Here is a 56409-nt window from a genome sequence, read left to right on the forward strand (position 1 = left end):
GTTTACGGTCCAGTTGATTAAGGGCAACATTGATTCGCTCGAAAGTGCCATCCTGCTTCCACTGATCAAAATAGTAGTAAACGGCCTGCCAATTGGGCCACTCGTCGGGTAAGTTACGCCACTGGCAACCCGTTCGTAAGAGCCATAGAATAATGTTGACGATCTGACGGGGGTTGTGTTTACGCTTTCGTTTGAGATTGAAAAAAGGCGAAATTGCGGCCCATTGAGGGTCGGTCATCGGACCGCCGAAGCGGTGGCTTCCACTGTTTGGTCATAACTCTGTAGTTTGGCGACCACAAAGTTGGCACGACTCTCAAGTTCTATCAATTCCCAAACACGTTCTAAAGGAACATTAGCCCCTTGGTGCACTCCATCAAAAGAGGCGAATAAGCGGGTGTGGTGGGGCATACCTTGTTTCTCCATCCATGCCAGAGCATATTGTGCTACTAATGACCCCATACTGGGCCCAATCAGAACAAAGTCTTCCTGCATAGTTGATCCGTATCGAGAGTATAACTCTTGCATCAATTTAGCCACCGACAAGGCATTGGCTTCAATGAAGTCAGATCCCCCCGATGTGGGACCACTGTCGGCCAAGTAATCGTATATGATTATATCATAACCCTGCGCCCTCAATTCATCCGCCAAACGTTTTTGTGAGCCTCCCTCGTCGAATGGTGCATTTATAAACTGCGCATAGATATTCTCAACAAATCGTGTATTTGTAGGATCAAAACCATCAATAAAGACAATTGGCTTGGTAACCTGGCGAGACTGACAATTAGCATTCGAAAAGAAAATATATGCTTTGCCTCTAGCTGCTCGCGCACTACCATTTCCGTCGTACTCGAGAGAAGAAAAGGGGAAACCAGTAACCTCAAACTGATCCACTCCGCTACATCCGCTAAGTTGAATTGGCGGTCGGGATTTGACAAATATTTTGGCAGAAGCGCTAAAAGTCTGATTATTAGTTAACGTTATGATGGTTTGCATTATAGTTTCGCCACCTGGTAAATAAACAGCCCACCGGGTTGTTGAATTCAAAGGAGAACTAGCTACACGCCACCCTTGGCCATCATTAAAATTAACTTTGATTTCGCTAATCTGCCCAGACATACTACCTAACAAGTAGTCTGGTTTCAGATCAAAATAGTGAGTCCCCTCCTGTATTTGTTGTTCAGGTTTGAAAACAGGAGTTGATATAACTGCTCGTGCCAAGACGTATGGTGAGGACTGCCGCCCCGGTACGTCGTATAATTTAGAATCTTGAATATATAATCGGTTATCTCGCACTGCTGATGAATCGATATACTCAAAATTGTGGCACATTACACCAACAGGATGCACAAATTGAGAATTATCAACTGCAGCCTTGTCGGCCAGATCGTATGGATTCAACCACCGTTGATTTGACATGTTGAATGAACCCATCCATAACTCCCAAACAGCCTGATGAAAATGATCGCTATTTGAACTAGGGCTATCTGAATTGCCTGTGTAATTAACCAAGCCAGATAAAGGGGCAGCATAATCGTAAAGTGTTTTAGTCTGCATTACGCTTTTGTCCAACTGGGAAAGTGCCTGAAAAGCGGCAGCGTTGGACGTATTCTCAGCTAAAGGCCTAGGTTGAGCATTACTCACAAAATGGCATAGCAATGCCAAGCACAGTGATACTGTGTAGGTAAACCGTTTGAACATAAAGGTGACAGATATAGAAATTAGAAATAGATATATTTAGTACCTAGCAAAAAAGAGCTTAAATGAACCGTCCGTGATGCGGGCAATGGATTTATCATTCATGTTTTGGGCTTCGTAATAGAATATTCCTTCCATCACTGGCCTAGATCCATATTCAAGTTTTGTGACGATAAACTTGCCTTTAGAGTTTGCATTAGTGTAATAGATGTTGGTGTATTTATCATTACTGTATGTGCCCCTACCGGGTGGGTAAGTGGTTAAATCGTAACTTCCAATTTTTATTGGCTCGTTTAGTTTCACACCAATACCAATGAACTCATTACTGTTTCTTGCTCCAATAGAAATAGCGGTATCATTGACTGTTATGGCAGATAAAGTAGTTGATTTCCAAGGTCCTTCAGGCTTGAACTCATTACCATTTACCCGACATACGAACTCGTCACAATTATTACAGACAATATTGGGACTCGGATTACAACTATTAAACAATAATACTAGTATGGTAATAGATGGTAAACTAGGTATATGTTTCATTGAAGAATAAATTTAATTGAGTTGAAGAAAGAATATTAAAGTGAATAACTATCCTTTAGTATACATAAGTTATCAATAAATTTATTTATCGGTAGGTAGTATCATACAGGGTGATTGCATCAAAGGGTAAGTTGGCTTAACAGAGTTTTGAGATAAGCATCGTCACGGGCGGCTCTCTTGCGTTTACGCTTTAGACTTAGTTTACTTTGCTCCCGACTTAGCAGGCTTAAGGCCAGTTTTCGAACCGTGGTCAGATTACGCGGAGCATGATCTTTGCGCACCCGGCAAGCGTCTTCCCCAAATGTTACGTCTAAATACCAGTGCAACTCGTTCTCAACGCTCCAGTGTCGACGAATATAGTGCCCCATAGCAATGGCACTACATCCCGATAAGAAACTGATATAGAATCGTTTGCTTCTTTCCTCCTTGTCGTTGAGTCAGCGGATCGACTCCACGTATACCAAACTATTGATCCCAACCCATTCGGTTGTGGCATCCAATAGAGCCAGCGATTCACTCACCCAGACGGTTCGTTTCCCGGCCCGGCCATGATCTAAGTCACGGCTCAATGCCCCAATCAAACTCGGTTCTAACCGCCCAAAGTGGTCGACTACCTGCTCATATAAACCGTCTTAATTGGCTTTCAGACCGATCACAAACTGTGCTTTTTTATCCTCCGCAATCAAGCGTGTAATTTCTTTTTGACAACCAATGGCATCAATGCTAACTACCGCGCCGGTAATGTAAAGTGGTGTCAGCAAAGTGGGAATTGCGTTAATCTCATTGGTTTTGTGGGCTATCTGACGCTGAGCTAGGCAAATTTGCAGGGCTTCGGCCCACAGGCTAACAATCTGAACAGAAGCTTGTTTGCGGCCTGCTTTGACCGTACCGCGTAGTTGTTTGCCGTCAACGACCAATTGCTTTCAGCTTAAAAACGCCACAATTTGCTTACCCCATTGAGTGAGTACTGTTTCGAGTTGGGTGGGCTTAATCAAGCGAAAAACCCGATTGAGTGTGTCGTGAGAAGGAATGCCACAAGGCAATGCCAAAAAATCAGCCAACCACTCCTGTTTGTCGCAGGCGTAATCATATATTTCTTCAAAATCTTCACAGTCAGCCAGAAAGCCACACAACACGATCATGATAATATCACTCAATTCGTGATAACACTTGCCGCTTTGACGGGGGTCATCAACTTCAAAAAACAGTTCGGCTACGTCCACCAGGCAAAAAGGCCTAACTTATCCTTTCATGCGATCACCCTGTAGTATCATATGAGTAAGTAATATTTCTCAATAATTAGTCTTATCCATTGTAATGTAGTAACAGTTTTCACAGGTGAGGTCTATATACGAAGCAGTGTTCGTTTGCTAATGATAACGATAAGTGGCGATGTAAGCTAGTAGTAGCGGTCGACTGCATCAATCACCGTTACGACCTCAATCAAGTGTACTTGTAGAGAGAAAACGGGCTATTATTCGGGTTGATATCACAAACAAGAGTAAATATCAGAACGATTTATTGCAAATCAGAAGCAAATCACAATAGTCTGCCAGGCAGCGGTACTTGTGAGCTACTTTGCTTTGCCCTTCGACGCTAGTCACACTACTCTGTATAGAGAGCGTTGCTAGTATTTCTGAGCCCTGCTATACGGCAGCTGGCATACTTGAATTAAGTGTTTTAGTCGGATTGTTACGCCGGATAAGATGGTTGGAAATATGAAGCGTAGTATATGGCCTGATCTCTATTTTTACTATTACTGCCGTTTGGCCTTGATTAGTTTTGATACACCATTGTGCATACCATCACTTACTTCAATAACAGTGGCTGTCATGAAGCCAATCGGTTTGCCGTCAACATCAACGTTATATTTAGAAGCGTCACTTCTGTCGCGTGCAAGTGCGAATACGTTCCTGCTGTATTCTGTAGATTGACCTAACTTAACAATTATTAGCTTAGCTAGCAAACGAGTATAATCGACTTTGCTGGTCTCGTAATAGGCCGACGTCGTTGCGGTTGGTATGGGGATAACTTCTTCGCCTTCCTGAAAGGAGTACAGGGTATAAATACCCGTCAGATCTGCTGTGAGATCAGGGTTTGATGCTGGTAGACTGTCATGCTTACAGCCTATTAGTGATCCCAGGATCAACAACGTCACAAACCGTTTTCCTTTCATAATCACAAACTGTCTACTGAATAATATGCAGAGTAAAAGAGCATTGTTGTAAAAGGTAGCCACTTGGCTGAAATTAGCCATTGTTGGTTAGGAAAAGTATTGAGTGGAGCATCTTTTTCGACAAGCCAGGAAACGATTTATGCGTTATCTGGCTTGTCGGCTTTCGGGACCGCTTTCTCGATGTTTCTTTCTTCCTAGACTAACTGTTTCGTTTGATATGTCGTTTAACCAGCAGTTTGTTCAACATATCCTGCTTAAGCTTTTCCTTGTGCTGAGATTGCTCTGTGCGCACTGCCTGCTTCTGGCTCAGTTCTGTGGCCAGCATAGGATCTCTTTGCAGCTGCAGATCAATGTAATCACGCAGTAGGCTATTAGTTTGAAGTAACTGCTCTACCTGCTGTTGGGTCTTCTTAAGCTCGTCAAGAATAGCCCGCTGTGCCGGCTGATCTTTGAGCAGGTAATTACCAGCAGCTGCTACAGCTGCACCCGTTGCCACTACACCAATGTTCTGCAACGAGAAGGCTAGATCACCCGAAGACTTGCTTGGGCTCTTCTTCTTAACCTTCTGCCGAGCTTGGTAAGCTTGCTGCCGGCAGGACTCGCCACAGTATGTGGTTCGCTTATGTCGAGATTCAAATGGAATGCTGCAATGCTTACACTGTTTGACCTCAACAGGCCGGGGTCGATAATAGCCCATACACCTACTTTTCCGTGAAGTTATATGCATATTCACGCAAAAGTAGGGCCAGACTCACATGTATAACGAAGTTGCTAATATGGGTGGGAGGCTCATTAAAGCACTACCGCATCGACCTTATCCTCAATCAGGATTCTTCTTGCAATGGGGCGGATTTGCACGCTGAGAAACGGCTTTTATAGTTCTGTTAAGTTGGATATTGATATTCAGCACCTTATCGAAAAGGTTATCTGAGAAAGGGACGTAGAAACGTCCATTCTAGTCAATTAGGAGTGGTAGTTCAACTTATTAGAAAGGAATTCCTTATTGATGAGCCATACTTAACTTATTGATAAACAGGCCTTAACTAAGGCATTTGTTCACTAACGTGTAAGTCTGCCCCGTTGGAAGAAGGCCAAGTTGGCGTGAGGATTACTCACGCTGGTAGATGGTCTGCTGCGGTAGAGTGCAACGCCGTATTTCTCATTGGTCCAAAACAGTAAACCCCGCCGGGTTGAAGGACGGGGCTTACTGTTACCTATTTGCCGTGCAATAGCAAGTCAAAATCACGTTCTACCTCTTCGCGGAATGGATGCTCGGGACGGTAATACATACTGGCATAGATTCGCTGGCTCTCGTCGCTGTACTGCTTACGAAGGATGCCTAACGGAGCTAGATGATTATCGTACCAGATACCAAATAACTTATGGCGACTTTTTTCATATCCCCCGGCAGTGTCGCATGAGAAATAGACAACGGCTACTGGACTTGCGTTGAACAACCTGATCAACTCTCCCATAACTGTCAATTCTACTCGCTCATCGTATGAGCGCTTACCTGACCCTGTAGGTACGTAACCTGATAAAGCGTAGAGACCAACTGTAACGCAAGCGTCACCGTAAAGAGAATTGTTTGGCTCGCCCTCGTTTTGAGTAAACGAAAGCAAGTAATTGATCGAATTGTCACTTATGAAGTGACCCTCTGTTCCGTTATTTCGATAACGAACTGGGTAAGGTGAAAGGGTTGACAAATTTGACCCCTTTTGGCTTGTCGGCTTCATCTCTTGTGATGAAATACTTAGCGAGTTGCTGCTTGTCCTCTAGCATCTTTTGAAAGGTGAGCTTGGGACGATGCTGTGCGATCTTATTCATAACTCAGTCCGGTAGAGTTGTGAGTGTACTATTGCCTGTTTGTATACTTAATAAAAAGGTCCATAATCCAAACAGGTACCAATACTACAAATAGCAAGTGGATACTGTTCCTTTAAGGCACTTTTATATTTTCGGCCAAGAAGCTAAGTTGTAAACAGCTCCCTTAGGCGCTCTGACTGCCTACTACGGTAAAGGTATGTTGGTATGGTCGTACTAAATCGGACAGTGTTCTTGCGTAACTTCGATTATCATGGCAAATCCCAACAAACCAATCACTCCGCATCGCAAGTTCGACAAAGCCTTCAAAGCGGAAGCGCTACGCATGATTGATGAAGAACAATCTGTAGCTCAGGTTGCTAAAAGCCTCAACATCAGCGACCAACTACTTCACACATGGAAACACGCTCACAAGAAGCAACTATAAAAGCAGACAGGTAACAGCGAACTGCTGGCCGAGAATGAACGACTCAAGGCCCAACTCAAACGGGCTGAGATGGAGCGCGATATATTAAAAAAAGCATAGCGATCTTCACTCAACCGAGCTAAAGGCAATGTACCGTTTCATTCAAGAGCAAAGCCAATACTTTCCTGTATTGATGCTTTGCCAGACGCTGAAGGTTAATCGTAGCGGCTACTACGAATGGCTCAGACCGACCCCCATCTCATCAGTGAAAGATACTGATAGCCTGTATGTTAAGGCTAATAAAGCTCAGAAAATTAAAGACTTATTTAGCTTACATCGGCGTCGATATGGTAGTCGACGTCTGGTCAGTGAGATGAAAGACCGGGGTGTTAAAATAAGTCGGGACTTCGTCCGTAGGGTACTGATCGAGAATCAGCTAAAGCCCATCCAGCCGCGTAGCTTCTTACCGCGTACTACCACTAGCCGTCACGCGATTGGTTACTCGTCTTGAGATGGTCTGATTAATCGGCACAGTGGACTTTGCTTAACTTGCAAGATCATGCAGCCCAAACCATCTTTCATGGGTAAGAACAAGAGATGTAAACTAAAAACGACATACTACCTATTCAGTCGTTATCGTCTGGATTGACCTCCTCCCAGTAAACTGGACCAGTCTAAAGTAGAGAGTTCGGTCGGACGGCCGATGCCGCGATTTTTCGGTACTTTAAACAACCAATGATCGCTTATGAAAAAGACAAAATTCACTGAAGCACAGATCGTCTTTGCCCTTCGTCAGGCCGACACCGGAACGGTTGTCGCCGAAGTTTGCCGTAAGATGGGTATTAGCGAAGCCACGTTTTACAATTGGATCGGATCGCCGAAGCGAAAAGAAATATGGCGGACTAGGGGTTCCCGAACTTCGTCGGCTTCGTCAGCTCGAAGAAGAGAACCAGCAACTGAAGCAGTTAGTAGCTGATCTGAGCTTGGACAAACAGATGCTTCAGGACGTGATCAAAAAAAAGCTCTGAGGCCAGTTCAACGTCGGGGGCTGGCCCAAAGCTTAATGACGGACTATCAAGTTTCGAATCGTCGGGCTTGCGCAGTGGTGCTGCTGGGCCGCTCTACCTGGCACTATAAGGCTCGACGCCGGGATGACTCGGTACTCCGGAAGCGGATTAGGGAGATCGCCGCTTCGGCGGTCCGACCAAACCCGAGTTCGATATGGCTGCCAGCGTATTTTTACGTTGCTCCGGCGGGAGGGGTGGCGCGATAATCATAAGCGTGTACACCGCCTATATCGCTTGGAAGGGCTTAATCTGCGTAGTAAGCGTCCACGACGGAACAGAACAGCGGCTCATCGACTGGATCGACTTGAACTCTCTACTATTCATCAGTGCTGGAGCATGGACTTTGTGGCAGATCAGTTGTTTGACGGCCGAAAAATCCGGGCCTTAACTATAGTTGATAATTATAGCCGTCAATGCATGGCGATTCACGTCGGCCAGTCATTGAAAGGAGACGACGTAGTAGCGGTGATGAACCAGTTAAAAGTAATACATTTGGCTGTTCCCGCGCGAATTCAAGTCGATAATGGCAGCGAGTTCATCCGCAGCGGCGGACCGCTCAAAAGCGCTTGATTTGTGCGGGGCGGCCCGTGCCGGCGTATGATAATGGGGTAACATTGGATTTTTCCCGGCCTGGCAAACCCACCGCGCGGCGTCCGCTGACAACCCGTTTATTGAGTCGTTCAATGGCAGTTTTCGGGCGGCCGCCGCGCGGATGAGTGTTTGAACGCTCACTGGTTCTTGTCTTTGGAAGATGCCCGCGAAAAAATTGAGCATTGGCGACAGGAATATAACACATTTCGACCTCACAGTTCGCTCGGTGGACTGACGCCCGATGAGGTCGGAAAGGGCAGTAAAAGAGAACAAATGACCGTCTGATCCTCAATCTTTGAGCGGTCCGGAAATTGGGGGGACCTCAGTTGTAGCGCTTGCCGTCGATAACTTTACCTGTTATGGACGATTTATTCGAGGCTAATGTTGAGTCGTGTTTCTCTCGAAATTGTGCTCATCTCCTTTTGTGAGCCGGCTTTGGCTGGAGTTTAAACCACCTTTGGGATGACCTCACTGCTTATCTACTCTTGTTTTTTTCGGTCTAGGCCCTGCTGGGTCTTTGAATAGTATACCAGCTATATAACGTGTAGGGGTGGTGACCACGTTGATTGCACCGTGTGCGACCATACTATCCAGCCGAAGAAATTCATTCAGATACTGCTCATTGCTAAGAATTGTTCCTTTTTGACTGTCTGTAAACTGGTAATTGTAAAGGAACTCAGCCGCCTTTTTTTGTTTATCAGCAAAAGATAACTCACTGGCTTTCTGCAAATCATTATTAACGAGCGCATACTGAGTCGCTTTTGGGCTAACTTTACCCTTACGGCGAATGATAAAGTTTATCCATTTGACCGCTCGCCCCTCCTTCTGTTCGGTAATGACAATATCGAGATAAGTTTTTCGGTTGATCTCCGAGATGGCGTTCGAGAGTACCATCTGCTTAAAGTTAGAGTACCGGACGTATTTCTGCGCGTTCAGCAGTTCTCGCAGCTCAGTCACTTCCACGCGCCACAATCCTGTGTCGATGAAGCGTGTCAGACGCGGAAAAAGGAGTTGGGAGTACTCGCTGCTCAGTGATACGGCGGCACTCAATTCATACTGTGAATAGCCCTTACTCAGGTCAATGAAGAAAGGCAATACCATCGAGTTGACAATGATGTCAAAATATCCTTTATGCGACTCATAGTGTATGTAAGGGATTGGAACGATAAAGGTATACTTACCGCGATCCTGATCGAAGATCTTTATTTTTCGCGATGTGACCCGATCCAAAATCTTAAGGATGACATTGGTCTGCGCGTGCGAATTTTCACCCACGAATACATCAGAGTAGTGAATGCGAAATTGCCGGTCCTCAACGCGGTATGACTTTACATCAAACGTTTGCTCAGCCTTTAATGCTTTCAGTATATTCCAGTAAAGCCGGCGCTCGTGCAAAGAAAACTCTGACCGACCTAAGAGCAACGTAAGCGGTTCGCGTATGACAACTTCATCGTTCATAGACTCAAATAGTAGCAATACATGCAGAAAAGCAATTTTTACGGCTAAATCCTTGCCTACGGAATTGTTGGGAAAGCAGGCTATTTGCTCTAATACCTTGCCTAGAGAATACTTAATTGTTGATTATCAGTATTTTATGACTATCAACAATGTTTAAATTTTTAAACATTAGTACCGTTTATTTCTTGCTTTTATAAGCTCTAGGTAAGGTCTCGTATATGCAGAAAAGTTTATGACTCTATTTTATTGCCATACAACTCTGATTCATTGCCTATACGACTCTGACTCATTGCCTCTACAACTCTAGTTTATTGCCTTTACCCTTCAATGTTGACTTTTATTTATTGCCTAACTACTCTAATTCCTTGCCTAACTACTCTAATTCCTTGCCTCAGATACACTTATCCACATTGTAATGTGCTGATTACTAATAAGTCACGTTATGATTATCCACAGCTACAATTATCAATCTCAGAACAATTTTAAAAATACAATTCTTGATTCTGAGTTCGTCAGTGAGAGGTTCCAATTAAAAAAATCAATAAATAGTGCGAAGCCAGTCTCAGTAATTGATAGTTCTTTGGAAGTATATTTACTTTAAAAGTAAACTTAACTTGCTAAACAGATTATGGAACCCGACGATACATCCCGAAAACGGAAAACGTATGAGCCCGCCAAGTATGCCCGCCTTCTTGGTGAGCTAACCAAGCTAATGAACGTTGTCAATAAGTTGCAGCCTGATAGAAATACCTGGGACATTGAAGGCGATTGGAACGGTACAGGTGTGATATATTTCGTTGACAGCCGCGATCAGTCACTTTTTGCTGACTATGCGCATTTTGACTGCCGATCCATCAAATTAGTCAACTTCGGACAGCCTGCAACCCGCCTGACTTTCTTTAAGAAGCACAAGTACATTTTGCTAAAAAACAATGACTTGAGCCGTGACGATAAAGTAGTCCGAATTACTAACTACGTCAACGAATTGATTGTCAAACGAGCCATCAGACTTGACAATGTTGAAAAACTGACAGGGTCCGCCCTATCCGATGAACGTGGCACAATCGGAATGATGGAACAGGAGATCAAAACCTGGCAGGAGATACTACGTAACGTCGACCAGTACGATTTTGCCGTTTCCAACTACCGCCGAGACTATCAGTACGTAACTTTAAACTATAAGTACCGTGTGACTGAAGAGCAATACGCCAATACCCAGGAACACCTCCTGAACCCGCAGCGGGATAACCAGGGCATGATCACCCAGCAGCGCTACAACATAATTTTCGTAGAACTCCGGGATATCAACCGCGAACATCCCCACCAACATAAGGAAATCGAAAACTTCCTGAACAATTTTACCGTGTTCACGCAAACGGGTAAGCAACAACTTTACGCTCGTCCCAAACCACCTGAACCCGTTGACGAGCCTTCACCGCAATCGCCCCGGGAATCAATTGGTGCGCCACCCATGACAAAGACCGATTTTCCGACCAGTCTCTTCGATTAGGTAGATTGCTTGTCTACAACGTACTGTCAGTCGTTTTGATCCGAAGCCTGCTGCTTTTTCAGGGTCTGTTTATCAATCGTCTCAACAAACGCTTTTTTAAACTGCTCACCCATGGGTATCCACTTACAGGAAGCGTCGCGCCGTATCTGCACCTGATCCCTGCCGACGACAACGATCTTGCTGTATGATACGATAAACGATTTATGGACACGGGCAAATCGTTTCGTGGGAAGCTGCTGATCCATATCGCCAATTGACATCAGCACCGTGATACGGTCATTATCTGTGAAGATAGAGACGTAATTTCGTTCACTTTCGATCCAGCATATCTTGCCGTAGTCGATGCGCTGCAGCCTGCCTTCCGACTTAACGAAGATAGCGTCTTCATCAGCACTTTCTGATGGGGGTTCGACTGCGTTGATAATCAGTTGACGCGCTTTCTGTACTGCTTTGACAAACCGGTCAAACGAAAACGGCTTGTGCAAAAAGTCTATGGCGTTATAATCGTAGCTTGGCAGTGCATATTGAGGGTAGGCTGTCGTAAAAATGTACCGATGCTTCTCCCCCATGATGCGGACGACATCCATTCCATCGACAGCGTAATTGGGCATCTCAATATCAAGGAATACCAGGTCAACGGCCGTAGTTTCCAAATAACGCAATGCTTCTAGTGGATCCGTAAAGCTGCCCATCAGCGCTAAAAAGGGTACCTTGCCAATGTATTTTGACAGGTGATCGATGGCCATTTTTTCGTCGTCCAGTATGATACAGGAAATCATCATTAGTCTTGTATTATCAATTGGCAGCTGAACATGTTATCGTCCTGACTTACATCAAATTGGTATCGGTCTGGATAAGTCAAATACAAGCGCCGTCGCATGTTCGTGAGACCGATGTTGTTGGACGCAAATCGTTGTTTCTTGTTTTTCAAGTTCCTGGTAAAAAATGAAATTGACGCATTGGTAGCGTCAATTCGTATGATGAGCGGATTTGCCGGGTCATTCAGGCGACCGTGCTTGAATGAGTTTTCAACCAGACCGATGTAGAGAAAGGGGATTATTACTTTATCCGCAACAGGTCCAGTAACGCTAAAGTCAATACAGAGTTGGTTACCGTTCCGAAGCTGATGTAGCGCAATAAACTGCTCGAGATAGTTTATCTCTTCAGCCAGATTCACCTGCGTCAGATTATCCTGCATGGTGTAGCGCATGATATCGGAGAGCTTCAAGATCGCATCAGCCAGGTCCTCCGAGACGTCCGATGCTTTAATGTAGAAGTAATTTAGGGTGTTGTACAGAAAGTGAGGATTTAGCTGCGCCTTCAATGTCTTCAGCTCCGCACTTAATGCTTCCTGACGTAGGAGCAGCTTCTGTTCTTCAGCCTGTCGCTTTTCCCATTCCCGTTCCTGCGCCTGGCGATTCGATGCATCAATAGCTTCCCGGATATCATGGGTAACTGTGGGGACCACTTTAAACATGGACAGCGTGGTGTCCAGACAGAAATAAGCTGTCAGGAAGGCCACAAGTATAAAAACGAACCACACGTTTACGTAGCGTGATACGGTAGGCGGATTTAAGCCATTGGCTTGTAGAGTTGCCTGCCGCTGGAGTGCCCACGGTAGGTGCTGTTGCAGGCCCTGTTCGTACCGTTGGGACTCGGCCGGCGTGAGGTAATTATATTGGTAGGTATAGCCGACATCGACAAAACCCATGTAGAGTAACAAACCAAGTACCACGATTGTCCAGCCCAGCGAAGCGGGGCGCCCCAGAAGCATCGCACTGAGCACAATCAGCGAATGACCCAGGGCAAAATCGGTAAGAATCGAATCATGGCTTGGGTTGCCTACCCCAGCCATGTTACAAAAGCTCATCAACATAATTGAACCGATGCTTAGCCATCGTAAGCGTAGCTCGGTTCGCTCAGATCCAAGGTGGAGACCCAAACCATTGGCTTCGGCCCGCAGCAGTCTAAACGTATGGATTGCTGTCAGCAGGTTGGTGCCAGCCACGAGACTGTAAACAATGGCTAAACCATCATGCGGCACAAACCGACCCGTGGCCAACTTTTCTGATCCCAGGAAAATAACGACAAGACACAGGTACGTTACGTTGACCGACAGCAGCAATCGACGCCGAGTCTTGGTGAGTGGCTTTGTGAGTTGCTGACGTGATTTCTCCAGCAACTGCTTCAGGCTTACTTCTTCTGTTTGCATGGGTTGAATCAGGTGTAATCGAAGGAAGAGACGTAAACAGGCTGACCCGCCCGAAAAGCATCTATTGCTATGCCCACCGGTTTAATCATAACGTGCGTGATAACGTCCTGCTGGTAACCACTTAACCATCCTTTCCCGGGTTGATTGACCAGTTCATGAACGGGATCGCTGGCATCGAGCAGCCACAGGGCAGAATGAAAGCCAAAATGGGCTAGTACACTTTCGAGGAGTGTCGTTAACAAAGTCGATGAGGGTCGCTTTAAATAAAGTCCTTCGAGTGCTACAAAGGCGTAATTGGTGGGGTCGAAGAACCGCCTGGTCACTGACAACAGCGGAGCCAGGTGCATGGTAAGCCACCCCCCTACCCCCGGCATGTTCAGGAATCGCCAATGAACCGGGTTGGCCTGAATACCAGCCACAACGATACCTTGCTCTTTTAGCACAAAGTAATTACCCTCGTAACCGATTCCATGGAATGTTGTCAGGTTGTGACGTCTGTACGAAGTTTCCAGTTGGGCAAGTAGACCAGTACGGTCGGCTTCCGACAAAACAGCAAATCCAGGGGCAAGCGTAGGCTCATACCGCCTGAAAATATATGTTTTCAGCGTACCTATGGAGGTAAACCCTTCCTGCCCCGAAATACGCATTGACCGCGCGTTTCGGGCTTCGATGTAGGAATAATATACAAACGGCTCCGGGCAGACCTTTTCTACGAACTGCACCGCCTGCCGCTTCAGCAGGTGACCATACCCCTGACCAGCCTCACTATGATCAACGACCAAATAACGGCCGTAGAATCCACGTATAGGACCTGTTGGGCCATCTATAGTTCGCTCGTCGAGACAGTACATGCCGACAAGCGCCGTGTCTCTATATAATTGAAAAAAAAGGGGGTGCGCTAACTGATTGATCTTAGCTTCCTGACCTGTCTGCTGGTAACGGACCCCGTTTGTACCGTACTCAGCTCTTTTTAACAAGCTCACGCAGGCACTATCGGGCTGTTTGGTTACGGTTAGGACTAAATCCTGGTGCTGATAAAGTACACCATAGTCTGGTTCGATATACATGTACATATAACGCTCCAGGCCTGCCAACAGGCCCAATCATGGAGAGCTTTTTGTCCTTTATATCTGGTATTTCGTCCTTTCACCAAAGGCATTGGTGATTGACTGCAGCAATTGACACGCGAAGCAGCACCTTCAGTCAGTTTCTCTATACGTAAAACGGGCCAAGGATTCGCCCTATTCAACCGATCCGCTCTAACTGCCTGCCAGGTACGCCGGCCGTGGCTTTGAGGTAACACCCCGATCAAATTATTTCCTATACGGACTCGGGAGCGACAGCTTATGAATCCATTGATTAGCTATGTGTGCGTGTATTCCTTCCCATTCGACTCAATACTGGTTTGCTGGCTCTACCCTTACGGAGCTGCAATTGAAAGACCAATTCGTAAACACAAACAAGTTAGACATTCATCAGCTACATGCAGTAGCCGATTGGCCTACGTTTCGAGCGCTTTACGAGACCCTACGTAATCCGTCCTCACAGTCTGCTGTACTGTTTGTCGCGTTGAGTTCGCTGACACATCCAGCTATAGCCAGCCTACGACAATTTGCGAACGAGCACACACGGTGTCGGGTAGCGATTTATGTCGACCGGCCCGATCTGGGAAAACTTATTCATGTATTTGACTGCGACTTTGCTGGTTACATAGCATTGGGCGATGGCGTGGCTGAGTTCAACGATTTATGTCGAGTACTTGATGACGGTCACTCCTACTTCAGCACGCGGTTTTGCGATTTGTTGCAACAATATGGCTTCATAATTGCGCCGGAATGAGCATGGCATGTGTAATAAATTACATAGAATCTATTGCGATTCAATAGCTTTATCTAGAAAATGCACCGTAATTGCACGGTAGTTGAGAGTGTAATCGCGTAAGTGAGGGTCTGGCTGCACTAGACCAATTCGTATATATGGAAAAGAAACCTAAGCTCTTGTACAACGATATTCTCGAACTAATCGAGTTTCGGGCTATAAAGCAAGGGCGTATTGCTGGAGTAATGAAGATGTCATACAACAATTGGTATAAGACCAAGCAACGGCATCTAAGTAACCTCAGCATCAATGAAATTGATGAACTGGCTATGTTCCTTGAACTTCCGCCGGAACAGGTATTTAGTCTCTGTTATGCTGTATATAAACGGGCTTGGCTGGAACAGCAAAATGCCCCGGCTCCTTCGACAGAAGTAGAGTAAATTAAACACTAAGCTATTCACCCGCCCGAAGCGGGTTTTTTTTATGAACAAAGGGGAGCAAAAAACCCTTGAAGCAAGGGGGTGTTAAAGATTAACTAATTGAAAAACAGGTTTTTATATAAAATTACATAGCCGTAAATTCAAGTAATTAATCAGCGGATTAACCAAATAACCCCGCTGATTGTACGGCCCTCATGATATGTTTTTGTAGCCCTGCCCGTGTCCGATTGGCCATCGACAGTCGTATCAACCGTGACTTGATCGTCACTGCCCGAATGCAGGGGTTTGTGTTCAACAACCCGCACGAAGATTTTCCTATGTGGGAGCGCGTCACCAACGCAGACTTGGAGAATCCCGCCTTTATGTGTACGCCCGATTTGATGTACTGGCTAATGGGAAAGGCTATTGAGGCCACCCTGTTTCAAATCTATTTAATCCGGCGAAGGAAACAACAGAGCCCCGCCAACGCCTTATAAGTATTACTTATTCCCACTTCTTACTTTGCTATGGCACAGCATATGAACCCCTCCGTACAGATACTGTATAACCAAATTGGCCGCATGGCCTTCTTCATGATGGGCGCCAAACGCTTTCGCGTTGATAATCGGGCAAACTCGCTACGATGGCAAATTGCAAACTCAAAAATTGATAGCGTTTGTGTTCGCTACGACACCGCGAGGGACTTATACGAGGTTTCGTTTTTGACTGAGACTGCCAAGACCATTTCCGAAATCGTTATTGAAGGCGTTGAGGTGAGCGAATTGCATGCTACGATTGAACGCATGACGGGGCTGCGGCTTTCGCTTTCTTGCGTATATAAATAAACGAAGGGCCGTTAAAGGCCTTATATGAACTAAGGGGTAGGGGAAAAACAACCTGAATCAAACGGGTTATTAAAGGTTTATCTTGTTGATTTATAGTTAGTTAGCTTATGTTGAATTGGCTATTTTTATATCAGCAAACGGCCTAACGGTTGGGCCGGATAAAACTCAAAACTTGCTGATCGCCATGCGCAAAGCCAATGTTAATAACCAACTTTTGACGACTGATTCTTGGGACACCATTTGCTTTCCTGTTAAGTCCGTTCCCGCCCGCGACATTCTGCCCAACCCTTACCGGGTCATTCCCACCGACAGGCAGCATTTTATCGTGGGTACTATGCCCAGCGAGGAACGGCAGATTTTTGCCGCGCAGTCGCCCCGTTACTCACTTATTCCCAATTCGATTATCCGCAACGCGGTGACAGAGGTAACAGGCATTGAGCAGCCCGTACACATTCGCTACAGCCGGAACGGCGAATATGCCATCAACGTCATTTTGCCCGACGAAACGACGGTAGGCCCCAACGACGTGATTCAACGACAATTGACGTTTACCAATTCGTACACGGGCAAGTCTCAGTTCACTATTCAAGGTACGGAGATGAAGCGGGTACGAGAACAAAAAGTACGGGTAGCCTTTTACCGTCAACTCTGTTCGAATGGCATGATGGGATGGGCCGACGAGTTTGTAAGCCTAGATCAGTATCTTGATTGGCTGGTAACGGGCCACACGCCCGAAAAGGCAAAGGTGAAAGGGCTGGAATGGGTGTATGAGAGTGCCGAAACGCTACGCGCCTATCAGCACATCTTTACGCATCGGGGTATCAACCTGAATCAGTTCCAGGCCTTTCTGGTCAACTTCCTTCGTGATTTTCTCCGTTACGCGCAGGACTGCCCCAGCCCCACGCAGGACGTGTTTACCGTTATGCAGGACACGGCCGTGACTGACCGGCAGGTAGCAGCACAACTGGTGCGCAAAGTGGGTGTTTCACAGAAACTCGTAGATGCGGCTATGGAACGTATGGCCCTGGAGGAATGCGTGTTGAGCACCGGGCCAAACGCTTGGCTTTTGTACAACGGCGTGAACCATGCGCTGTTCAATGGGAATTCGGGCCTGACCCTGCCCGCCCGCTACGCGCTCGACGAAAAGGCTTTCCACGCTATTGCCGCTCACTACATTTTGTAGTAAGCATCCTGACTGCCTTTAAGGGCAGTCAGGATGGAATAAAGGGGTAGTTTGCTATACAACGTATTTATTGAGTAATCTATGCAAAAAGAAGTGTATCGTTTGTACTCGTGGTTAATAAATCTGTCTTACGATTTGAGCATTTATTGAGAATGGATGTGATAAAAACAACTGTTCTAAATCTAGCAACTAGTTGCTGGTAGACGAGTGACTAACTGATCCGTGGTGCCACCAAAAACTGCTGTTCTGACTTCGGTATGACTCATTTAGTACTGATCCGCTCGTAACAAGTTGAAGCAACGATGATGATACTGGCTGGCCATTGAGCTTGATCTGGCCTATTGTGCACGACTGGCCATTTCGCCCCACCACACTGATGCTGACATACCGGGTACGAGGATGTAAATCGATAACCAGCGAACTGCGCGAGCGATCCGTGAGCTCTTGCACCACAAAGCTCTGTTGCCGCTTTCGGCGATTGTGCTGATACACTTGCAGGCGAAGGTCATGGGCTCGATTCGGCTGGCCTACCCAGCTAATCTGCTCACAAGTAATCCTGAGCTGGCGTTGGCTCAATAGACTATCCACCAAAGTTGGCGCCAGTGCCAGATAAACCCCAAAACGCTTCGGGGAAGCAATTTTAACAAAATCAGTTGGGCGGGAAGATCCCAGAAAGACTAAACCGTCAAAAGCTAGGGGGATATGGTGACTGACCGCTTGGTAGCCTACGCCCTGTCTCGAGGTACCATAGGAAAGTCGTGGCTGGTGCGCCTGAAAAAAACGCATCGAGGTAGTGTGCCGTAGATCAAGTAGCCCATAGCTAGCTGGCAGCAGCGCCCCGAGTAGCCGCCCCATGCCTTTCCGGGATCGAGGCATCCGCACAGGTATACTATCTGCCCGCCGGTCGGACCCACTCAGGAACCGACCGCCATCAATCTCAGTGCCTAGGGCGCAATAAGCCGCTCCGTACATTTGGTGCAGATAATGACCCAGGCGTTTGACGCCTACAAATCCGATCTGATAACACGGAAGCTTTTCAATATGGGCGTTGTGGGCGATGATGACAACGATCTTGGCCCCTGGACGCTGCTCCTGCAACCATCGAACGCTGGTGAACATGGCGGAGTCACGGGAGGCCTCCGACTCCTTGGTGTGAATCGCCCAAGCCAGTTGATGTTGGGATAACAAATGACGTTGCCAACGATCCGGCAACGCTACAGAATCGGGCTGGCTACTGGGTGATGCCTCCAGGTACCGATTGAAGGTGGCTTGCAGGGCTGCCTGAATTCGGGGCGGGTAGGTCGCCTTCAATTGATGAGCCGGTATGAAGCTTAATGTAGCTAAGATGGAATCGTCAGTCGCCGGTAACATTGCTCTGGCCTGCTTTCGTAACATCTGAGCCAGTCGAATAGGCGAATCTACTTCCGTACCCACGATCCAGATGCGCTGTTCAAAGGGGCGATGACGGTTTTGCTGGTGGATCCAGCGGATCAGGTCGACCAGCGGAGTGGCAATCGACTGAGCCTCGGCTAGCGGTGCTAAAGCGTCATCTAACGTACCCTGATCAAGCAGTACGTATCGGTTGAGCGCTAACGTCGCCAAGGCATCGATCTCAGCCAAGACGACCGTATTAAAGCCCTGTGATTGGCACAGATCACGGGCTAGTTTGGTCTGCAACTGGGCGGTTTGGTGAGTACCGTGGGTCACTTCGCCAACAGCGACAATAATTTTACCATTGGTAAGGGGCCTAAACAGGTTTAGCTCGCTGGTATCGGTAAGGGCTTGGGGAGAGAATGGCGTCACGCTTTTTTGCAGCCGGTGGAGCTTGGGCTGCTGGCCCCGAAGTGGAAGACAGCCAAGCCACAAGGTTATTACCAGTAAACTGCCAAGACGTAGACAGCGTGAATCCATTTGAAGTCGGTTAAGCTATGACTCAAGGGAATGGCACAAAAGTGCCTTTTGAGGGCCCCATCTCCAAGGAGGCAGGCCTAGATTAAGCTTTTTTAAGTCAAGTAGTGATCCGGGCAACGAGGCCGTATACTACCAAAGTAAGTCATCTCGTTAACCACCCGTTTATGCGAGTGAGTAACTAAATTACTTCTACTTGCCTAAGTTGCATAAATACCCAATCTCAAATTGCTATCACATTAATCAACATACCACTTTCGAGTTTTGACATGAGTTTGTGAGACTGTCTTCGTGCTAAATGACAACAGCGGACAGTAATTTAGCCGTCCGACTTAAGCTTTACTTGCCGCAGAACAAAAAAACAGAACAGACCAGTATGAAACCCTTATCTTTTCCGCTCCTTTAACACAATCCCAAACTCAGCAACTTCTGCATCTACTAACAACTGAATATCCTCCTTCACCCGACGATAGTTATCCTGAAGCAATTGTGTCTTGAAGACTTGGCGCATAGCAGGTGTGATACTGGAAGGATCGACGTCGTATAAATCTCGCAGGATCCCATCAAGGTTGAGCATGGGTGGAAGCTGATGGGGCTTTTTCATCTGCTGCTCTTCCACGCCAATAAATGCTTTAAATGTCTTTAGATCGAATTCCTCTCCGAAGTTATCGACGAACTGGCCCACGAACTCCCCCTGCTTCAGCCGTGAAATTTTGGCCGCCGGTATCATCTCCGTGAGTTGCTGCGATACGTTGATGGTTGTATCATTTTTTGAGTAAGTAATAGACTCTTTCGTCTGGTTGGTCTTACCAAACCGGCGTGAGAGTTTCTCAGCAGTCTCGTATACAACGGTACCCGAAAACACGTTGGCTCCCAGGTTCATGATGACTTTGGCTTCTTTCTCGCCGTAGTCTCGGGTGAGCTGTTCAAAGTCCTGAATACCGAGCCAGGTGGCCACCTTGTTAGAGCGGGCCGTGGCGATGAGTAGGTCCAATCCTTTTAGAAACATAGTCGGCAATTCATCCCAGAACAGGGCCGACTTGAGCCGCCCCTTGCGGTTCACCAGCTTCATGAGCCGGGCGGTGTAAAGCGAAAACGCCGTGCCGTATATGGCGGTGCGTTCAGGGTTGTTGCCCGTACACAGAATTTTAGGATCGGCGGGATTGTTGATGTCGAGCGTGAAGTCGCAACCGGTCATCACCCAGTATAAGGTGGGCGAAGAGAGTCGCGCCATCGGAATCCTGACCGACGAGATTTGCCCTTCCAACTGCTCCATCGCGCCCCCGTCGCGGGCATCGATGAATGGCCTGACGTAGATCTCTACTTCAGGGTAGCGTTCCATTATGGCAAAGGTCTCGTCGTAGCGCCGGTTGATGAACTCCAGCGTGTGGGGAAAGGTGCAGCACTTAGCCAGCCGGGCGTAGGTCGCCAGCCGGTCCGGGTGCTGCTGGTCCGCCGGTTTGGCCGCTTCGCTCGCGTGCAGGGCGCGGTACTTCAAACTGACCGTGCGCAGGTACCAGAGCACCGAGGTCAGAAAGTTGATGGCCGATTCAGGGAAAAATTCCCCCTGCTTCTGTGCCCAGGTCCGGTTTAGGTTGAGCATGACGGTCTGAGCCGCTTCGTAGGCATCCATTACATCGGTCATGCCGTCGGCATCGATGGGGTTGCAGCGGTGTGAATACTCGATATCGTCGAAGTTCAGCACGTAGAACTTCGGAATGAGCGGGTCATTCCGGCGTTTGCGGTCGGCCAATTGGTCGGCGGGTGTCCAGGCATAGGTGTTCTCGGCAATCGTTTTTCGGTAGGCATTGTAAGCCTCCAGGGTCATGTCGGGAAACTTGAAGTCATAAACGTAGGTCACGTACCCCTTGTAGAGGCTTTGCCATAGGGCCTGAATCAGCACGGCAAACGTTTTTCCCGACCCCTGAAGCCCCAGTACGATTACTGACCGAAACGGATTGATGATGTTTATCAGGCCCCGGCGCCATCCACCTTTGTGGGCGTATAGCGTCTGGAAGTGAATAGAGTATTCGTTCTGCACCAGCGTTTCATTTTGGGGAAACTCTTCGTTGGCGTCGTTGAAAATATCATTGGGACTGCGCGTGAAGAGAATGCGCGAGAGGTACTGCCCGCCCTTTATCAACTGCATAGTGCCCGCCAGCGTCATACCGACATACAAGACATCTACCACCAGCGGAGCCACCCACGATTTGGCGTACAAGAGCGGCACCGAACCCCCGAACAGCAAGAGGCCCACCGCCGTGTAGCGCAGCACTTCATACCGATCAATCGACGGGTCCACCTTGCCCTTCGAGCCGATGGCATAGAGGAATAACAGGAGCAGCACCAGTGCTTTGGTAGTCAGGGGGGTGTTGAACAAACCCAGCCGCTCATTCAACGTAGATAGACTGCTATATAGATACTCACGTATCCAGCTATTTGAATAGATGATTTCGTGGCAGTACCATAGGCAATGCAGCAACAGCAAGCCGATGGCGGCAATAATAAAGAGTTCGACGGTCTGGGTGTGTCCCTCCCGTTCTTTCGCGGTCATTTCGGCCATTTGTATTTAGCGTTGTTGGGTACGTTGTCCTTGGTATCGTTGCACGAAGCGAATAGCCAAGGTGAGGTAGTCGGCGGGGTCGACTGGCTGGTGGTGCTTCAGGACGCTGTAATGGATGTGCACCCCCGTAGCTTGACCGGTGCTTCCCGTGATGCCTAGCGTTTCGCCAATTGCCAACCACTGGCCCACATGTACCGCTGTCAGGGCTAAGTGGCCATACACTGTTTGGTAGGAGTTGAGGTGATTGATGGTCACGTTACGGCCCAGACTACTACTGTACCCGACTCCCACCACCCGCCCCGACGCGGCCGCCCGCACGTATTGATGCGGGCCTGCGATGTCAATGCCATCGTGGTGGCGGAGTGTATGCAGGGTGGGGTGTCGCCGAACGCCAAAGCCGGAAGACACCCGGTTACCCCACCAATCGCCCACCGGCGGCAGACAGGGAATGCGCTGGGCCTCTTCCGGGGAGGTCAGAAAGAGCTGTGCAAAGGCACCGACCACCTGAGCCGACGTAGCCGCGCCCACCCACTCGCTGAGCCTGTCACTCGTCACGATGGGGGCTTTGCTGGACGCCACGACCGGCGGTTCCAAATTACTCTGCTTTATTGCCGTTGGTGGGGTCGCCCCACTCAAAATCAGGCAGCTAATCGCCCATAAGGGGGCACATCTACCCCATTTTCTTATTGCTTCTCGAATTCCCATTGGGCAAAAATAAAACCTGTAAAGCTAAATTGTTAAATATATTAAAGTAAATTAGATAATTAATTAAACAAAAGCAATGAATAAAAGTAATGACGACCTATTGCTGGCACATGAACAGGCCAGTCGGCTGGTGCACCTGTTCGCCCCTTCCTTCGATGCCCATCTGGAACAAACGGCTGTGGAGCCGGGGAAACCCGTGTTGTGGCACCCGGTGTTGACCGACATTCATCAGCAGGTCGTCCACGCGCTCAGCCCGGTGCTGATTAAGAGCCGGCAACAGCCCGGCGCAACCACCCCTACCCTATCGTTGAGCCTGCTCCCCCCGCCTACCGCAGCCGCCCGGTTGCAGGTGGTTCCCCAGCAGCCGCTCGCGCCCGAGACGCAAACCCCCACCGTCAAAACCACCCTCTAAGCACGATGCAGTACCTGACACAGTTGGAAGCGCAATGGGGACGGGAGCGCATCCACCAGGCCATCCAGCCCCTCTACATCGGCGATGGCGAAGAGCCGGGTGATCCGCCCATTACCGTCCTGAACGCATCGGTCAACGACCCGACGCTCTGGCAAAGCCTTTCCGCCGACGAGCGTGAACGGCTATATCTGGCCTTCATGGAGCTGCAATACGACCTAACGGAACTGGCCACAGACCTGCACCGAGTCTGTGAGCCAACGCTTGGCGGCTTTGAACTCACGACCTTCTAACCTCTCCGTTGTATGAAGCAAAAAGCACAGAACCGCGCCACCCGTGAGCAGTTGGCCATTCTTCGCCACTTGAACAAGGCCGGGGTACGGTACGTCGCCTTTGGCGATTACGCCATGAACGCCATCGATCCAGCCCGCGCCATCGGCAACGTGCAGCTTTGGATCGAGCCGACTCGCGCTAATTTCGAGCGGCTCGACAACGCCATTCAAGGCATCTATGGCCCGCGCGTGCTCACCCGTACCAATCCTGAACTGGCCGATAATCCCCAGCCCCGGAAGATGCTGACCCTGGGCGATGGGCCGCAAAAGGTGGGTCTATACCCCGCCATCAACGGTTTTTTACCGGACCAGTTTGGTGAGCTGTTTACCCGTGCCCAAACTAACCGGGCCGCGCTGATTACCAACCGGGGTAAGCTCGATGGCTCCGTGGCCTATCGCCAGTTGGCTGTATCTGACCTCTACCAGAACGTGCGGGAGTCCACGGCCTACCACAAAGCGTGGAACATTCAGACGCTGGAGAAGTATGCCGACGACCACCGCATCGACCTGACCCCCGTTCGGTCACCCCTGACGACACAAACGCAGCCGGAAGCCCCCAAGCGGGTCGCTATGGACTCGCGCGACGTGGGCGAGCCTGAACAGAATCCCAAGCCTACGGAACCCGCCACCAAGCCCCGCGCTGAGAAACTGATGCGTGACTTCGATGCCATTAAGCGCGAGCTGGACCTGGAAGTGGTGCTCCGCGATTATGGGTTTACGCTCGATACCAAAAAATCGAAACCGGGTGATGAGTGGCTGATCTACGAGCGGGGCGAAAAAGGGTCGAAGGAGCGATTGGCCGTGTACACGGGGGACAAATACGGGCAGAAGATGTTCGTCGACATGAACGATCAGCGCGGATGGCGGGGCGACGTCATCAAGTTTCTGGAACGGGTCGAGAACGGCATCTACCGCAATGTGTTCAAAGCCGTCGACCGCATCATGTCGTCTACGGACTACGTGCTGCAAAAAAGCGTCACGGCTCCGCTCAAGCATGTCAAGGAAAGCCTGACCGATACAAGGCTTCGGGAGAAAGACCTGCACGACCGGTACGCCATCGCTCCGCTGACCGATACGCGGTATCTGGAAGGCCGTTCGCTGCATCGCAACACGCTGTTTTCGCCGGAGTTTGCCGGACGCATCCACAACATCGCCTACACGACCGTGAAGGGCACCCCGCACCGAAACACGTCCTTCCCGATGTACGCCCAGGATGGCAATCTAGTCTCGATGGACATTCGCAACGAGCGGTTTAAGTCGTTTCCGTCCGGTGAACGCGGAGAGGCCATGTGGCACTCCAACCGCTTCTACGAATTGAAAGCCCCTTTGTCTATGCACGATAAACCGGACCTGCCCGCCGGCACGGTCGGTACAGTGTACCGGCACAGTGCCGATACGGTGGCGTTCAACTTTGTGCAGGACGGTAAGCCGCAGCAGGTACAGTTACCGCTCGAAGCCGCCCGCCCGGCCTTCAAGGAGGTGCCCTCCCAGCGCATCCTCGTCGCCGAGTCAGCCATCGATGCCCTATCGTTCAAACAACTCAACCCGGAAGCGGAGGGCGAACGGCGGTTTTATATGGCGACGGGTGGTCAGCCGGGCAGTCGGCAGATAGGTTTTATTCAGAAGGTGCTCGACCGTAATCCACAAGCGCAGTTCGTCATCGCGCAGGACGGCGATAATGCCGGCCTCCGGTTTGCCATCAATTACCTCGGCCTTCAGCACCCGGCCGCCGACCCGGCCCTGCGCATCAAACCCGACATTGCCTATTCTGGTCCGAACCTGCCGCCTAACCCCCTGGCAAACATGCTTGGGCCTAAGTTTGCTTTCGACCCGGAGGTGAAAACGTTCGACGACGTGCTCAAACGATTCGACGTACCTGGCGGAACCCTGTCGGAAGGGCATACCCTGGCTATCAACCATCAGGCCCGCTTTAAAGAAACTATGCCCGACGATTACGTGAAAGTGTCTGTTGAGATGGTACAGTCGGTGATTCCGGCGTTTACCTACGCCAAAGCCTACGCCATCCCCCTGTCCGAGGAGATCGGTAAACTGGCGCAGTCGGAGTACATGCAGACCAAGGTGGGTAATGAGTTTCGGGTGGCGCGGGAACGGGCTATGATCTCGCCCGACGAGATGGAGCAGCGCATCCAGCACCACAAGGATGCCAAACTCGAAAAGGACCTGTATTCAGGCATCAATAAGCTTGAACTGGAACTGCGGCAACCCCTCAAACCCGGTAGCCTCGGCGGTGAGGGAGCGGGCGAACGAAATGAAGCGTTTTTGAGCCGGTTCATGGACGAGATGAACCGCTTCACCAAGCAATTCAACTACAACAACGACCCGGGCGACAAGGAGAAACGGGTACAGGAGTTCCAGCGCGAAACCCTAACCGACCCCGACCGTGGCGAGTCCGTTACACATACCCGCATTCACTTCCCCAACGACGGCCGGTTGCTGGTCAAGGCCCTGACGCTGCTCACCGACGAAATAAACGGTCGCCAAGGGCAGGCACTCTACCAGGTGGTGCGGCCTACGCGCCAGCAGAAAGACCTCAACGATGTGCTGCAAAACCGGCAGGGCGAGGCTCTACCCGATTCGAGTCCCCTGAAAGTCGGTGTTCCACCTACGATCAAACACCACTCCGAGCTGAAGGCCGAGCAGGCCGCTCAGCGCGAAACGGTCCAATCGCCCTCTGAATTCGCCCGAACCTATAAAGCCAAACTGTAAACCAAATGCTGGTCAGGGCAAGCACGCTCATGTACATGTCCTGACCGGTTTACCCAACCGATGAACCCCTCCCCTACTTACCCCGAACTGGATACCCTCGGTCCCGACCGACCCGGCCCTGCGCTAGCCAACAAACCCTATTCCTCTAATCCGTACTGGAGCCGTGGAGCAAAACCGTCGACCGAGCCGACTACCGCCAAACCGGAACCGATGGCCTTTCACCCGGCTGCGCCATCAGGCGATTTTCCTGCCCACTTGATTGGCACGTTGCTGGAAGCCCTCGACAAAGCCGGACAAACACAACAGGAAAAGTTAGTCGGCACACTCACCGAGTGGCTGCCCCATCTACCCGCCACGCTCACGCCGGCCATCGAAGCGCAGTTGACCCGGTTGGTGCCGAGCGTGGTCAAAGTTGAACAGCCCGGACAGGCGGTGCTTCAGTTAGTCCGCTACCTGACCGGTGGGCTGGTGGTCGTCGGCATGTTGCTGGGCGGGTTGGTCTTTGCCTGGCTACAAACCCGGCAGCAACGGGATACCTATGCGGCTGGCTATTGGCAACACCGGTATCTGCTGGCTCAGGTCGCCGTGGCAAGAACCCCGCCGATGCAACGGCTCCTTCAACGGGCTGACACACTCTATCGGTCTCCTCAGTTTAAAGACGAATTGCAGCGGCTGGAAAGTATCTTAGACACGCGGCAACAGCAGTACTTGCTGCACCTGCGTGAGCAACAACTGACGCAGCCCTCTCAGTAACTTGGTCCTGCAATCTGGCCTAATGAAGAATAGCCGACTATCTAAATAGTCGGCTATTCTCTTTAATCAAGGGGCTGTTTAATGCTATTTACGCTCAAGGCTTAATCAACCGGGTTCATAAAGTCCTGTGTATCAATAATTAGATAGTTGTATAGCTGAATAGTTAGCTATCTTTGTAGTGTTAAAACCGCTACCGCTTGGCCGGTGTAAGCCCAGGCACCAACCCCTTTTTTACGCTATACAGGTATGAAACCCTATCAGCAAGAGACCGTCAACAAACATGGTGAAACCTTAATTTCTGACATCTTCCGCTACATCGAAGGCGAGCCGAAGCAGTATCGCTACAACTCGCAGACCGGGCAGTTCAACATCGACGGGGACACGCCCGTACTGGATAAGTCGGGCAAGCCCGTCAAGGAATTCACCTTTCAGCCCTTCGTGTTCCGCATCTTCGAGGATGGGCTGTTCAACCGCAACCTCGAAGCGTGGGCGGAGCTGTTCTTTATCGACGCGCTGAATTGCGTATCGAGTATCATGTTCAACGGTACGACCCTGTCCGAACTGCGGGGCGTAATCAAAAAGCTCATCTATGAAGGCAATGAACCGCTGAACCTGTGTGATGTGGTGCTTACGGTACGCCCGGAGAAAATGACCAGCAAAAACGACCATACCAAGTCGTGGTTTATTGGCCGGTTCAGCTACCAGCTTGCCGACCCCGCATCGGTGCAACAACTCGCCGAGTACGCGGCTGACTGCCCCATCTACCGGCGCGACACGCTAAAGCAAACGGCAAGATACCTCAGCTTCTCAGAGACCTTCGCCCTGCCCGCTGCCGATGTCGTGCCCATAGCGTTAAACGCCGGTGAGTTACCCTCTGCAGAGGTGCAGGTTGCCGAAGTGATATAAAAAGTTAGGTAGTCAGATATTTAAATAGCTAACTACCTAACTTTTGCTCTACTTATCCCCAACCTCATACCAGACTTAACTGTTATGACCGTTCTGACCACTGATAATTACCGCCTGTTTCCCGCCATTGCCAATTCCGATTTGTCCGAGTACGAACGGTTTTTGCTGGGCCAGTCATACAAAAAACCCGTAAAAGCGTTCGCCGAAGGGTCGGCATTTCACCAATTGCTTTTAGAGCCGCGCAGTAGCAACCCGCTTGAAGAGGGAATCGACCGCGACCGGTTGAGCCAAATGGCAAAAGCCGTGCGCGCTACCCGGTTTGGCCGGTGGGCATTGCAGTGGGGGCAGAAAGAGCAGCCTCACCTGTTCCGGGATTCAAACACGGGTCTGCTTTGCAAAAGTCAAACCGACCTACGCCTACGGCACGGGCTGATCGTCGACATCAAAACTACCCGCGCCCGCACGTACCGGCAGTTTATCGAGCGCTGCGAGGAGTACCAGTATGACCGGCAAGCCGCCTTTTATTTGGACGGCCTACAAGCCCGTCGGTTCGTATTTCTGGGTGTGCAGAAAGCAGAGCCGTTTCAGATCTTTTACTTCGAGCCAACCGCCGACACCATCGGTCAGTCGTTCATTCAGGACGGGCGGGAACGCTACCAACGTTTACTGTCGCTACTCGCCCGGTCGACGTTTCGCCCCTCGTCGTGGGCCTCACCCGAAAATCCGGTGCTGGCTGGATCAGCGCACAGAAGACGGTACGCGGATTCCCCCTGCGCATCCAGTACTTCACCAATTTACCTAACTAAAATGTTGAATAGCTAAGTAGGCATCTACTTAGCTATTCAACTAGGTTTGTTCCATGGTCAGGAAAGAACTCCCACCCCCAGAAGGCAACTATCGACGAGGAAAGTTGCTCGTGTCGTTAGGGCCACTTGTCCCTGTCGGTAAGGTAGGGTGGCTTTCCGAAGAAGTGGAGACCATTGACGAGCAGGGCAATATTCTTTACCGATTCGTATCGGCCACCAATCACGACATGGTATTTAAGGTGTACCTCGACGAGGTAGCCATCGAGTAAATAACCAAGGGGTGGCAGCTAAAAGTAACGAATCAAGCGGGTTGTAAAAACTTGATAGGTAGATAATTGACTATATAAATAGCTGAATAATTGGCTATCTTTATAGTATTATACTATTCAACTATTTATGTCGCGATACCCAACGCCCCGCATACGTTCGGCCAATAACCGGCGTAGCGACGCCCGGCCCCTTGTCATTGTTGCCAACCAGTACACGCTGTTTGGTGGGCCGGGCTTAGTACCACCCATCCGGGGCGAACGAAACGCCCAGCCAAGCCCCGTACAGCCCGCCAAGCTGTTACCGATTGATGAACAGATAGCGTTACGGCATCAACCGCAGCAGCCCCTTTTTTCCCTTTGCGACCACTCGTTTGTCATTCCCACAGGCAACGCAGCTAAGCTACGGGCTAACCTCACAGCCATTGAGACCCTGAAACGCATCAGCCAGGAGGGGCGGCAGGCCAACCCCGCCGAACATCGTTTACTATCTCTGTACACGGGTTGGGGCGGCTCGTCGCAGGTCTGGAAACAAACGGAGTTCGAGCAGTGGCAGCAGGCGCAAGCCAACCCCGCCATCACTCTTGACGAATCCGTTAACCGTTGGGGCGGTCAGTACGGACGTACCCGCCAGCGGTTAGCCGACCTGTTGACCCCCGCCGAGCAGTCAGCCGCCGAAGCCTTGACCCTAAACGCCTTTTATACGGATCCGCAGATTGTTACGGCTATTTGGCAGGCCGTAGAAGGGTTCGGCTTTTCGGGAGGGCGCATTCTTGAGCCAGCCGCAGGCATCGGCTATTTTATCGGACTTATGCCCCCGACCCTCCGGGAGCGTTCGGTGTGGGTAGCCGTCGAGAAAGATTGCTAGTCGGGGCAACTGGTGCAACAGCTTTACCCGGAGGTGGAAACCCACGTTTGCGGACTGGAAGAAACCAAGCTACAGGCGGGCAGCTTCGATTTGGTGATTGGTAACGTACTCTTTGGCTCGTACACGGTGTATGACCATCACTACCCCGAACTAAACAGCTTTGCCATTCATAACTATTTCATTAGCCGGGCCGCGCAGTTGGTCAAGCCGGGCGGCACTGTGGCCCTCATTACGTCGATGGGTACGCTCGACGCTGCCGGGGCCGAGTTTCGCCGGTTCCTAACCGCCGAAGCCGGGGCCGAACTATTGGGAGCCATCCGCTTACCGTCGAATGCGTTTGAAGCCAACGCCGAAACGCAGGTAACGACCGACGTTCTATTTTGCGGAAGTGTATCACCACCGCCCGACCCTTTGCAGCCTTCTCGTTTGAGCGTACTGTTACCCTTCGGGCCGATGCCAGCGACGCGGAAACCGTAAGGACGTTGGCCGTAAACGAGTATTACCACGCCCGCCCCGCCATGATGCTGGGGGACATGCACTTTGCCGACGAGGTAAACAAAGGCGGGTTGTACCGGGCCGACCAGCCCACGCTATACCTGACCGACCCCGCCACCTTGCCGCAGCGATTGGCCGCAGCCCTTGACCAGTTGCCAAAAGGCATTTTGGATAACCAACCCGCAGCGCAGGCCGATAAGACAGCCGAAACAAAGCGGAGTAGCGACACACGGTTTACTGAATCGGTAACGGTTCGGGGCAAACGATACAGCCAAACGCTCATCATTACCCAATACGATCGGGTGAAGCGGGCATTTGATCAGCTTCGGAAGGCTGAGCAGGAGGGTAGGGGAGAGGGTGAAACCGACGACCTACGGGTTGAGTTGAACCAAGCCTATGCCCTCTTTACGCGCTATTTCGGGACGCTCAACCGAAACCGGGCCTTGTCTTTTCTGGAAGACTACGACCCGCAGTTTGCCAGCGTACAGGCGTTAGAAGTGGTGAGCCGCACCGCACAAGACTGGAGCACCCCCAAAACTGCGACCTCATGCACCATTAACAAAGCCGATATTTCCCGGCAACGGGTGTACCCCACCACCCACACCCCGGAGCGGGTCAAATCACTGGCCGACGCGCTACGGTTGTCTATTGGTCTATACGGTTGGGTGAATGTCGAGCAGATAAGTACGTGGGTGAATCAATCCGATACGGAAGTTAAACAGGCATTGTTAGGGGCCGAGTTGGCTTATCTAAACCCCCCGTCGGGCCGCTTAGAAGACCGTGATACGTACCTATCGGGCAACGTCAGAAAGAAGTTGGCCGCAGCCAGCGAGGCCGCCCAAGTAGATGCTCAGTACGCAGTGAACGAACGGGCGTCAAGGGCCGTCGTTCCGGCCACCATTCCGGCCCCGCTTATCTCGAACTAGTTGAAGCTATTACAATGGATAATACCCTACAAGGCTTCTATAAAACGATACAGTGCCGGGCTATTGCTTCGTACGGCTCCCTGGCGAACGGTGATGCAGCTACCGGGGATGATGAGGCTTTGCTAAAAGGGCCTACCCCTTTATTCTGGTTCGGCCGTTACTCCATCCCGTCAGGTGGCCGGGTTATTGTAACCAATGTGGATGACGAAGGCGATTGCATCAATGCCCGCTCGACGGTTGACGAGATTCAAGGCTTAGTGTGTTTTATCCCTCATGCTGATACGGAGCGCCTGTATTTACAGTTTCACGGTCACCTTTGCTAACAAGTACCCGGCCTTTAAAGCCGGGTTGAATCAAAGGGGTACGTTGGGAGAACGCCATGCAGGCCATCTCCCAACGGGCGCGACGGTCAGCATCTTCCGGTTTGCGCCCTCACCGCTTCGCGGTCGGTTGCTTCCCGTAAGCCCCTGCCCAAATGTCGCACGAATCAAAGGGGTAAAGTAAGTAGTTAAATATTCAGCTATTTAAATAGAATTATAGTGAAGCAAGGGGTAAGGACGGAAACGCCCTGTAGGCTATTCCGTTCCTGGCGCGCCCGACAACACCTTCGGGTTGCTACCTTACCATTGCATGGCCGGTCAACCCAAAGCCCCTGTCCTTGTGTCGCGCGAATCAAAGGGGAAGTCGAAAGGCAATAAAAAAATCATACGGGTAGTAAAAGCCGGATTAGTTGTAGGCTGGTAGGCTACCATCATAATCTTCTACGTCTTCGTCAATCAGGAGGTTCAGTAGCACGGCCTGTACATCGGCGGGTTTGTCAGTGATAGCTTCCCGGAATAGGCTGGCGTAGGAGCGGCCCGTTTCGCGCTGTCGATCGAGGGTGTATGCACGTACCTCTTCAAACTGTTCGCAGAGTGAATCATCGCTGAGCAGTCGAGTCAACAGTTGTCGGTCAAAGCTAAGCTGAAAGCCATTAGGAGGGTTTGCATTGGGCCCATCGTTCAAGAGGTGTTGTTCTGACTGATAACCGGGTTGAGACGGGGATGGGGCTAGGGTAAATGTGGGATCGTCCAACTCCGGCTCCTGAACACCTGGTGTCTCTGCTGTTGCGGGTGGCGATGGCTGTGTCGTCATAACGACCGAAAGTTGACTTGCCCGATTCGATAAAATCAACTCGCTGCGATGATACGAAGCCATCGGCATAGGTACGTCGACGGTGGTCTTACCGGCTGTAGGCTGAAAGAAGGACGTAAGAGTAGAGGTAGGCCGGGTTGCTTTTTTTGACTTGGCTCTACCGGTGAACCAAAGGACTAACCCTGCCCAGATAAGAAGGCCCATTGTCGCCAGTACAATAAAGGCGCTGGTGGAAATGACAAGGAACATGGATTATTGGCTCGTTGTGCTCCCAGCTCGTTTGACGAATTGGGCAAGCGTGGTGAGAAAGGTTTCGTCGGATTGCTGTGCCACAGCCTGATCATGCAGGAAGCAGAAGTAGGCTGCCATCGTTAATTTGACCCGGTGTTTCAGCATCAGATAGCCAGCTATCTGAATATATTCTTCTCGCATTGCTTCTTCGAGATAGACAATCTTCACGCCGGTTTGGGAGGAGGGCTCTCTTTTCTTCGGTGAAGCCGGTGGGCGAATGGGTTGCCTCCCCAGAGTAGTCGATGGCGAATTCGACTTGAATTTATTGCCTTTCGCTACGTTACGCTTTGGCGGATCTTCGAACGAGGAACTATTGATTGAAGTAACGGGGGCTCCTAATACTGGTGGATCTGGCTCAGTAGGCCTTAGCGGCTCTGCTTCGTATTGTACGAAATTTCGGTAGCGACTGGCTTTTTGCCGTAAGCTATCGACTGAGTTGCCGAGTGAAGGGGCCTCCAGGTTCTGGTTGTCTATTGATTTATGCGAGGAATCCTCACTTTGGGTCGAAGCAGGCCGACGGTATTTGTCGAGGTCCATTAGCGATTGGCGATTGCTGCGGTGGGAAGTAACGTGTTGACCTCTTTGATAAGGCTGACGATGTCCTGTAAGTATTGAGCCTCCCGCCATTCAGCAGGTTTAGGATCATCCTTTCGCCGAACGTACCGCCCTGCCGGCATAAGCACCGGCGACGCAATGGTCGTCAGCATCTTAGCCCGGTCGAAACCTGCATCGGCATCGTTGAGTCTGGTCTGGAGGAAGGAAACCGGTATTACTTCATTACGGAACACGCTTGACAAATAGGCTTCCAACGCATCGGCTCGCCGTCCGAAGGTGAACTTATACTTGTTCCAGAAGCACCGGATAGTTAAATAGTCAGGTAGCTGTCTATTCATTACATAATCAAGTATGGCCCCCACGTATTGAATGGATGCCGTAACATCAACTTGCTGGGTCGTAAAAGGAACGAGTAGCATGTCGGTTTCGGCCAGGGCACGGAGTATGCCGACATTGAACTGACCACCCATATCCAGAAAGATGTAATCGAAGTCGGCGCGTACCCGATCCATGTCTAGTTCCTGGAGCGCTGAAAAGGGCAGTGCGTGAATAGCGTAGTGGTCATCCAATGCATGCTGTCGATTGTAGCGGTAGCGTTCAAACGCTGCCTGATCATTGGTACTTGTGTACGGTTGAGCCATCTGCATTAGCTCGTCCGTCGATAGAGCCTGGTAGGTCTGGCTCAGCGTGGATTGAGTAGTCAGTTCTTCTTCCCGTAAATCAGCAATCGAATGCTGTGGTGGGTCGCAGTCAAAAACGATGACGCGCTGCTTGTCCACATACGCCAGGTAAGAGGCTATGATGGCCGTGAGCGTAGACTTACCCATGCCCCCTTTGGACGTATGAATCGCAATAATCTTACCGGTCATGATAGATGTAATATGTAAAATATTAAACAAAATAAAATAATAAATTACATATTTACAACTCATGCAACTGGTTCAACTGAGCTGCACAGGTTGCGTGAGTTGCCTTGTGCAACCCGGATGGCGAAAGCTACCCATGCAACTACATCACCGGAATTGAATGGGTTGTACAGGATGCATGAGGCAACTCGGTTGGTCCATGCAACCAAACTTTGGATGTGTAGCAAGCTATGTTTTTGTATATACAGGAATCGTAAATGGCAGGTAGGAGAGAAGTAAGCAACGAAGGGTCGAAACGGGATAAATCATCCGAAAACAAATCAACTGGCGTGTTTGTGCGGCTCTCTCAACAGGAACGGAAAGCTCTCAAAATGCTTAGTCAGCAATCGGATATCAGTGTCTCGCAACTCCTACGAACGGGGGTATTGGGCCAATTGGATCAGCTTCCCCGGTTCCGCCAGCTACCGCCCGAAGTTACGGCTCAATTGGGTAAGCTGGATCGGCTCACGACCGCGCTCTGGTATATCAGTCAGCGGGCCGGTGAGGATGCCGTATATGCTCAGGATATCCGGGCTATTGTATACGAAGCGGGCGAGATCTCCGTTCAGGTTCGGCAGTTTTGCCAGGCAAGCTTAGTACGGCATGCTACCCTGGCTCAGCTCGACGCGCTGATCGAGAACGGTCAGCAACTAACCCTGCCCGAAGTGCTTGATCAATTGCAACAGGTTAGTGAAAGTTTTAAACGACATTCACCAAAATGATTGGAAAAGTAGCCCGGTTTGGTGCCAGCTTTCTCGGAGCCATGCAGTATTGTTATTACGAAACCCGCGCAAACCATAGCCTCGACCGCACCCGAATTAGGGGTGAGTTGCTCTTTGTGCAGCACATTGGCGTAACCGTGGTTAGCGACCAGAAGCTACGCACAGAGAGTAAGCTGAAGTTAAATCTGGAACAGATGGCAAATGGAATGCAGTCGGTGGCCAGTTTAAACGATCGGGTGCGTAAACCCGTGTGGCACCAAAGTTTTTCGTTTCCGCCGGGTGAGTGCCCCTCGGCCGACATTATGGTAAAAATTTGCCAATCGTTTGCTCGCACCTTTGGTATGGAAAATAATCCGATGGTAGCCTTCAGACATCGGGATCGTGAACACGAACACTTTCATATTATTGCCAGCAGGGTAGATGGAGCCGGTAGGAACACAGCTCAAACCAGCTTTAACTTTCGGGAGGTCGGACGGTTCTGCCGGGTGATGGAGGAGCTGCACGGACTCACGCCAGGCGTACCGATGGTGTTGGAAAGCCGTAGGAAACAAATGCCCAAAACACCAATTGACCAAGTACATCCTGAAATGCCCAAACCTGCACAATCCGACGAAACTGTGCAGGTTCCGAGAAGCAAGAAACGTAAAGGTTTATGAATGTGCTTTTATGCAATAGTTGTATATTTGACTATTCAACTATTTAGGTAGCTTATGGAAGCGGGCGACAAACAATTAGGCAACAAAATTCTTGATGGTTGCGAATACGACGATGTTCAATTCGTCTTTATTCAGCAGGAATCTGTCTCGGTGTATGAAGTAAAGGACAGCCTTGGTGAGGTCGTAAGCATTGTCATTGCAGAGGGAATTGACGAACCGGATCGGTTCCAGGCCCGGTCTGTTGCCGAGCAGGATGCTATGAAGATGCTAGCACTTGATGAGTACTACGGGGGGGCAGATTGGGAGGGATAGACAAAATCTTGCTATTAGTAACTAAATAATAAAAGGCAGGTCTCTTTCTAAATAAACCTCTGTCAACCAAGATTATTTTGAGTTAAGAGGTCGAAAAAATGAAATCCATGAACGTATAAGCTGTTAACTCCGTGTCCTCATCGAATTCGTTTAAGCTTTCAGACCGTCCTAAATCTCTGCCCTACTCTAATGCGTTGGATGATAGAGATTTTGAAAAGCTACTTTTCAGTATCTTCAACCGGCACGTAGAAGTTCAACAGCAGCCGTATTGCAAGCTATATGATACCGCTTACCTGATGCCCGTTGGGGCCGATGGTGGACAAGATGTTATTCTGGCGAAGGAAGGAAGACGAGTTGGCCTGATTCAATGTAAACTGTATAAAGACACATTATCGGTTTCGCAATGCGCTAAAGAAATCATCAAGTTCGCGCTTAATGCCATCTGCGACCCTTCGCTCATTGCAGACCGCGATGAATACAACTACTTTCTGGCTATTACCTCTCAGTTCAATGTCGAAGCTACCTCGTTACTGGCCTCGTTTAATATAAGCATTTTACAAGAACCACGATTAGAAGCTTGGACCAATCAAGTCATAAAGAACTATTCTGCTTCGTTTGGTCATCTGACATACGATAAAACGAAAGCTGATCTAATCGACATTCTTACTCGCATTCAAATCAGACCTATCATCCCGACCCAACTGGACGGATGGTTGCACCAATCAGAATATGCCTCTGTTGTAAAGCAGTTTTTCCCAGACATACTTCTGGTGGTACCGGCTGGTACGAGCCAACCTACGCGGACGAACACGCAACTCACTGAGGAACTATTTAATGCGTCTGTGGACTTGGCTTCTTGGTCGACACCCTTTGAGCAAAGCGGCTTAACGCATTTGGAAAGGGCTGAGACAGAACAACTGCTACAGTGGATACAAAATCCGCTGCCACAGCCTGATGACAGGTCAAAGCTTCCTGATTCAGCGATCTTTCTGATTGGCGGGGCCGGTTCAGGTAAAACCACCATGTTGCGCGACTTACTGCTGACGCTGCACCACCAACAAGTGCCTGTGCTTGGCCTAAAGGCAGACCGGCTGGTTTTCTCGCAACGGAGCGATTTAGAAGGGGCACTGGGCTTGTCTGGCAAACTTGATGATACAATCCGCCAATTAGCGACGGAGCACCCCCGCGTGATTATTCTGATTGATCAACTCGATGCTCTATCTCAATCTTTATCGGCTAACCGGCAGGGCATCCTGACTTACAACCGACTCATTGAGCAATTGGCGAGACTACCTAATGCTCGTCTGGTAATTTCCTGTAGGCGATATGACTTCGACTATGACCCGGTGCTTGTTCAGTTCAGAAACCGGCCGAAGGTAGAAGTCAAGCCCCTGTCAGATGAGCAGGTTGAACAGGTGTTGTTCAAACTATCGTTGACAAAAAGCCATATAACTGCCAGGTTGTTTGAGCTACTTCATGTACCGCTTCACCTGACGCTGTTCTGTCAGGTTTATCGCGACGTAGCCAATCTGGCAACCTTGGCCACGTTGCAGGATCTTTATCATGCGCTTTGGACGCAAAAAGTGTTGTACGTGCCTGATACCACAGCAGTTACTGTTGATCAAGTACGTTCACTACTACGGACGATGGCCGCTCAGATGTACGAGCAGCAACAAATCAGCCTGCCTCTTCGTCGGTATGAATCGCAGTACCGAGCGGCCATTGATTATCTGAGTAGTCAGTCCCTCCTTACCCATTACGACAACAAACTACAGTTCTTTCATCAATCTTTTTTCGACTATGTATTTGCCCGTTCGTTTGTTGAACGAGGCAATAGCCTTACCGCTGACATCTTGAGCGGAGCGAAGCATCAGGGGCTATTTATCCGTTCGCAGATCAGGCAAGTGCTGGCTTACCTGCGCGAAACAGACGAGAGCGGATACGAACGGGAGATACGTACCCTGTTGGGTTCAACGAACATACGGTTTCATATTCAGCTTCTAACCATTCAACATCTGGCTTCTCAGGCCGACCCCTTACCAACTGAATACCGGCTGTTGCAACCGGTGATCCAAGCTAATCCCTTGCTTTGGGAAACATTTCTTGAAGCAATTAAAACCGCTAACTGGTTTCGGTATGTCACGCAGGACTTAGACGAGCCATTCGATTTGGCTGATCCTGTGGCTTATAACCGGCTGTATCAGCTTTGTCGTCGCATTCAATACTGGTGCCCTGCCGATCTGATTAAATTCCTTCATCAGTTACCCCCCTCAGCCGAGCGCGGACCGTTTATTGGTAACGTGCTATTTGTGTTGGAGGAATTCACCAGCCCTCTTGCCCTAGAACTGTTTGATGAGGCTTACGCGCTCCGTCCGGATGATGATATGTGGTTCTACAATGTCATGGAGCACGCACTCGCTTCGCAGCCCGATTGGGTCGGTGAACAAATTAAAGAGCGGCTTTTGCGGCTGATTGCCCCAATTGAGAAAGGCTACAACGTAAAGCTCCCAGGCGAACAGCATGACCATAAACTCACAGAATGTTTAGAAAAACTATTCGAAAAGCTGCCGCAAAAAGCCATATTCGTCGGTCTAACGATAATTAAGACATTATTAGCTAAATCTAAACCTTTCGATTGGGAAGACCGTCCGACCAGTCTGATTGTTGATACAACGTATCATCATTTCGCAGCCGAGGATGCTGTACATGATGCACACTTCTGCCTACTGGCAAAACTTGAGACGTGGCTACGTACCTGGTTAGATAGCGACCCGACTGAGGCCACCCAACAGCTATTCAGCTTGCTGGAAACAGATTACGTCACCCTGATTTCACTGGGCATACAAGGTATTACTCATCAACCGATCATGCTCGCCAACAGGTTGTTCGATAAACTCAGTGAATCGCGGTGGTTAGAGGAACACAGTTTGGTTTATCACGAGTATTTTGAGCGGTCTGTACGTGGGGCACTACAGACCAGTTTCCCCCATTGGACACCCACGCAGCAACAGAGTATCGTTGACCGAATACTGACCTTTAATCCAAAAAAAGAGTACCACTATCACCGGTCGCAAAACAATCAACTATTTGGGGCAACGGGCATTAGGCAGTATGACCTGATTAACCTACTGCCCCAAGAATCTATCGAATCCTATAGACCCTTAAAGAAGCGACACCAAGAACTGAAACGGAAGTTTCCTAAGTACAAAACGAACGACTTACCTCGTCGCGGAATGGTCACAGTAGGCGGGCGGGCGATGTCACCCAGTGCTTACGCCCAAATGACTGACCAACATTGGCTGAGAACATTCATCCGCTACAATCATCGGTCGAACCCAAAATGGGAAGGCGTTGATGAACTAACACACGCCCAACGCTTCGAGCAAGAGGTAAAGCAGCGGCCTGCCCGTTTTCTCAGTTTGCTGGAAGCAATTCTCGCCCGTCCCGACATACCGGACTTGTATCTTTTTCATGGTCTTGAAGGATTGGCCGAATCAAGTTGTGAGTCAGGCACTTTCAAAAGGCTTTTTCTTAGCAGCCTATCGCGTAGCCAAGATGAACAGTACGTCACTCGCCTGATTCGCCTAACAGATTACTGGGTAAAGCGTAAAACGTTCGATACCGAGGCTTTCGACTTCTTGGAACACTGCGCTCGTAACGGAACGGAAGATATGCGGGGGTACAGTGAGATGGAGTTGCTTAATCGCGGAGTAAACACGGTGAGAGGGGCTGCCATCCATCGGATCTACCAATGGGTACACGAAACGCAATACACCGAGCGTTGCTTTCAGATCATAAACCAGGTAGGAATTGATGGCTCAGTTGCTATTCGGGCTGTTGCCCTTACAGATCTGGCACAATTCAATCATTACGATTCCAAGCGCGGTTTGAGGCTTTTTCTGATGCTCTGCGAAGGTCACGAAGTTGAACTAGCGGGCGTAGCTTGGTATTCGCTGCAACACAACATCCATGTAGATTTCAATGCACTCAGCCCGTATTTAGAATTTTGTTTAGAAGCTCCAAAGCAACTACATGTTATGGCTCAGTTGGTCATGGTTGCCCACAGATACGGTTACGAGGGAAGCGAGGGGTTGCTGGAACGCTACTTGGCAAAGGGAGTCGAAGCAATAAATGGTGCCCTTGACATTGCGTTGTCATCCCTAACCGATAAGGATAAGGTCAAGTGCGACCGTTGTGCAAAAATTGCTTTCCGTTTTTTGAACTATACTGACAAAGAGGTTGGTCAGGCCTATTTGAGTGCCTTCTTAAAATTCAAGATCACTGAATTTAAGCTGCTTTTGCCATTCCTCGAAGCTTATGCCCAAAGCAACGTTGGTAAAATTCGAGACCATGAATTTTATGAATACTTAATGAAATGCGTCAAGAAATATCCGAACGACTGTATTCGATTGGGGTCTTATTTTGACCAGCATCTAGGACCCGATATTACCCATCGTTACTTACGAAACGAACCTATCAACCTAATCCTTCAAGCCTACAATCGCTTAGAAGAATTTCAGGCCCCATCCGGTGAGAAAGAACAAGCAATGGATGTCTTCGACAAAATGCTAATAAATCCTCACTATCGAGTTCTACTAAGTGGGGTGACATCTGCATTGGACTGATACCGCAAGTGGCCCTACGACCATGTAAAAGCCGCGTCCAGATAAGATGAACACGGCTTTTTTGCTATCATTTCGATTTAAAACTATACATGTAATTCTGCTACAACCAACTACAACCCATGCCATCGCCACCCAACACTAACCAACGTGTAAAACGGCTGCACCCCTGACTTCGGCAACCACCGCTGCCGAATACTAAACACAACAGGTGCAAACTCAACCTCAACGCTCCCCTCGGCTCCCAACAAAAACCGACCGCCCGATGGCATAGGCGTATAAGCTGAATCGGGTATCGCGTGACTTGATGATACGGGTAGCACCTCATAAGTCGCCATCGGCTGTAGTGAGCCCCGTACGAAGCGAGTTCGGTATGCATTGCGCCACAGGTTAAATTCGTAGCCCCAGCTGATACTGAATTGGCTTAGTTGGCCCGACGCACTCATGTCAGTTGCCCCCATTGTCTTCTGCAAATAGCCGGCCGAGACCTTCCAGGCGTTGTATTGCCGATTATACCGGCCAGTTGAGATGAGGCCGTTGATGCCTACTTGATCATGGGCTGCAAAACCACCGACCAAGCCCCCCTGCACGTCCAGAAATCGTTGGCCTTTCAGGTGTGTTTGGGCATAGGAGCCAGCCGATAGAAGGCAGGTAAATAGCAAAAGTAAAATTGTTTTGGTCATGACTTAGAAGGGTTTGGCTAAGAGTAGTACGTCGGCTTCGACCTGAAAACGGAGGTGGCGACCGCCCTGTTTTTCGTATAGCTCTACGTCGAGTACTTTGTCTTCGGTAAGGGTCGTCATGGGTAGGGCATACACCATCGACTGCTCAGTTTTAGCCCGGAGTAGTTTATGCTCTGCCGGGTAGCGGCCGTACGGTTTCATTTCGACCTCCTGAGCTGCCATCCGCTTGAGCTTTTCTTTATCCCGCACGTAGAACTTTACGAAATCGACTTCGTAATCGAGTTGACTGTCATTGCGGAGATTGAATTGTAAGTACATCACTTTGTCGGCTACGTAGATGCCCGTCAGCAAATTGGTCAGCCGCATTGACGAGGCCCCGATGTTGCGCATAAAGGGCTTGCGCTCCAAAACCCGCTCACAATGGCTCAGTAGATCCGCTTCTGCAAACGGCAGGCCATCCGTCGCCGGAACCGACTGCACGAACGTAATGGCATTAGCTCGGTTGATACCCAACGCCCGGCTCGAGTAATCGTCGGCTGTGACGTTGTTGGCCATATTGATATTTAAAATCTCCGGCTCTTCCTGGTAGCGTATCAGAAAGGAGAAAAACTCACCATCTTCGGTAATGACCGTCATGTTGGTTTCCTTGCCTGAATCGGCCTGACAGAACACCGTTGCTTTCGGGTTAGCCTTTACCCGCAGCACATTTGTGACGGTTTCCGGAATCTGCGCCAGTACGTAGTCGGTGCCGGCATCAAACTCTTTAATCTTGGACGGGAAAATGATATGCGTGGTCTTGCGTTCTGAGATGCCTAACGGGTACGAGCCTTTGACGGCTGACCGGTCTATGGGTAGCAAATACGGTTTCGCTCTAACGCTCTCGACCAACTCAGGATTGGCTACCCGTACCGGAGTGACAGTTTGAGATGCAGAAACAGGGGGCGATTGATTAACCTTGCTGTCCTCAATAGGTGTTGTACGGTACGCTTTGGTTCCCGTGGTTGTGAGCGTGGACAATATATCCGGCGTTTTAGGTGTGACGGACATTACCGGAAAGGTTTTACTAGTAATAGGGTTAACCCGAACTTGAAAGCGGGGACCCCGCCCAGTGTGCTTAGTCGCTTGGCTTACGGCCAGAATAGGCGTAAAGGCAATAAAAAAGAGTAAGAAAGGACTTTTCATAAAAACGGATGTGTACAATCGTTAGTTGGTATAGCCAGCAGCAGTCTGCTCGGCTCGGAGGAAAATGCGGTAATTCGGCTTGACCGTCACCTTGACGGACGTTAGCTTGGACTGCACTAGTGAGCGCACGCCCTGAAAGGCCGTGTTTGTCACTTGCATGGCCAATTGACTACCCACCTGCTGGCCAAATGAACCTTGGGGAACAAAGTAGTAGGGGGACGAGACAGCCTGACCCGCCGAGGTTCCAAGACCCTGCGCAACTCGGTTTTTGTCGGCCAGTTTCGGCACAGAAAGCCCTGCACGGCCATCTAAGTCGTAGGCTGTGAGCCGAATGGGATAGATGTCATTACCCAACCGTACACTCGTCACTGCAACGTTGACGCGGTCGGCACTGATGCTGCACGTACCAGCCAGCAGTGTGTGCGCGGGAAGTTTTACCCATGCGCCGTTCAGGCGAAGGGTAGTCTCACTTATCAGGCGAAGGTTCAGCGTACTACCGTTCTGCACCGTCACAGCATCGCCATCGCCGTGTACAACGGCGGGAATAGATGAAGCCATTGCCGAGGGGTTTGCCACTGGATTAGCCGCCGACGTCGTCAGGCCATAAAAGCCCGCATTACTTAAATTCATTGCCTTTCGTTCTGACGCACCCGTTGGCCGGGCCGATATGGCGGATTCCGTGGGTACGTTTTCTAGACTGACATTACCTTCCTCTATAGCGATCTCCCGTTTGAACAGCGTGCGGTAGGAGGGTGGCAACTCACCGCCGTACTTCGCTTTCAATTCTCGATACTCAGTCAAATGCAGCGGCTCCGTTGGGGCGGGTAGTCCATTACCAGTAGCCCCGGTGTTCATTCGCCCATTGGCCCGGTCGATCTGTCGCAGCAGCAAATCGGCGGTTTGCCCATCGAGGTCGCGTTGCCGTTTGACTGTACGCTCTTCGGCCAATTGCTCCCGGCCTTTGGGCGAGCGGTGCATAGTCCGGTAGATGGCATCCCGCTCGGCTTGCTGATGGTCGAACTGCCGTTTTAGCTGACTTTGTTTCGCCGATTTACGCTCCGTAGCTGTCAGGTACGGCTCCGTAGTCTGACCTGCCTGCTTACGAATGGCGTTCAGATCGGCATCGGTCAACGTTTCATTAGTGGCCCGTGTCATCGATGGGTCTTTACCCGTTAGCAGTTGGGTGCCGACTGCCGCCTGCCGGTCGATGGCCGATGATTGGGTTGGATTAAGCGTACCTGCATCAAAGCCATACTTGTCATACTTTTCCTTGTCATCGAGGTTATGCGGCCGGGCTTCCGGGGGGGCTAACGTCGATGCCCCATCATCCGTTGAATTGGCGGTTGGGCTGGCTGTATTCGAAGAGATGAAGCCACCGAGATAACCAAAGATGGCCACGCCGAGCAGGAAGGCAAATCCGCCGAAAAGCAACAAAATCTGCTTGCGGGCTACCTTCCCTTTTTGAACCGTCTCGGTCCCCAGCGCTGGACTTTCCTCAATCGGCGTATCAAAAAAAGGGTTGTTTTGTGGTTGTTCAGTTGAATTCATTGCGTCAGTAAGGCAATAAAATAGAGTAGAAAAAAGACTCCTAGCATGATAAGCAAGGTATTTCTGGCTCCAAACCCAATGCGGTGCTGAGCCTGATTAAGCTTGTTGGCTAATCGGTATTCCAACTGGACAAGATGGTCTGCCATTAGCTTGCCTAACAGGAATGCGGGGTGATCTTGGGTACGTTCGGCGCCCTCCGATCGACGGGAGCGGTTATTCAATCCAAACAGGCACATTCTTATTTGCCGTATTCCTGCGTGACACGCGATGACAGAATATGAAAATCACGCATGAGCAGCCCGTTAGGGGAGTTGTCGCTCCGGTTCACGTCCACCAGATTAGTTTGCGTAACCAGACTTCGATGCACAATCGCCGTTGCCCGCTCCTGCACCAGCCGTGCGTAGGTGATGGCCCGGTAGGGGTAATGGTGCAGGTCGGCCACCACGGAGTCGATTTGAACCCGCTGCGTTACATTGCCCTGCACCATGTTGCGGTAGAAATTCTGTTCAGCGAGGTTGTTGTACAGCCGCTTGGCCGATTCGTCGCACAGGAACATCGCCCGACGGATGTTGTCATCAATGGATTTTGGGTCTGGCGAAACGGTGAAGAACAGTTCGTGAAACCGCCCAACGTGGTGGCGCAGCTCAGCGGGGCGGTTGTCGGCAACACTGCCGCATGTGACCTGAATGGCTTCGCCCCGGTTGACGAGATAAATCCGCTTGCTGAATTCGTTGCTGTATTTGAAAGCCAGCCCCACAGCAGTGAGGGCCACAACCAGGCTGAACCCGAAGGCCGCAATTAGTAGCCATCGTCCCCACTGAAAATCCTTTTCCAACTGAAGTAGCTCTTTCATCGATAAGTATGGTAAGGATTGAGTTTAGTGATGAGGGGGATACTTTGTTCGTCATAGATGGAAACAGCGGCCCCTTTGTGGTGAAACACATAGGTGTGTTGTGTCGCCTGCCGGTAGCGGCCAAAGCTCCAGACAAAGCTCCAGGTAACCAGAAAGGCCAGTACTAGCAAACTGCCCACGCATAGCCAGATAACGTGTTTGTGCTTGACTAATAGGTTGTTCTGATGGTAATTCATGGAATTGTTTTTTTGCAAAAGCAAGAAATTAGCGTCGAAAAGGAAGGGCCTCAAAAGGCTCAATGGCAAGAAATCAGAGTTGATTTTTCTTGATTGTGTAGGTCTTCCGGTAGGCTCCTACGGTGGCCCCGTGAGCAGCCGCGACAGCGCCGACACCTGTTCCGATGACGGCTCCGGCTACACCCCCTGCAACTCCTTTGACACCCCGGCCAAAGGCACTACCACCTGATACCGCTCCAGCTCGAGCACCTCGGGCTACGCCCCCGGCCACGTGTGCAGCCATCGTAAAGGGAGAGCGGGCTACGCCAGCCGCCATGTTGCCACCCAGCCGGGCTACGCTGGTTACGCTGCTGCTTATCTGAGCTGCTGCTGCTCTAAGGGGTTTGGCTGCCGGAGCTGCCACCTTCCCCGCACCTGATTTAGCCAGGCTCGTAGCGCCCTGCACCATCGCCCCCACGCCACCTACCGTTACCAGCATGTTTGTCATCGACGGCACCTGGCAGTAGCCGATGAGGCACATGACCAGAATACCGATAAAGGCCAGGCCCATGTACTCTGGCGTGTGTGCTTCAGCCCCTCCTGCATTGCCCAGTACTACGGTCTTTGGGTCATAATAGCTCAGGTATTTGAGCGTAACCTTAAAGGCAATTGAGGAATAGATGGTCGCTACGGTAGGGAGCAGCGTGTAGTTGATGTACTTACCGAACCACTCCGCAATGTTGTTGCTCATGCCAGGAAAAACCGCTAGCGCAATGGCAATCGGCGCGCCCATTCGTAGCACAAGCCGGTAGGTGAATGAGATCAAGAACAGAATGCACTCAGCCAGTTGCATCAGCGCCAGCAGAATATCCTGCGTGTAGGAGAGCAGTTCATATTTAAACTTCTCCGAATACTCCGCAAAGCTCAGCTTTAGACTCGATCCGAAGGCATCAGGATTAAACGAAGGGTCCACTTGCCTAAACAGTTCGGGGTGCTCACCAATTTCCTGCCACTTGGCATCGACGGTTTGCTGGAGCAGCTTAGTTTGCTCAGCAATTTTCTCGTAGAGCGTACCATTTTTGCTTTCTACGGCCGTGCGGATGCTTTCGCCCAGTTTGTCGATGCCGTTGCAGATACGGGGCGAAAGGCCAATGAGCACCATGAGAATGAATGGGCGTAGATACGGAAAGAAGTCAATTGGCTCCGAACGCATGACCTGTGGCACAAGCCGCGAGAAGATGTAGACCAGTGCCCCGATGCCAGCCACAGCCCTGATCTTCGACTCAATTAGGGCCGTTATGTCCATCGTTGAGGCTGTCATGTCGGCGTACAGGCCCAGCAGTGTTTTGTAAGCGTCAAACAGCATATATGTAAGCAGATTGGTGCATTTGTAGATTGATAATGAGCTTTTAACCTCCGCTGCTGCTCATTTTTTCCTGGCACTCACGCTGAATGGCAGCCCGCTTGTCAGCGGCTATTTGCCGGCCGCGAATGCGCACCAGAATCCCAAACTCTTCGTCGGAAATGATGTGTCCATCAGTGGGATCAACGTACCCGTTGGGTTTACCCTTCTTTTCGGGGTCGTAATAGGGTGGGTAGATGAACTTCATTTCAGCGAAGGCCTGCTGTTCACCCTGCAAGTCGGCAATCTGAAGCCGGTCCTGGCATTCTTGCATAAGAGCCGTTTTCCGGTCAATTTCGGCTTGCTTTTGCCGTTGCTGCTGGGCAATGGTCTCTTCGTCAAGGGCCGATTTGCTGCGGTCAGTGTAATCGTCGTCGTAGCCTTTTTCGCCCAGCATGAACTGGACTTCCCGGTAGCTGCCCTGCTTATTTAACGTTGGCTCAGCCATTGCATACAGACGGCTGGTCATTAGCCAGTCTTTCTGTGAACGCACCCGGCGCAGCGACAGCCCACGTACCTTGTAATAGTAGTTGTTGACCAGCCCCTGATACTTCTTGGCACTCTCATAAGCCCGGAAAATCCACTCAATCCGGCCCTGATCATTCATCTCGAACAGGTTTTGCGACGAGCCCTGCCGCATATCTTTTAAGATGTCGTTGGCTTGAGTTCCCATTGCACTCAGGTCGTCGGCAATCAGAGAATACTCCGCCGGGTAAATGTGCCCGTCTTCGCTGATGACTGTGGAAATGCTTTGCAGCGTCCGGGTGGTTTGCTGCACCGTCTGAATTAGTTGCTGGCCCCGGTGGTAGCTTTGCACGGCCCCTTTCACCTTTTTCAGTTTTTCAATAGCATCCACCATCGTTTTGAAAGACGGTTTCTGTATCAGCGACATCAGGTTGGACACCGCTGTGTGGATGGGGTCGCTTACCACAAACTGAGCCTGAAGGGCAGCAGGGGCCAGGCATAGGCAAAGTAGTAGCCCCACCACCCGTATAAGTCGGTTGGTTTGCATTTGTTTGTTGTCTGGAATGTGTTATTGTAGCTGCGACTCTACGGCTTCGCTTAGTGAGTAACTCTATCCAATGGCCTGGGTGCGCGTCCGTTAGCGTGGAGCAGGGGCACGCCCTGTGCATTTACGGGTAGGTGTCCCCCGGCCCGCTCGCCCCGAGCCCAGCCCTTCACCGCCGACTCTAAATCATTGCCGTAAGCCACTTTGGCCAGCTCATTAATCTGTTCGACCTCCGACCGCTCGGTGGTAAACGTACCGTAGGCAGTGCGGCTGACTTCCAGTCCGTACACCTTGCAGTAGTCACCCAGCAGCAGCGCCAGATCGTTGTAGGGTGGGCGGTTAGGATCTTTGCCTTTGTTGATGCTCAGAATAATGTCCGCCTGCTTTTCCGACAACGACAGCGTTTGCATGATCTCAGGGAATCGCTTTTCGTAGTTCTGATGGTCGAGCAGAAACTTGATGGGCGAGTTGTTGATGATGGCATCCTTTACGATAGGATTGCCCACCAGATCGTCCACCTCCTGCGTCACAACCCCGAGCGATCCTAAGTGCTTCCGAACCGTTTTTGAACACCAGCGCAGGAAGTGCGCGAAGTTTTCCTTCGCCAGTGCCTTCCACGCTTCCTCAATAATGAGCATTTTCAAAACCCCTTTGACGCTGAGCAGCTTACGCACGTAGGTGTTCATAATCATGATGGTGGTAATGGGAAACAGCACCGGGTGGTCCTTGATGTTATCCAGTTCGTATACCACAAAGGGCAGCTCCATCAGGTCGATGTTCCGGCGCGAATTCAGCAGGTAGCCATACTGGTTATCGGCGTGGAACGGACGGAGTACGTACAGGAAATTGTTCAGGTTGAACTCCCGCTCTGACCCCATGTTCCGGGTAAAAATGGCCGGGTACGTATCCCGCGCAAATTCGTAAAAGCTATCAAAACAGGTGAAGGGGTCTTCCCCTGCCTCTTGCGCCCGGCGCATGGCTCCATAGTACTCATGCACGATGTTGGCAATGGTCACCTCTTCAGCTTTGGTCGCTGGTTCGCCGTCTTTTTTCCAGAGTGCCATCAGCAGGTTCGCTAATGCGTCTTTCGTTTCCTCGTCCGGGTCTAAATCACGACTGTAGAACGGGTTGAACTCAATTGGGTTATCGGGCTCATAAGTGACGTACCGCCCACCCATCAGGGTGCACAGCCGTTTGTAGGAGCCACCCACGTCGACTAAGCTAATGTGCATACCGTGGCTGAGGAGGTAGAATACCATGTTGTTCATGGTAAAGGACTTGCCCGACCCCGACGGGCCGATAACCATAAAGTTGCGATTGGCAATGATGCCCCGCTCCATTGGCCCAAAGAATGGATCCACCATGCATGGGCGGCCAAAACGGTCGGTTAGTAGCAGGCCATTTTTGCAGAAAAAGTCATCCCGATAGTTAGTCTCCGTGTTCCAGAGCGCAGTGGCTTCTTCCAGAAAGCAAGTGGCTAAGTTATCGGCACCAACCTCGGCAATGTTGCCAGGGATGCACGACCAGAACAATGTTTCAGCGTCGTGACTAGCCAGCTTTGGTTTAAAGCCCAGCTTCGAGATAGCCGCAGCTGCCTGAGAGCGGTAAGCGTCGGCTATGTCGGGGTCGCGGTGAAACACCATTACGTTATAATGTGCCCGCACTACCCTCCGGTTACGGTCTTTAACCTCATCCATAAATGCATCCTTTGAACGGATACTAACTTCGTTCTCCTTCGACCAGGCCGCAAATGAGGTATGTCGCTTTACTTCCTTCACCAATTGATTCGAAAGCGCGTGACCATCTTCTACCAGCAGCACCTGATTGTAGATGTGGTTGAAAGGCAGGAGCATCCCCAGCGCGGAGCCGGTCGAAATGGGGAAATGGCTACTATCGGTGGAGAACTGTTCCAACCGGGCAGAGTTGTATACCTCGTTAGGAAAGTCGTCCAACTCCGACAGCGTGTAGGTGTAGGTACGTTGCCCGGCAATGGTTAGTCCATCCGTTAGATCGATGTCGTGTAGTGTCGGATCATCCAGCGATAAGGAGAAATAGCGTTGGAATAAACCGGTTTGTTCATTGTTATCGAGTAGTTCGGTGGGCGTGAGCCGATGCAACTTCATTTTCCGTGAGTCTTGTACGATGGCTGCAAACTGATTCACCACATCGCCGAACGCTGCCCAGGTACGGCTCTCCTGCATGTCTTTAGGTACTAAGTGCCGTTTCAGCAGCGACGACTGCCCGCTGGTACGTTTGAGAGGAGGAGTCGCCGGCCGCGTAACGTAGAGGTAGCAGCGGTGTCGCAGGTAGGGGCGGTCGGCAAAATGCCGCTCGTTTTCCCAGACCATGTAATTGGATGAACGCAGAAATTCGCTGTCAAACGTAGGTGTATATACGTCTTCTATAAACAAGTCTTGTTTGTGCACCATGTAGCCCACCGGCAGCACCTTGGCCGCCCGAATAAGCACGTCGTGAAGCGCGTCGTATTCGGAATCAGAAACTGCAAAAATCTCCGGTGCCTGCAACTCAAACGCCATCGTGATGTCAGCGTTCTTGGATACGATGAACCCTGTTGGCCCGTCGATGCACAGGATGGGAAACAGGTCCGCGAGTGCTCTCTTTTTCTTCATCGTGACTTCCTGGTTGTGTACTGGCGCACAGGCACCAGCCGGTTAAACGATTGGTACTGGCACACAAACGAGGGCTTAAGCCGTTGCACCTGATGCTTTACGGCTCCCCACCGGCCATAACGACCTTGTTGGGTGAAACACCAGGCCAACGTACCCCCCGTTCCCAGAGCAAGTAGTAGAATAGCCAGCAAAATGGGTAGGCCTACGATGTAGCTAAACAGGGTCAGGAAAACCGAAGCAATCAGCCCCCCGGCTGCGTAGTAAAAGTGTTGCCCGCGGAGGCCCCTAAACTCAATTTCGTTATCGACCCCGCGATAAATAGAATAAGACTTCATAACATGGCTGAGATAATGGAACTCATCAGGAATAGAAAGGCCAATGAGCCAAACCATTTGAACATGAATTCGTGAAGGTCATCGTCGCCCCGCCGGAACTTCTGAAACACCCGAATCAGACCGATAATGGCCACAACAATACCCAGTACTAAGGCCGCCCGATTACCTTCTATGGCCATCGACTGTGTGTATTGCTGAGCGAGGTAATCGCTACCCCCGAACGAAGACGAGAAAGCTCCGCTCAAGATGAAACGATCTACTCCGTAAACTATGCCGCCACAGCAGGCGATACTGGTCAGCCATAGTACCAAAGGCCCCTCGACATCTTCGCCCCGGTTCCAGTTCTGATAGATGCGGAACCCCGAAATGACCGCGGCCAAGGCGCAGAGCCATAAGCCAATGGATTTTACCTGGCCGTAGGCCTGAAACTCATCGTAGAGCAGAATCACCGGTCGAATCGAGTATACTCCCGCAGCGAGTCAGACGCTGTACGGTAATAGTTGCGAATTGAATCAAGGCGCGCATCCTGACCCGGCAGGTATGGTGTAGCTACCACAGCACCGGGTGTTGGATCGACTATGTCTGAGTTGTCTTCACCGCCCCGATACAGCAATTTTTCGGTTCCGAAACGAGCTGCTGTAATGCTTGGCATACGATAGCTAACCCATCCTTGCAGGAACAGAGCAACAATGCCTACGCCAATGATGGCTGACCCTAGTCGCCACGTTTCTAAGGCGAAGTCGCCCGTACCGGCCTGTACCCGAGTATAGATGCGTAGCCCTCCAATCAGGGCCATTAGACCGCATACGGACCAGACAAATTTGAGGAATGTAGGCATCCGGCTCAGGATAGGGTTGGTAAACTGTGAGTCAATACCCACGTGGGTAGCTGTATTCCCGTTCAAGTTCACGTCCTGCGCCACGCCCGCGTAAGCGAGTAGGCAGCAACCCAGTAGTAGTAAGGTTTTGATTCTGTACATTTTCAGCGTCGGGTTATACCTGGAAGAATACGGCTTGCAGAATGGCAGCAAAAGCCAGTAGAAATAGTACTGAGCCTCCCCAGTTAACCGCCGACTTCTGTACATCCTGGTCACCCGCCTGCATCTTAGAGTAGATGCGGAAGGCTCCGAAAATGCCGACAATAGCCGCGATCACGTACATAACTGTCGTCATTGGTCTGAAGTATTCCTGTAAATCTCGAGTTGTTTGCGTAAGGACCTGTACTCCGGCCCCAATCCCCTTGGTCTGATCAACCGATTGAGCAAACGTTGTCGCTATTGTCAGGGCAGCAAGGAGGAACCCGCGCCCAAAGGCAGTAATCCGTTTCATGTAAGTATGAGTTGAAAAGTTCTGTCTCCGGCCAGATGACAGTACAAAGATTGTATAAATGTTTAAAAAATTAAATATAAATAGGTAAAAAATTATTTATTTTATTTTAAAATTTGCAGATATTCAGATAGATAGCCACTTTGGCAATTGATGAAAACTCCCTAGCAAACACTCCCCCGATTTCTTCGACTTCATGTAATCAGAGATCGCTTATATATTTGCTTATATCTTTATTCTTTTTAGTCAATATGATAACTTCGGTAAATCGTTTTCGGTGTTCAATCGCCTTTGTGGCCATCGTCGGTTCGTTACTGAGTTGTTTGCCCTCCAGTACTGACACTCCCTCATCTACTGACGCCCAGCAAGAGCAATCGGCTCATCCGGCTGTGCGGCTCAGTGGCAATTATGCTTGTGTGCGCCTTCAACTAGACAACGGTTACACAGAGGGCCGCGGGCAAATCAAAGGAAGTGGCTACGTCGTAACTTTGCAGGCTAAAGGCGATTCGGTGCAGTTTACGTTGCAGGGTGAAGGGACGGCGGGACAGTATGATCAGCTTGATTTAGGTACGTATGCCGTTGAAGCTAAGTCGGGAGGAACTACGGTAGCCACTTATTTCACCATTAAGAAAGATATCCTTACTGACTACAATGCCATGACAGTCATTGACCGAACGGTGAGTGGGGTGGGAGGTAAGCAGATTACTTATTCGTTTCCGGTTACGCTGTATCAATTCGTACCGGGTACGCCGAGGGCTGGGCAGTACACTCCTGTGAAAGCTTCTGATATTTTTTCGACGACACAGCGCGTTGCTGGTATTTTCACGGTTGAACGTTCCTTTTCGATAGCTTATTAACTATGCGGTTATCTTCTTCTTCGCACTTCTGCTGCTCATAGACAACAGTATAATGCTTGTTGTGAGTTAAATAGCTAGATATTTAACTATTTGTCTGTTTTTAGGATAGCTGAATAGCTGACTATTTCATATTTCTTAGCATTTTTGCACTTGTAACGGAACCGGCAAGCTCTTTATGAAAATAATCACGGTAGCTCATCAGAAAGGTGGAGTAGGCAAGACTACACTGGCCCTTAACCTGGCTTTTTATCTGAAAGATATCAAGCGCGTTGGTATCGTTGATACCGACTTACAGGGTAGCGTGCAAGGGTTAGACATGCTCCTGGATGGTATTACACTGATCAGCTATGAAGCCCTACAGGAAGGAAACTATCCCGAGTTGGATGTTCTACTTATTGATACTCCGCCTTACTTGACTAGCAGGCTCTCTGAACTCTTTTCGGTATCCGACTTCGTGTTGGTGCCAACCAAAGTAAGCTACCTCGACGCGATGGCCCTGAAAGCGACGATGGCGCTGCTGCAGGAAACGCAGCAAGAACGCCCTGACCTCCGGGCGGGTATTGTGCTTAATATGGTCAAGCCCCGCACCTCGATGAACCGGGAAATCAAAGACATTTTGGACGCCTACCCCATTCCAACAATGAAAACACGCATTCATGAGCGGGTAAGTTACATTCGGTCAGTTATCGCCGGGGGGATTGTACAGTTGGAAGACGGGAAAGCCCACGAAGAGATGGCTGATTTAGCTGAAGAAATCATTGAACAACTTTAACCCCGCGACCCAATGGCAGAATCATTGAAAGAACGGCAGGCGCGATTAGCCGAAAAGCTAAAAAACGAGCCGCCCAAGGCCCCGATTCAGGAAGTAAATCCAGTTCCCCAGCCCGAACCAAAGCCAGCTGCAAAAGCGAACGCGGTAGTTGCTGACGACCTGGTTCAACTCAATACCAAAGTGCCTAAAGCCCTCCACAAAGCCATCCGCCGAATTTCGGTTGAGGATGATATTGAGATTCGGGATATTGTCCGGGAGGCTCTGGAAGATTACGTGAAGGGGCGGGTTTAGGCAAGAGCCAAATACCAGTAATAAAATGCTTCGGGCTGCGACTTTTTCAACTTGTTGAGCCGGTTTACCGCAGGGTTAGTTAGTTGCCAGTCCATAATGTCGGCTGGTTGTTTATATCGATGTAAGGTGGTAGCCCCTTCGGAAAGCAGTCGGCTCAGGTAAGCCGCTTTCGCTCCGGCCAGGATGGCCCCTTCAATGGTAAATGTACCAATAGCAAAACTGGCCAGCCGACGAATTCCTTCCTGTAGCTGGATAAACCGAGGGTCTTTTTCGTCCCGCCACGTAATCAACATGGCTGTATCTGTTACGTCAGTCAGTACATCGGCCGGGGTGATACTCAAATGGCGGTAAACAATCTCTTCCTTAGCCGTATGGGTGAAAGATTGCTCAACTACCCGCAGATCAGTAACCACGTCGAACAACAAACCCACATCGAATAGCTGTTTGATGATTTCGGCAGGACGCTGTTTGGTGTAAAGTATCCCTGTTGTATTTGGGGCAAAAGCCGTCAGTTTATCGCCCAACAGACTATCGGTGTCGGGAAGTTGTACGACCGTAAGCGGTTCGTCTGTGCGTATCCAGGGGTGCTGTACTGCTTTCTGAACGATGTGAGGATAATTGATCTTGGCGAAAAGAATATCCAGCAGAATAGGCTCCAAGGGATGTTTTGGATCGACCGCGCTGGTATAGTAAAACTTGAAATGTCCTACCGTCACCCCTGCATGAGAAGCTCGTAGTGAATCATCTTCCCACTGCGCAAAAGCACCGTTAGCCACAATTGCGTCAAAATAGTCAATGAGATTCGCTGGTTGCTTAGGCATGATGATGTCCACGTCAATTGAAAACCGACGTGGTTTATCAAAGTGAAGCACGAGCGACGTCCCACCTTTGAAAACAAACGATAAGCCTTGTAGCTGAAGTTGCTCCAGCAACTTCAGTGCCCAGACCACTTTCTCTAACAGTTTCAGATCGACGTTTTTAGGAAAACGTTTGGCAACGGCGACCAGCCAGTCGCGGGTAAAGGTTTCTTCAAGAATCATGTTAGTGCTCCGTGGGTACTAATTGACGCAGCAGTTGCTCCAGCATGTCTAACCGGTTTCGTCGCCTAGCGTAGCGTCGAAGCTTGTCGCGGTTGATGGTGAATTTGGCAAAAGCTATTCGGAAGATGTAGGGTACTTCTTCTTGATAAGCAAAGAACAGGTCGCTATCGGCCATTAAGTCTACCAGAATTTTCTCCAGTGAAGCCGTTACGTACCTGTCTTGTTGCTGCACCGGGGCTTCGGTGATAATTGGTTTGATGATGACGGGGTTTGGCGAAGGCAGCCCACGCCGAGTGAGCAGTAGCCAATCGTCATACCGGTAAATGGCCGGGCTTTTTCGGTCAACCCGCACGGGCTGTTCCTGCAAAAGCTGATAGACTGACGAAATGGCTTCCTTGTCCACTTCAATGAGTTGCAGAAAGCTCATCGGTTGCTGAATCATAAAATCGGCTAGTATCCGCGTATCCCAAACGCAGCAAGTCGTAAAAGGTAATTCCGTTTTAACGCGGTCGCTGATCTTGCGAAGAGTAGGCGATAGGTCAGGCTGGTAAGCTGGGTGGTCATTCAGTTGATACCGACCGTATCCGATTCGAGTCAGAATTCCTTCCTGCGTCAACTCATGTAGCCGCCAGGCGAGCGTTGATGGCTTGGCATTGCCAGAGTGTTCCCTAAGAAAGTCAATCAATACAACTTTGGGAATGGCTTCCTGCTTGCCAAACTGCTTACGTAGAGCTGTATGGATGAGTTCGTGCGCCAATAGCTTTGTTCCAAATTCCGGCAAAGGTAAATAGTTTTTGCCAGAATTTGGAAGCTTGTAGAATCGAAAATTAAGCTACTTCGTCACCAAAAAATCGTTCCAATGTGTGGTGTAATATTGAGAACTAACGTAGCTTCATCTACCATGAGTAGCGAAAGTCCTGCGTAGCACACCGTACTAATGACCCCTATAGTATTTGATCAATGGGGGGTAATTATCGTTATCAGGGGTCATATGCCGTTGTAAAACAGAGAGTTGTAGGTCTTCATTTGGCTCGCAGTACTCTTTATCAATTAAAATAAACTGTGTTTGAATTAGGTCTGTTGCAGCCAAGTCGTACACCAGATTATGAAACTGGCGAAATACTTCTGCGTTCTCTCGCTCACTAATGTTTTTCATTGGTGAGTCAATGATGAGAAAAGTGGGTAACGAGGCCTTCGTTTCAATCGCTAATCGGTGTATTGCTAGGGCATAGCAACATTTAAAGAGTACTTTTTTGCCACCGCTGCTTAAATTGCTGAAAGACGTGACCGCTACGTCTTCACCGCCCTCAGGAGCCACCAAGGGAAGAAAGGTTGAAATAGGGATTTTGACTTTATCTTCAGTCCGAATACCCGGTACGCCCGCTTTAATGAGGTATTCTAAGAAGTACCTCTCCAACTTGCGAATATTTTGTATATCCTTTTCGGCTGCAATACGCGCTTCCTTTAGCTGCTCACGAATGTTTTTTTCTCTAATTTCCAATTGGTCTGCACGAGCTTGCTGCTCATCTACCCGTTTGAAAAGTTGAAGTGTGCGGTTGAACTCCTTAATGCCTTGTTCTATTTCAAAACTACGACGTTCGTATTCCAAGACAGAAGCTAGATAAGCAGAATCGTAACGATTCATTTCATCGATAATCTTCCTGT

Annotated in this window: 59 protein-coding genes and 3 pseudogenes (1 of these 62 only partly in view); 28 read left to right on the plus strand and 34 right to left on the minus strand. The window is 50.0% G+C overall.

Translation table 11 applies throughout. The features are described 5' to 3' along the window. From ACYVAC_RS02400 to ACYVAC_RS02440, 9 genes and pseudogenes are all read right to left on the minus strand, one after another. Positions 1–238, minus strand: a 238-nt coding sequence (locus ACYVAC_RS02400) for a transposase (RefSeq protein WP_461095967.1), incomplete at its 3' end; no start/stop codon positions are given. Further along, positions 235–1698: an esterase/lipase family protein gene (locus ACYVAC_RS02405; RefSeq protein ID WP_461095968.1), complete on the minus strand. Its 1464-nt coding sequence runs from the start codon at positions 1696–1698 to the stop codon at positions 235–237. The genes ACYVAC_RS02400 and ACYVAC_RS02405, both read right to left, overlap by 4 nt. 36 nt (positions 1699–1734) lie before the next feature. After that, positions 1735–2232, minus strand: coding sequence for a DUF6252 domain-containing protein (locus ACYVAC_RS02410; protein WP_461095969.1), 498 nt, complete (start codon positions 2230–2232; stop codon positions 1735–1737). A gap of 119 nt (positions 2233–2351) precedes the next feature. After that, positions 2352–2654: pseudogene (locus ACYVAC_RS02415) on the minus strand (ISAs1 family transposase); the annotation flags it as partial. Between the two features lie 210 nt (positions 2655–2864). Next, positions 2865–3455: pseudogene (locus ACYVAC_RS02420) on the minus strand (ISAs1 family transposase). A gap of 533 nt (positions 3456–3988) precedes the next feature. Beyond that, a complete protein-coding gene (locus ACYVAC_RS02425; RefSeq protein WP_461095970.1) occupies positions 3989–4489 on the minus strand; it encodes a hypothetical protein in 501 nt (166 codons plus the stop codon). 118 nt (positions 4490–4607) lie between these two features. Beyond that, positions 4608–4922 carry a hypothetical protein gene (locus ACYVAC_RS02430; protein ID WP_461095971.1) on the minus strand — a complete coding sequence of 105 codons (315 nt, stop codon included), beginning with the start codon at positions 4920–4922 and terminating at the stop codon, positions 4608–4610. 700 nt (positions 4923–5622) lie between these two features. After that, positions 5623–6144: a DUF6169 family protein gene (locus ACYVAC_RS02435; protein WP_461095972.1), complete on the minus strand. Its 522-nt coding sequence runs from the start codon at positions 6142–6144 to the stop codon at positions 5623–5625. Next, positions 6074–6235, minus strand: a complete 162-nt coding sequence (locus tag ACYVAC_RS02440; protein WP_461096051.1) for a hypothetical protein — start codon at positions 6233–6235, stop codon at positions 6074–6076. Before ACYVAC_RS02440 ends, ACYVAC_RS02435 begins: the two co-directional genes overlap by 71 nt. Positions 6236–6485: 250 nt before the next feature. Here ACYVAC_RS02440 and ACYVAC_RS02445 point away from each other — a divergent pair, with 250 nt between their 5' ends. From ACYVAC_RS02445 to ACYVAC_RS02470, 6 genes and pseudogenes are all read left to right on the plus strand, one after another. Then, on the plus strand, positions 6486–6659 hold the full coding sequence (locus tag ACYVAC_RS02445) for a transposase (RefSeq protein WP_461095973.1): 174 nt from the start codon (positions 6486–6488) through the stop codon (positions 6657–6659). Positions 6660–6831: 172 nt separating this feature from the next. Next, on the plus strand, positions 6832–7149 hold the full coding sequence (locus tag ACYVAC_RS02450; RefSeq protein ID WP_461096045.1) for an IS3 family transposase: 318 nt from the start codon (positions 6832–6834) through the stop codon (positions 7147–7149). A 234-nt stretch (positions 7150–7383) separates the two neighbouring features. Then, positions 7384–7614 (plus strand): transposase, encoded by a 231-nt coding sequence (locus ACYVAC_RS02455; protein WP_461095974.1) that lies wholly within the window; start codon positions 7384–7386, stop codon positions 7612–7614. Between the two features lie 175 nt (positions 7615–7789). Beyond that, positions 7790–7915: pseudogene (locus ACYVAC_RS02460) on the plus strand (IS3 family transposase); the annotation flags it as partial. A 126-nt stretch (positions 7916–8041) separates the two neighbouring features. Next, positions 8042–8275, plus strand: coding sequence for a DDE-type integrase/transposase/recombinase (locus tag ACYVAC_RS02465; protein ID WP_461096046.1), 234 nt, complete (start codon positions 8042–8044; stop codon positions 8273–8275). A 174-nt stretch (positions 8276–8449) separates the two neighbouring features. Next, positions 8450–8581 carry an integrase core domain-containing protein gene (locus ACYVAC_RS02470; RefSeq protein WP_461095975.1) on the plus strand — a complete coding sequence of 44 codons (132 nt, stop codon included), beginning with the start codon at positions 8450–8452 and terminating at the stop codon, positions 8579–8581. Between the two features lie 183 nt (positions 8582–8764). Here the strand turns inward: ACYVAC_RS02470 and ACYVAC_RS02475 are convergent, their stop codons facing one another. Next, the gene (locus tag ACYVAC_RS02475; protein WP_461095976.1) at positions 8765–9754 is read right to left on the minus strand and encodes a RepB family plasmid replication initiator protein; all 990 of its coding nucleotides are present in this window, start codon (positions 9752–9754) and stop codon (positions 8765–8767) included. Positions 9755–10382: 628 nt separating this feature from the next. Between ACYVAC_RS02475 and ACYVAC_RS02480 the strand changes: the two genes are divergently transcribed. After that, a complete protein-coding gene (locus ACYVAC_RS02480) occupies positions 10383–11264 on the plus strand; it encodes a hypothetical protein (protein WP_461095977.1) in 882 nt (293 codons plus the stop codon). A gap of 26 nt (positions 11265–11290) precedes the next feature. On the opposite strand, the gene ACYVAC_RS02485 is transcribed toward ACYVAC_RS02480, so the two are convergent. Genes ACYVAC_RS02485 through ACYVAC_RS02495 form a run of 3 tightly spaced genes read right to left on the minus strand, consistent with a single transcriptional unit; the run spans position 11291 to position 14543 of the window. After that, positions 11291–12046 carry a LytR/AlgR family response regulator transcription factor gene (locus ACYVAC_RS02485; protein WP_461095978.1) on the minus strand — a complete coding sequence of 252 codons (756 nt, stop codon included), beginning with the start codon at positions 12044–12046 and terminating at the stop codon, positions 11291–11293. Next, positions 12046–13476, minus strand: a complete 1431-nt coding sequence (locus ACYVAC_RS02490; protein ID WP_461095979.1) for a sensor histidine kinase — start codon at positions 13474–13476, stop codon at positions 12046–12048. The genes ACYVAC_RS02485 and ACYVAC_RS02490 overlap by 1 nt, the downstream gene beginning before the upstream one ends. An 8-nt stretch (positions 13477–13484) precedes the next feature. After that, positions 13485–14543, minus strand: coding sequence for a hypothetical protein (locus tag ACYVAC_RS02495; RefSeq protein WP_461095980.1), 1059 nt, complete (start codon positions 14541–14543; stop codon positions 13485–13487). A 909-nt stretch (positions 14544–15452) separates the two neighbouring features. On the opposite strand from ACYVAC_RS02495, the gene ACYVAC_RS02500 reads away from it, so the two are divergent. The 3 genes from ACYVAC_RS02500 to ACYVAC_RS02510 all read left to right on the plus strand — a co-directional run bounded on the left by ACYVAC_RS02500 (position 15453) and on the right by ACYVAC_RS02510 (position 17741). Further along, the gene (locus ACYVAC_RS02500; RefSeq protein ID WP_461095981.1) at positions 15453–15734 is read left to right on the plus strand and encodes a hypothetical protein; all 282 of its coding nucleotides are present in this window, start codon (positions 15453–15455) and stop codon (positions 15732–15734) included. Positions 15735–16240: 506 nt separating this feature from the next. Beyond that, positions 16241–16558, plus strand: coding sequence for a hypothetical protein (locus ACYVAC_RS02505; RefSeq protein ID WP_461095982.1), 318 nt, complete (start codon positions 16241–16243; stop codon positions 16556–16558). A 115-nt stretch (positions 16559–16673) separates the two neighbouring features. After that, positions 16674–17741 (plus strand): hypothetical protein, encoded by a 1068-nt coding sequence (locus ACYVAC_RS02510; protein WP_461095983.1) that lies wholly within the window; start codon positions 16674–16676, stop codon positions 17739–17741. Positions 17742–17930: 189 nt separating this feature from the next. Here ACYVAC_RS02510 and ACYVAC_RS02515 read toward each other — a convergent pair whose 3' ends face one another. The 3 genes from ACYVAC_RS02515 to ACYVAC_RS02525 all read right to left on the minus strand — a co-directional run bounded on the left by ACYVAC_RS02515 (position 17931) and on the right by ACYVAC_RS02525 (position 22791). Then, positions 17931–19652, minus strand: coding sequence for an erythromycin esterase family protein (locus ACYVAC_RS02515; protein WP_461095984.1), 1722 nt, complete (start codon positions 19650–19652; stop codon positions 17931–17933). 382 nt (positions 19653–20034) lie between these two features. After that, on the minus strand, positions 20035–22203 hold the full coding sequence (locus ACYVAC_RS02520) for a YWFCY domain-containing protein (protein ID WP_461095985.1): 2169 nt from the start codon (positions 22201–22203) through the stop codon (positions 20035–20037). A gap of 15 nt (positions 22204–22218) precedes the next feature. After that, on the minus strand, positions 22219–22791 hold the full coding sequence (locus ACYVAC_RS02525; RefSeq protein WP_461095986.1) for a M23 family metallopeptidase: 573 nt from the start codon (positions 22789–22791) through the stop codon (positions 22219–22221). A gap of 202 nt (positions 22792–22993) precedes the next feature. Between ACYVAC_RS02525 and ACYVAC_RS02530 the strand changes: the two genes are divergently transcribed. From ACYVAC_RS02530 to ACYVAC_RS02580, 11 genes are all read left to right on the plus strand, one after another. Beyond that, entirely contained in the window at positions 22994–23329 is a 336-nt protein-coding gene (locus ACYVAC_RS02530) for a hypothetical protein (RefSeq protein WP_461095987.1), read from the plus strand. A gap of 23 nt (positions 23330–23352) precedes the next feature. After that, a complete protein-coding gene (locus ACYVAC_RS02535) occupies positions 23353–23619 on the plus strand; it encodes a hypothetical protein (RefSeq protein WP_461095988.1) in 267 nt (88 codons plus the stop codon). Positions 23620–23631: 12 nt separating this feature from the next. Continuing rightward, positions 23632–26385: a toprim domain-containing protein gene (locus tag ACYVAC_RS02540; protein WP_461095989.1), complete on the plus strand. Its 2754-nt coding sequence runs from the start codon at positions 23632–23634 to the stop codon at positions 26383–26385. A gap of 60 nt (positions 26386–26445) precedes the next feature. Then, the gene (locus tag ACYVAC_RS02545) at positions 26446–27138 is read left to right on the plus strand and encodes a hypothetical protein (protein ID WP_461095990.1); all 693 of its coding nucleotides are present in this window, start codon (positions 26446–26448) and stop codon (positions 27136–27138) included. A 246-nt stretch (positions 27139–27384) separates the two neighbouring features. Beyond that, on the plus strand, positions 27385–28044 hold the full coding sequence (locus ACYVAC_RS02550; RefSeq protein WP_461095991.1) for a hypothetical protein: 660 nt from the start codon (positions 27385–27387) through the stop codon (positions 28042–28044). Between the two features lie 84 nt (positions 28045–28128). After that, a complete protein-coding gene (locus ACYVAC_RS02555) occupies positions 28129–28866 on the plus strand; it encodes a PD-(D/E)XK nuclease-like domain-containing protein (protein ID WP_461095992.1) in 738 nt (245 codons plus the stop codon). Positions 28867–28954: 88 nt separating this feature from the next. After that, positions 28955–29119 carry a hypothetical protein gene (locus ACYVAC_RS02560; RefSeq protein ID WP_461095993.1) on the plus strand — a complete coding sequence of 55 codons (165 nt, stop codon included), beginning with the start codon at positions 28955–28957 and terminating at the stop codon, positions 29117–29119. Between the two features lie 127 nt (positions 29120–29246). Then, the gene (locus ACYVAC_RS02565; RefSeq protein ID WP_461095994.1) at positions 29247–29984 is read left to right on the plus strand and encodes a hypothetical protein; all 738 of its coding nucleotides are present in this window, start codon (positions 29247–29249) and stop codon (positions 29982–29984) included. A gap of 33 nt (positions 29985–30017) precedes the next feature. Beyond that, positions 30018–30461 (plus strand): Eco57I restriction-modification methylase domain-containing protein, encoded by a 444-nt coding sequence (locus tag ACYVAC_RS02570; RefSeq protein ID WP_461095995.1) that lies wholly within the window; start codon positions 30018–30020, stop codon positions 30459–30461. A gap of 5 nt (positions 30462–30466) precedes the next feature. Further along, entirely contained in the window at positions 30467–31405 is a 939-nt protein-coding gene (locus ACYVAC_RS02575; protein ID WP_461095996.1) for a hypothetical protein, read from the plus strand. 14 nt (positions 31406–31419) lie between these two features. Then, on the plus strand, positions 31420–31728 hold the full coding sequence (locus ACYVAC_RS02580; protein WP_461095997.1) for a hypothetical protein: 309 nt from the start codon (positions 31420–31422) through the stop codon (positions 31726–31728). A 403-nt stretch (positions 31729–32131) separates the two neighbouring features. Here the strand turns inward: ACYVAC_RS02580 and ACYVAC_RS02585 are convergent, their stop codons facing one another. The 3 genes from ACYVAC_RS02585 to ACYVAC_RS02595 all read right to left on the minus strand — a co-directional run bounded on the left by ACYVAC_RS02585 (position 32132) and on the right by ACYVAC_RS02595 (position 34317). Further along, a complete protein-coding gene (locus ACYVAC_RS02585; RefSeq protein ID WP_461095998.1) occupies positions 32132–32347 on the minus strand; it encodes a hypothetical protein in 216 nt (71 codons plus the stop codon). Between the two features lie 444 nt (positions 32348–32791). Beyond that, the gene (locus ACYVAC_RS02590) at positions 32792–33367 is read right to left on the minus strand and encodes a hypothetical protein (protein ID WP_461095999.1); all 576 of its coding nucleotides are present in this window, start codon (positions 33365–33367) and stop codon (positions 32792–32794) included. Beyond that, positions 33367–34317: an AAA family ATPase gene (locus ACYVAC_RS02595; protein ID WP_461096000.1), complete on the minus strand. Its 951-nt coding sequence runs from the start codon at positions 34315–34317 to the stop codon at positions 33367–33369. Before ACYVAC_RS02595 ends, ACYVAC_RS02590 begins: the two co-directional genes overlap by 1 nt. A 269-nt stretch (positions 34318–34586) precedes the next feature. Here ACYVAC_RS02595 and ACYVAC_RS02600 point away from each other — a divergent pair, with 269 nt between their 5' ends. From ACYVAC_RS02600 to ACYVAC_RS02615, 4 genes are all read left to right on the plus strand, one after another. Then, positions 34587–35012 (plus strand): plasmid mobilization protein, encoded by a 426-nt coding sequence (locus ACYVAC_RS02600; protein WP_461096001.1) that lies wholly within the window; start codon positions 34587–34589, stop codon positions 35010–35012. Further along, entirely contained in the window at positions 35009–35668 is a 660-nt protein-coding gene (locus ACYVAC_RS02605) for a relaxase/mobilization nuclease domain-containing protein (RefSeq protein ID WP_461096002.1), read from the plus strand. Before ACYVAC_RS02600 ends, ACYVAC_RS02605 begins: the two co-directional genes overlap by 4 nt. Before the next feature lie 54 nt (positions 35669–35722). After that, the gene (locus ACYVAC_RS02610) at positions 35723–35980 is read left to right on the plus strand and encodes a hypothetical protein (RefSeq protein ID WP_461096003.1); all 258 of its coding nucleotides are present in this window, start codon (positions 35723–35725) and stop codon (positions 35978–35980) included. Between the two features lie 131 nt (positions 35981–36111). Continuing rightward, the gene (locus ACYVAC_RS02615) at positions 36112–40605 is read left to right on the plus strand and encodes an NACHT domain-containing protein (protein ID WP_461096004.1); all 4494 of its coding nucleotides are present in this window, start codon (positions 36112–36114) and stop codon (positions 40603–40605) included. A 110-nt stretch (positions 40606–40715) separates the two neighbouring features. Here the strand turns inward: ACYVAC_RS02615 and ACYVAC_RS02620 are convergent, their stop codons facing one another. The 12 genes from ACYVAC_RS02620 to ACYVAC_RS02675 all read right to left on the minus strand — a co-directional run bounded on the left by ACYVAC_RS02620 (position 40716) and on the right by ACYVAC_RS02675 (position 51787). Then, on the minus strand, positions 40716–41285 hold the full coding sequence (locus tag ACYVAC_RS02620) for a conjugal transfer protein TraO (protein WP_461096005.1): 570 nt from the start codon (positions 41283–41285) through the stop codon (positions 40716–40718). 3 nt (positions 41286–41288) lie between these two features. After that, positions 41289–42467, minus strand: coding sequence for a conjugative transposon protein TraN (gene traN / locus ACYVAC_RS02625; protein ID WP_461096006.1), 1179 nt, complete (start codon positions 42465–42467; stop codon positions 41289–41291). Positions 42468–42488: 21 nt separating this feature from the next. Beyond that, positions 42489–44015, minus strand: a complete 1527-nt coding sequence (gene traM / locus ACYVAC_RS02630; RefSeq protein WP_461096007.1) for a conjugative transposon protein TraM — start codon at positions 44013–44015, stop codon at positions 42489–42491. Between the two features lie 238 nt (positions 44016–44253). Then, on the minus strand, positions 44254–44868 hold the full coding sequence (gene traK, locus ACYVAC_RS02635; RefSeq protein ID WP_461096009.1) for a conjugative transposon protein TraK: 615 nt from the start codon (positions 44866–44868) through the stop codon (positions 44254–44256). Beyond that, entirely contained in the window at positions 44865–45104 is a 240-nt protein-coding gene (locus ACYVAC_RS02640) for a hypothetical protein (RefSeq protein ID WP_461096010.1), read from the minus strand. Before ACYVAC_RS02640 ends, traK begins: the two co-directional genes overlap by 4 nt. Before the next feature lie 73 nt (positions 45105–45177). After that, positions 45178–46449 (minus strand): conjugal transfer protein, encoded by a 1272-nt coding sequence (locus tag ACYVAC_RS02645; RefSeq protein ID WP_461096011.1) that lies wholly within the window; start codon positions 46447–46449, stop codon positions 45178–45180. Positions 46450–46492: 43 nt separating this feature from the next. Continuing rightward, positions 46493–47389 carry a hypothetical protein gene (locus ACYVAC_RS02650; protein WP_461096012.1) on the minus strand — a complete coding sequence of 299 codons (897 nt, stop codon included), beginning with the start codon at positions 47387–47389 and terminating at the stop codon, positions 46493–46495. Between the two features lie 158 nt (positions 47390–47547). After that, positions 47548–50124, minus strand: a complete 2577-nt coding sequence (locus ACYVAC_RS02655) for a TraG family conjugative transposon ATPase (RefSeq protein WP_461096013.1) — start codon at positions 50122–50124, stop codon at positions 47548–47550. After that, positions 50121–50516 carry a DUF4133 domain-containing protein gene (locus tag ACYVAC_RS02660; RefSeq protein WP_461096014.1) on the minus strand — a complete coding sequence of 132 codons (396 nt, stop codon included), beginning with the start codon at positions 50514–50516 and terminating at the stop codon, positions 50121–50123. The genes ACYVAC_RS02655 and ACYVAC_RS02660 overlap by 4 nt, the downstream gene beginning before the upstream one ends. Then, complete coding sequence (locus ACYVAC_RS02665; protein WP_461096015.1) at positions 50456–50908, minus strand: DUF4134 family protein; 453 nt, start codon at positions 50906–50908, stop codon at positions 50456–50458. The genes ACYVAC_RS02660 and ACYVAC_RS02665 overlap by 61 nt, the downstream gene beginning before the upstream one ends. Next, the gene (locus ACYVAC_RS02670; protein ID WP_461096016.1) at positions 50905–51543 is read right to left on the minus strand and encodes a DUF4134 family protein; all 639 of its coding nucleotides are present in this window, start codon (positions 51541–51543) and stop codon (positions 50905–50907) included. Before ACYVAC_RS02670 ends, ACYVAC_RS02665 begins: the two co-directional genes overlap by 4 nt. Then, a complete protein-coding gene (locus ACYVAC_RS02675; protein WP_461096017.1) occupies positions 51452–51787 on the minus strand; it encodes a DUF4134 domain-containing protein in 336 nt (111 codons plus the stop codon). Before ACYVAC_RS02675 ends, ACYVAC_RS02670 begins: the two co-directional genes overlap by 92 nt. A gap of 218 nt (positions 51788–52005) precedes the next feature. On the opposite strand from ACYVAC_RS02675, the gene ACYVAC_RS02680 reads away from it, so the two are divergent. The 3 genes from ACYVAC_RS02680 to ACYVAC_RS02690 all read left to right on the plus strand — a co-directional run bounded on the left by ACYVAC_RS02680 (position 52006) and on the right by ACYVAC_RS02690 (position 53704). Continuing rightward, positions 52006–52641 (plus strand): hypothetical protein, encoded by a 636-nt coding sequence (locus tag ACYVAC_RS02680; protein WP_461096018.1) that lies wholly within the window; start codon positions 52006–52008, stop codon positions 52639–52641. A gap of 175 nt (positions 52642–52816) precedes the next feature. Next, the gene (locus tag ACYVAC_RS02685; RefSeq protein WP_461096019.1) at positions 52817–53413 is read left to right on the plus strand and encodes a nucleotide-binding protein; all 597 of its coding nucleotides are present in this window, start codon (positions 52817–52819) and stop codon (positions 53411–53413) included. A 12-nt stretch (positions 53414–53425) separates the two neighbouring features. Next, positions 53426–53704, plus strand: a complete 279-nt coding sequence (locus ACYVAC_RS02690; RefSeq protein WP_461096020.1) for a hypothetical protein — start codon at positions 53426–53428, stop codon at positions 53702–53704. Here the strand turns inward: ACYVAC_RS02690 and ACYVAC_RS02695 are convergent. From ACYVAC_RS02695 to ACYVAC_RS02705, 3 genes are all read right to left on the minus strand, one after another. Continuing rightward, the gene (locus ACYVAC_RS02695; protein WP_461096021.1) at positions 53701–54744 is read right to left on the minus strand and encodes a nucleotidyl transferase AbiEii/AbiGii toxin family protein; all 1044 of its coding nucleotides are present in this window, start codon (positions 54742–54744) and stop codon (positions 53701–53703) included. The two genes, ACYVAC_RS02690 and ACYVAC_RS02695, sit on opposite strands and share 4 nt — an antisense overlap. 1 nt (position 54745) lies before the next feature. Then, complete coding sequence (locus ACYVAC_RS02700; protein WP_461096022.1) at positions 54746–55525, minus strand: DUF6577 family protein; 780 nt, start codon at positions 55523–55525, stop codon at positions 54746–54748. Between the two features lie 153 nt (positions 55526–55678). After that, positions 55679–56409, minus strand: partial view of a hypothetical protein gene (locus ACYVAC_RS02705; RefSeq protein WP_461096023.1) — the 3' end only. It continues 1222 nt past the right edge of the window; 731 of the gene's 1953 nt are visible here — the last part of the coding sequence; its start codon lies off the right edge, out of view; the stop codon is at positions 55679–55681.

This window comes from Spirosoma luteolum (genome assembly GCF_054778875.1).

What these genes read in the sequence shown, in the direction of transcription:
- ACYVAC_RS02405 (WP_461095968.1), bottom strand. Translation starts at nt 1,698, where the DNA reads ATGTTCAAACGGTTTACCTACACAGTATCACTGTGCTTGGCATTGCTA.
- ACYVAC_RS02410 (WP_461095969.1), bottom strand. Translation starts at nt 2,232, where the DNA reads ATGAAACATATACCTAGTTTACCATCTATTACCATACTAGTATTATTG.
- ACYVAC_RS02425 (WP_461095970.1), bottom strand. Translation starts at nt 4,489, where the DNA reads ATGGCTAATTTCAGCCAAGTGGCTACCTTTTACAACAATGCTCTTTTA.
- ACYVAC_RS02435 (WP_461095972.1), bottom strand. Translation starts at nt 6,144, where the DNA reads ATGAAGCCGACAAGCCAAAAGGGGTCAAATTTGTCAACCCTTTCACCT.
- ACYVAC_RS02440 (WP_461096051.1), bottom strand. Translation starts at nt 6,235, where the DNA reads ATGAATAAGATCGCACAGCATCGTCCCAAGCTCACCTTTCAAAAGATG.
- ACYVAC_RS02445 (WP_461095973.1), top strand. Translation starts at nt 6,486, where the DNA reads ATGGCAAATCCCAACAAACCAATCACTCCGCATCGCAAGTTCGACAAA.
- ACYVAC_RS02450 (WP_461096045.1), top strand. Translation starts at nt 6,832, where the DNA reads ATGCTTTGCCAGACGCTGAAGGTTAATCGTAGCGGCTACTACGAATGG.
- ACYVAC_RS02455 (WP_461095974.1), top strand. Translation starts at nt 7,384, where the DNA reads ATGAAAAAGACAAAATTCACTGAAGCACAGATCGTCTTTGCCCTTCGT.
- ACYVAC_RS02465 (WP_461096046.1), top strand. Translation starts at nt 8,042, where the DNA reads ATGGACTTTGTGGCAGATCAGTTGTTTGACGGCCGAAAAATCCGGGCC.
- ACYVAC_RS02475 (WP_461095976.1), bottom strand. Translation starts at nt 9,754, where the DNA reads ATGAACGATGAAGTTGTCATACGCGAACCGCTTACGTTGCTCTTAGGT.
- ACYVAC_RS02480 (WP_461095977.1), top strand. Translation starts at nt 10,383, where the DNA reads ATGGAACCCGACGATACATCCCGAAAACGGAAAACGTATGAGCCCGCC.
- ACYVAC_RS02485 (WP_461095978.1), bottom strand. Translation starts at nt 12,046, where the DNA reads ATGATGATTTCCTGTATCATACTGGACGACGAAAAAATGGCCATCGAT.
- ACYVAC_RS02490 (WP_461095979.1), bottom strand. Translation starts at nt 13,476, where the DNA reads ATGCAAACAGAAGAAGTAAGCCTGAAGCAGTTGCTGGAGAAATCACGT.
- ACYVAC_RS02495 (WP_461095980.1), bottom strand. Translation starts at nt 14,543, where the DNA reads ATGTATATCGAACCAGACTATGGTGTACTTTATCAGCACCAGGATTTA.
- ACYVAC_RS02500 (WP_461095981.1), top strand. Translation starts at nt 15,453, where the DNA reads ATGGAAAAGAAACCTAAGCTCTTGTACAACGATATTCTCGAACTAATC.
- ACYVAC_RS02505 (WP_461095982.1), top strand. Translation starts at nt 16,241, where the DNA reads ATGGCACAGCATATGAACCCCTCCGTACAGATACTGTATAACCAAATT.
- ACYVAC_RS02515 (WP_461095984.1), bottom strand. Translation starts at nt 19,652, where the DNA reads ATGGATTCACGCTGTCTACGTCTTGGCAGTTTACTGGTAATAACCTTG.
- ACYVAC_RS02520 (WP_461095985.1), bottom strand. Translation starts at nt 22,203, where the DNA reads ATGACCGCGAAAGAACGGGAGGGACACACCCAGACCGTCGAACTCTTT.
- ACYVAC_RS02530 (WP_461095987.1), top strand. Translation starts at nt 22,994, where the DNA reads ATGAATAAAAGTAATGACGACCTATTGCTGGCACATGAACAGGCCAGT.
- ACYVAC_RS02540 (WP_461095989.1), top strand. Translation starts at nt 23,632, where the DNA reads ATGAAGCAAAAAGCACAGAACCGCGCCACCCGTGAGCAGTTGGCCATT.
- ACYVAC_RS02545 (WP_461095990.1), top strand. Translation starts at nt 26,446, where the DNA reads ATGAACCCCTCCCCTACTTACCCCGAACTGGATACCCTCGGTCCCGAC.
- ACYVAC_RS02550 (WP_461095991.1), top strand. Translation starts at nt 27,385, where the DNA reads ATGAAACCCTATCAGCAAGAGACCGTCAACAAACATGGTGAAACCTTA.
- ACYVAC_RS02555 (WP_461095992.1), top strand. Translation starts at nt 28,129, where the DNA reads ATGACCGTTCTGACCACTGATAATTACCGCCTGTTTCCCGCCATTGCC.
- ACYVAC_RS02565 (WP_461095994.1), top strand. Translation starts at nt 29,247, where the DNA reads ATGTCGCGATACCCAACGCCCCGCATACGTTCGGCCAATAACCGGCGT.
- ACYVAC_RS02580 (WP_461095997.1), top strand. Translation starts at nt 31,420, where the DNA reads ATGGATAATACCCTACAAGGCTTCTATAAAACGATACAGTGCCGGGCT.
- ACYVAC_RS02590 (WP_461095999.1), bottom strand. Translation starts at nt 33,367, where the DNA reads ATGGACCTCGACAAATACCGTCGGCCTGCTTCGACCCAAAGTGAGGAT.
- ACYVAC_RS02595 (WP_461096000.1), bottom strand. Translation starts at nt 34,317, where the DNA reads ATGAGTTGTAAATATGTAATTTATTATTTTATTTTGTTTAATATTTTA.
- ACYVAC_RS02605 (WP_461096002.1), top strand. Translation starts at nt 35,009, where the DNA reads ATGATTGGAAAAGTAGCCCGGTTTGGTGCCAGCTTTCTCGGAGCCATG.
- ACYVAC_RS02610 (WP_461096003.1), top strand. Translation starts at nt 35,723, where the DNA reads ATGGAAGCGGGCGACAAACAATTAGGCAACAAAATTCTTGATGGTTGC.
- ACYVAC_RS02620 (WP_461096005.1), bottom strand. Translation starts at nt 41,285, where the DNA reads ATGACCAAAACAATTTTACTTTTGCTATTTACCTGCCTTCTATCGGCT.
- traN (WP_461096006.1), bottom strand. Translation starts at nt 42,467, where the DNA reads ATGAAAAGTCCTTTCTTACTCTTTTTTATTGCCTTTACGCCTATTCTG.
- traM (WP_461096007.1), bottom strand. Translation starts at nt 44,015, where the DNA reads ATGAATTCAACTGAACAACCACAAAACAACCCTTTTTTTGATACGCCG.
- traK (WP_461096009.1), bottom strand. Translation starts at nt 44,868, where the DNA reads ATGAAAGAGCTACTTCAGTTGGAAAAGGATTTTCAGTGGGGACGATGG.
- ACYVAC_RS02640 (WP_461096010.1), bottom strand. Translation starts at nt 45,104, where the DNA reads ATGAATTACCATCAGAACAACCTATTAGTCAAGCACAAACACGTTATC.
- ACYVAC_RS02645 (WP_461096011.1), bottom strand. Translation starts at nt 46,449, where the DNA reads ATGCTGTTTGACGCTTACAAAACACTGCTGGGCCTGTACGCCGACATG.
- ACYVAC_RS02655 (WP_461096013.1), bottom strand. Translation starts at nt 50,124, where the DNA reads ATGAAGAAAAAGAGAGCACTCGCGGACCTGTTTCCCATCCTGTGCATC.
- ACYVAC_RS02660 (WP_461096014.1), bottom strand. Translation starts at nt 50,516, where the DNA reads ATGGTTTGGCTCATTGGCCTTTCTATTCCTGATGAGTTCCATTATCTC.
- ACYVAC_RS02670 (WP_461096016.1), bottom strand. Translation starts at nt 51,543, where the DNA reads ATGTACAGAAGTCGGCGGTTAACTGGGGAGGCTCAGTACTATTTCTAC.
- ACYVAC_RS02675 (WP_461096017.1), bottom strand. Translation starts at nt 51,787, where the DNA reads ATGAAACGGATTACTGCCTTTGGGCGCGGGTTCCTCCTTGCTGCCCTG.
- ACYVAC_RS02685 (WP_461096019.1), top strand. Translation starts at nt 52,817, where the DNA reads ATGAAAATAATCACGGTAGCTCATCAGAAAGGTGGAGTAGGCAAGACT.
- ACYVAC_RS02690 (WP_461096020.1), top strand. Translation starts at nt 53,426, where the DNA reads ATGGCAGAATCATTGAAAGAACGGCAGGCGCGATTAGCCGAAAAGCTA.
- ACYVAC_RS02695 (WP_461096021.1), bottom strand. Translation starts at nt 54,744, where the DNA reads ATGATTCTTGAAGAAACCTTTACCCGCGACTGGCTGGTCGCCGTTGCC.